29 protein-coding genes and 4 pseudogenes are annotated in these 44,491 nt (G+C 59.1%); 25 read left to right on the forward strand and 8 right to left on the reverse strand.

Going from position 1 to position 44,491, the window contains the following annotated elements:
- From M3I53_RS34160 to M3I53_RS34190, 7 genes and pseudogenes are all read left to right on the forward strand, one after another.
- Positions 1-402: pseudogene (locus tag M3I53_RS34160) on the forward strand (4-hydroxy-2-oxovalerate aldolase); the annotation flags it as partial.
- A 169-nt stretch (positions 403-571) separates the two neighbouring features.
- On the forward strand, positions 572-1,429 hold the full coding sequence (locus M3I53_RS34165) for an alpha/beta fold hydrolase (RefSeq protein WP_254320202.1): 858 nt from the start codon (positions 572-574) through the stop codon (positions 1,427-1,429).
- Between the two features lie 141 nt (positions 1,430-1,570).
- On the forward strand, positions 1,571-2,644 hold the full coding sequence (locus M3I53_RS34170) for a porin (RefSeq protein WP_254320203.1): 1,074 nt from the start codon (positions 1,571-1,573) through the stop codon (positions 2,642-2,644).
- Positions 2,645-2,713: 69 nt separating this feature from the next.
- Complete coding sequence (locus M3I53_RS34175; protein ID WP_254320204.1) at positions 2,714-3,964, forward strand: MFS transporter; 1,251 nt, start codon at positions 2,714-2,716, stop codon at positions 3,962-3,964.
- Positions 3,965-4,049: 85 nt separating this feature from the next.
- Positions 4,050-4,355 (forward strand): hypothetical protein, encoded by a 306-nt coding sequence (locus tag M3I53_RS34180; RefSeq protein ID WP_254320205.1) that lies wholly within the window; start codon positions 4,050-4,052, stop codon positions 4,353-4,355.
- Positions 4,356-4,702: 347 nt separating this feature from the next.
- Positions 4,703-5,552 (forward strand): annotated as a pseudogene (locus M3I53_RS34185) (fumarylacetoacetate hydrolase family protein).
- Positions 5,553-5,620: 68 nt separating this feature from the next.
- A complete protein-coding gene (locus M3I53_RS34190; RefSeq protein WP_028208169.1) occupies positions 5,621-5,851 on the forward strand; it encodes a hypothetical protein in 231 nt (76 codons plus the stop codon).
- A gap of 157 nt (positions 5,852-6,008) precedes the next feature.
- Here M3I53_RS34190 and M3I53_RS34195 read toward each other — a convergent pair whose 3' ends face one another.
- Entirely contained in the window at positions 6,009-6,356 is a 348-nt protein-coding gene (locus M3I53_RS34195) for a hypothetical protein (RefSeq protein WP_254320206.1), read from the reverse strand.
- Between the two features lie 101 nt (positions 6,357-6,457).
- Between M3I53_RS34195 and M3I53_RS38735 the strand changes: the two are divergent.
- Positions 6,458-6,693: pseudogene (locus M3I53_RS38735) on the forward strand (IS110 family transposase); the annotation flags it as partial.
- 822 nt (positions 6,694-7,515) lie between these two features.
- Entirely contained in the window at positions 7,516-9,507 is a 1,992-nt protein-coding gene (locus tag M3I53_RS34200) for a patatin-like phospholipase family protein (RefSeq protein ID WP_254320207.1), read from the forward strand.
- Between the two features lie 72 nt (positions 9,508-9,579).
- Here M3I53_RS34200 and M3I53_RS34205 read toward each other — a convergent pair whose 3' ends face one another.
- Positions 9,580-10,296 (reverse strand): IS6 family transposase, encoded by a 717-nt coding sequence (locus tag M3I53_RS34205; RefSeq protein WP_254320208.1) that lies wholly within the window; start codon positions 10,294-10,296, stop codon positions 9,580-9,582.
- A gap of 530 nt (positions 10,297-10,826) precedes the next feature.
- Between M3I53_RS34205 and M3I53_RS34210 the strand changes: the two genes are divergently transcribed.
- From M3I53_RS34210 to M3I53_RS38740, 16 genes are all read left to right on the forward strand, one after another.
- Positions 10,827-11,978: a porin gene (locus tag M3I53_RS34210; protein ID WP_254320209.1), complete on the forward strand. Its 1,152-nt coding sequence runs from the start codon at positions 10,827-10,829 to the stop codon at positions 11,976-11,978.
- An 84-nt stretch (positions 11,979-12,062) separates the two neighbouring features.
- Entirely contained in the window at positions 12,063-12,950 is an 888-nt protein-coding gene (gene dapA / locus M3I53_RS34215; protein ID WP_254320210.1) for a 4-hydroxy-tetrahydrodipicolinate synthase, read from the forward strand.
- A 47-nt stretch (positions 12,951-12,997) separates the two neighbouring features.
- Positions 12,998-14,167 carry an iron-containing alcohol dehydrogenase gene (locus M3I53_RS34220; protein ID WP_254320211.1) on the forward strand — a complete coding sequence of 390 codons (1,170 nt, stop codon included), beginning with the start codon at positions 12,998-13,000 and terminating at the stop codon, positions 14,165-14,167.
- A complete protein-coding gene (gene pdxA / locus M3I53_RS34225) occupies positions 14,164-16,509 on the forward strand; it encodes a 4-hydroxythreonine-4-phosphate dehydrogenase PdxA (RefSeq protein WP_254320212.1) in 2,346 nt (781 codons plus the stop codon). Before M3I53_RS34220 ends, pdxA begins: the two co-directional genes overlap by 4 nt.
- A gap of 114 nt (positions 16,510-16,623) precedes the next feature.
- The gene (locus tag M3I53_RS34230) at positions 16,624-18,042 is read left to right on the forward strand and encodes a sodium:solute symporter family protein (RefSeq protein WP_254320213.1); all 1,419 of its coding nucleotides are present in this window, start codon (positions 16,624-16,626) and stop codon (positions 18,040-18,042) included.
- A 27-nt stretch (positions 18,043-18,069) separates the two neighbouring features.
- Positions 18,070-19,257, forward strand: coding sequence for an exo-alpha-sialidase (locus M3I53_RS34235; protein ID WP_254320214.1), 1,188 nt, complete (start codon positions 18,070-18,072; stop codon positions 19,255-19,257).
- A gap of 104 nt (positions 19,258-19,361) precedes the next feature.
- Positions 19,362-20,165: a DeoR/GlpR family DNA-binding transcription regulator gene (locus M3I53_RS34240; protein ID WP_254320215.1), complete on the forward strand. Its 804-nt coding sequence runs from the start codon at positions 19,362-19,364 to the stop codon at positions 20,163-20,165.
- Positions 20,166-20,188: 23 nt separating this feature from the next.
- Positions 20,189-20,884, forward strand: coding sequence for an SDR family NAD(P)-dependent oxidoreductase (locus M3I53_RS34245; RefSeq protein WP_254320225.1), 696 nt, complete (start codon positions 20,189-20,191; stop codon positions 20,882-20,884).
- An 87-nt stretch (positions 20,885-20,971) separates the two neighbouring features.
- Positions 20,972-22,138, forward strand: coding sequence for a mandelate racemase/muconate lactonizing enzyme family protein (locus M3I53_RS34250; RefSeq protein ID WP_254320216.1), 1,167 nt, complete (start codon positions 20,972-20,974; stop codon positions 22,136-22,138).
- A 115-nt stretch (positions 22,139-22,253) separates the two neighbouring features.
- The gene (gene tpiA / locus M3I53_RS34255) at positions 22,254-23,015 is read left to right on the forward strand and encodes a triose-phosphate isomerase (RefSeq protein ID WP_254320226.1); all 762 of its coding nucleotides are present in this window, start codon (positions 22,254-22,256) and stop codon (positions 23,013-23,015) included.
- 79 nt (positions 23,016-23,094) lie between these two features.
- Positions 23,095-23,571 carry a nuclear transport factor 2 family protein gene (locus M3I53_RS34260; RefSeq protein WP_254320217.1) on the forward strand — a complete coding sequence of 159 codons (477 nt, stop codon included), beginning with the start codon at positions 23,095-23,097 and terminating at the stop codon, positions 23,569-23,571.
- 109 nt (positions 23,572-23,680) lie between these two features.
- Positions 23,681-25,315, forward strand: coding sequence for an NADP-dependent glyceraldehyde-3-phosphate dehydrogenase (locus M3I53_RS34265; protein WP_254320218.1), 1,635 nt, complete (start codon positions 23,681-23,683; stop codon positions 25,313-25,315).
- A gap of 1,013 nt (positions 25,316-26,328) precedes the next feature.
- Positions 26,329-31,809, forward strand: a complete 5,481-nt coding sequence (locus tag M3I53_RS34270; protein ID WP_254320219.1) for an RHS repeat domain-containing protein — start codon at positions 26,329-26,331, stop codon at positions 31,807-31,809.
- 815 nt (positions 31,810-32,624) lie between these two features.
- Positions 32,625-32,699, forward strand: a complete 75-nt coding sequence (locus M3I53_RS34275) for a hypothetical protein (RefSeq protein ID WP_254320227.1) — start codon at positions 32,625-32,627, stop codon at positions 32,697-32,699.
- Positions 32,696-33,166 carry an ATP-binding protein gene (locus tag M3I53_RS34280; RefSeq protein ID WP_254320220.1) on the forward strand — a complete coding sequence of 157 codons (471 nt, stop codon included), beginning with the start codon at positions 32,696-32,698 and terminating at the stop codon, positions 33,164-33,166. Before M3I53_RS34275 ends, M3I53_RS34280 begins: the two co-directional genes overlap by 4 nt.
- A complete protein-coding gene (locus tag M3I53_RS38740; protein ID WP_375542622.1) occupies positions 33,136-33,339 on the forward strand; it encodes a hypothetical protein in 204 nt (67 codons plus the stop codon). The genes M3I53_RS34280 and M3I53_RS38740 overlap by 31 nt, the downstream gene beginning before the upstream one ends.
- A 467-nt stretch (positions 33,340-33,806) precedes the next feature.
- Here M3I53_RS38740 and M3I53_RS34285 read toward each other — a convergent pair whose 3' ends face one another.
- The 6 genes and pseudogenes from M3I53_RS34285 to M3I53_RS34310 all read right to left on the reverse strand — a co-directional run bounded on the left by M3I53_RS34285 (position 33,807) and on the right by M3I53_RS34310 (position 44,154).
- The gene (locus tag M3I53_RS34285; RefSeq protein ID WP_309249567.1) at positions 33,807-34,136 is read right to left on the reverse strand and encodes a GGDEF domain-containing protein; all 330 of its coding nucleotides are present in this window, start codon (positions 34,134-34,136) and stop codon (positions 33,807-33,809) included.
- A gap of 62 nt (positions 34,137-34,198) precedes the next feature.
- Positions 34,199-35,380: pseudogene (locus M3I53_RS34290) on the reverse strand (cache domain-containing protein); the annotation flags it as partial.
- A gap of 162 nt (positions 35,381-35,542) precedes the next feature.
- A complete protein-coding gene (locus M3I53_RS34295; protein WP_254320221.1) occupies positions 35,543-37,915 on the reverse strand; it encodes an EAL domain-containing protein in 2,373 nt (790 codons plus the stop codon).
- Between the two features lie 1,349 nt (positions 37,916-39,264).
- Entirely contained in the window at positions 39,265-40,458 is a 1,194-nt protein-coding gene (locus M3I53_RS34300) for an IS91 family transposase (RefSeq protein WP_254320222.1), read from the reverse strand.
- Positions 40,459-40,464: 6 nt separating this feature from the next.
- A complete protein-coding gene (locus M3I53_RS34305) occupies positions 40,465-41,343 on the reverse strand; it encodes a site-specific integrase (protein WP_254320223.1) in 879 nt (292 codons plus the stop codon).
- A 1,791-nt stretch (positions 41,344-43,134) separates the two neighbouring features.
- On the reverse strand, positions 43,135-44,154 hold the full coding sequence (locus tag M3I53_RS34310; protein ID WP_254320224.1) for an IS110 family transposase: 1,020 nt from the start codon (positions 44,152-44,154) through the stop codon (positions 43,135-43,137).
- Positions 44,155-44,491: the final 337 nt, after the last annotated feature.

A 44,491-nucleotide genomic window follows, 5' to 3' on the forward strand; every position in this document is an offset into this window, starting at 1 on the left:
GCGAACTCGATCGTGGCCGTGGAAGAAGGCTGCGACCGCGTCGATGCGTCGCTCGCCGGGATGGGTGCGGGCGCGGGCAACGCGCCGCTCGAAGTGTTCATCGGTGCGGCGGAGCGCATGGGCTGGAACCACGGCACCGACCTCTACACGCTGATGGATGCTGCCGACGACATCGTGCGCCCGCTGCAGGACCGTCCGGTTCGCGTGGACCGCGAAACGCTCGCGCTGGGTTACGCGGGCGTGTATTCGAGCTTCCTGCGCCACTCGGAAGTGGCCGCGAAGAAGTACGACCTGAAGACGGTGGACATTCTCGTCGAACTGGGCAAGCGCCGGATGGTGGGCGGCCAGGAAGACATGATCGTCGACGTGGCGCTGGACTTGAAGAAGAAAGCAGCAGCTTGACTTCGCGCGCAGGCGTGACGCGTTTTCAATATTTGCGAATGCACCGTTCGGGATTGCTGTCTTTTTATGAAGCTATCTAAGCTATACCATTCGCAATACTAATTATTTAAAAAGCATTTTTAAAATCGCGATGATCCCGGATGCAAATCCGACCAAGGAGGAGAGAGCAATGGTTGCATTGACCGAAGCAGGAACGAGTAAGTTCGCGCGGATCAAGGAAGGAGATCTCGATCTGCAGATTCACTACAACGACGCAGGCACAGGCGAAACCGTTGTCATGATGCATGGCTCAGGTCCCGGAGCATCGGGCTGGAGCAACTTCCACCGCAACATCGATACGTTTGTTGAAGCTGGCTATCGTGTGATCCTTCCGGACTCGCCCGGCTGGAACAAGAGCGACCCGATTGTGGTGACGCACGGTGCGCGCTCGGAAATCAATGCGCGCGCGCTCAAGGGGCTGCTCGACGTGCTCGACATCGGCCGCGTGCATATTCTCGGCAACTCGATGGGCGGAGTGAACGCGTTGTCGTTCGCGCTCAACTACCCCGATCGTCTGGGCAAGATGGTGATCATGGGCGGTGGCGGAGTGGGTCCGAGTCTGTTCCAGCCCATGCCGCTGGAGGGGATCAAGCTGCTGTTCGGCGCATACAAGACGCCGACGATGGAAAACCTGCGCCGGATGCTTGACGTGTTCGTATTCGATCCTTCGACGATCACGGAAGAACTGATCCAGGGGCGCTTCGAGAACATGATGGCGCGCCGCGATCACCTCGAAAACTTCGTGAAGAGCCTGGAGGTTAACCAGAATCAGTTTCCGGATCTGAGCGGGCGGCTTGCCGAGATCGGCGCGCCGACGCTCGTTACATGGGGACGCGACGATCGCTTCGTGCCGCTCGACAACGGCTTGCGCATGGTTTGGGCTTTGCGCGATGCGCAGTTCCATGTGTTCAGCCGCTGCGGTCATTGGGCGCAATGGGAGCACGCGCAAGCGTTCAACCGGCTCGTCATCGATTTCCTCAGGCACTAAGTCAACGCAAGGGAGGCACAAGGGCTCCGTAGCGAGCCCATCTACAGCCACCCAGAGCGGTGGCATCACCGAAAAACCGCACCCGGGAGCGCTCTCCGGTCGCGGGACACGCAGCATACGACAATAAGGTTTGGAGACACGGTGAAAGCGAAAATCATGACATGTGCGGCCGCTACGTTGCTGGCCGGAACAGCCCACGCGCAGTCGAGCGTCACGCTGTTTGGTGCAATCGATGCGGGGTTGACCTGGGTGTCGAATGCGGGCGGTCATTCGAATACCTTCATGCAGGGCGGCATCTCGAACAACACAGGTTTCGGGCTTTCCGCGATCGAAGACCTTGGGGGAGGCACCCGGGCGATCGCGAAGCTGCTCAATACGTTCGACATTGGAACAGGTTCGCTATACAGCCCTGGCCAGATGTTCCGCTACTCGTACGTGGGCCTCGACAACGACCAACTGGGCCGTCTGACTATGGGCCTGCAGACCGACTTCATGTTCAACTACATGACGATCGATCGCTGGGGGCCGATGCTCGCTTCGCTTGAGCCGACATTCACGCAGGGTGGGCCGTTTCCACAACTCGGCGCGCCCGCGTTCGGGTCGATGGACTTCCTGCGCACGGCCGACCTCTATTCCACGCCCAACGCCGTGACCTATGAAAGCCCGCGCATGGGCGGGTTCAAGTTCGGGGCGATGTACGGCTTCGGCGGTGTGGCGGGCGCCTTCAGCCAGAACAGCACGCAGAGCTTTGGCTTGAGCTACAACACCGGCCCGGTCGCCCTCGACGCCGCATATACCTATACGAAGTTTCCCACCATCAATGAGGGTAACAGCGGCTTACGAGACTGGGGCGTGGGCGGTCGCATGCCCATTGGAAATGGCTTTGTCGCGGCGATGGTGGCTCAAGCCACCAACACCTATAACAATGCGCGGGTGATGGTGTACGACTTTGCCGCCACGTATCCGATAACGCCGGCGGCAATTGTCGGCTTCGCGTATCAATTCAACGACGGCAATCACGTCGTCAATGACGTGAAGATGCATCAGGTCGGCCTCAACCTCGCGTATTACCTTTCAAAGCGCACGAGCGTCTACGCATTCGCCGTGTATCAGCACGCATCGGACGGCGCCCCCGCGCTTATTCCCGGCGCTGGCGCATTCTCGACTTCCGGCAACCAGACGATGGTGCGCATCGGGATGATGCACACCTGGTAATGCTTGCGCGCGGCGCTCGAACGCCGCGCGTGGACGCTTCGTCATAACAGAACATTGGAGACTTCCATCATGGAAACGACGGCTGCCGCCCCGAGCGGGCGCGCTGACTGGAGCCTGCGCTACGAGGTGAAGGCGGTATTCCTGCTCGCACTGGGTTATGGACTCGTGGGTCTGGATCGCAACATCATCTATCCGCTCTTTCCCGTGATTGCGAAAGAGCTCGGAATGAACTATCAGGATCTCGGCCTGATTTCCGCGGTGCTTTCGCTTTGCTGGGGCCTGGCATCCATTCTCACTGGCCGCCTTTCCGATCGCGTCGGCTGCAAACGCGTGATCGTGCCTGCGGTGGTCGCGTTCTCATTGCTCGTTGGCGGCAGCGGGCTCGCTGCCGGCATGATGAGCATGGTTCTGTTGCGCGCACTGATGGGCGTCGCGGAAGGCGCCTATGTGCCCGCGAGCATCGTCGCGACAGTCGAGGCATCGAAGCCGAGCCGCATCGGACTGAACGTCGGGCTTCAGCAAATGTCTGCGCCGCTCGTGGGGCTCGGGGTGGGCCCGTTGCTCGCTATCGGCATGCTCAAGCTGGTGCCGTCCTGGCACTGGATCTTCGTGATCGTTGCCGTACCCGGCTTCGTGATTGCCGTACTGCTCGCGAAGTCGCTGCGTGCCGATGCGCCCATTGTTGCGGCAGGGCCGATAGCGCGTTCCTCGTGGTTTCAGGTGCTGCGCTATCGCAATGTGGTCTCGGGCACGCTTCTAATGCTCTGCGCACTTTCGGGCCTCGTCGTGTTGTCGGCGTTCTTGCCCAGCTACCTCACCGATCACCTGCACCTTGGCATGGATTCGATGGGCCTGGTGCTCTCCGCTCTCGGCGTGGGTTGCTGCGTTGGCGTCGTGGTGCTGCCTGCCTTGTCGGACCGCTTCGGCCGCAAGCGTGTGATCGTGGTGTCGCTTGCGGGCGAAGTGGTTGGCCTCTGGTTTCTCGCGAAAGCGGGCGCGGAACCTGCCAGGCTGTTCGTTTTGCTTGCAATCGTGACGTTTCTGATCGCGGGCGTTATCGGCATCACGGTAGGTCCCTTTGCGAACGAATCGGTGCCACCGGAACTGGGTGCCACGGCAACGGGCATGATCGTCGGACTCGGCGAAATCATCGGTGGTGCAGTGGCGCCGGCCGTCACAGGTGGAGTCGCGCAACATGCCGGCATCGAGGTAATTGTGCAAATCGCGCTGGGTTCCGCCGTGCTTGGGCTGCTGATCTCTGTGTTCGGCATGCGCGATCCCAGGCGCGATTTCGCGGCACGTCGTGCTGAGGCAGCCTGAACGTTGGCATGTCAACGTGCCTCCCGCGCGGGATGCGTAATTACGTAATCGAATCAATCAAACAAGACAGGAAAGGAGAGAACAAATGAGAGTATTCAAGACGGTGCTTGCGGCAGTGCTCATGGTCGCAATGTCTGCGGCGCCAGGCGCGTTCGCACAGACGCAGCAAACCGGTGATGCCAGTAGCGCCGTTGCGCCGAGCCAGACGAATCCGGCTTCGATGACGAAGGCAGAGAAAAAGGCGGCGCGTAAGTCCGCTCGCAAGGAAGCTCGCGCAAAAAAGAATGCGGAGCTGAAGAAACTGGAGAGCGCGGGTTACAAACCGGGTGGGTACGATCCGAACTATCCGGAGAGCGCCCAGGGCGCGGAGAAAAAGGCGGCAGGGCAGTGACGCGTTCGATTTGATTGCCGTGCGCCTGGACCTCAGAATGGGGCCAGGGGACGCCGTTCAGCTACGTGCTGAACGGCTTCTTTTTTCCCCTGCAGGGAATGTTCAGAGCCGCAAGCGGGCACCTGCGGCATTTGGGAATTCCGATTCCGTGCCGGCGGAGAACCAGGAAGTGGCGCTAATCGCGAAAAGCGATTCGAATCGAAGTCGGCTTTCGACAAGACCTAAAATACGTGGACGCCGAGCGCCGCTTTCCGAAATACCGAAAACGCCATTTGGTTTTAGGCTGTATTGCCTGTCCAGGGTGCTGAAGAATAATGACGGCGTGACGGACTCATGGAGAATGAACTGTGAAACTACTGCGGTACGGCTTAGCGGGCGCTGAGTTGCCCGGCGTGCTCGACAGCGAGGGCCGCATTCGGGCATTGAGTCCGATAGTGAGGGATATCGACCAGGACGTGCTGTCGCCAGAGGGGCGCCGTTTCCTCTCCGCAGTCGATGTGACGCAGCTACCCATCGTTCCCGGAACGCCGCGGCTCGGGCCGCCCGTGAGGAGCCTGCTCGAGATCATCGCGAGCGGCCTCAACTATCGCGATCACGCGTTGGAAGCGGCTTTGCCCATCCCCGACGAGCCTGTTGTGTTCGGCAAGTCGACCTCATCGATCAGCGGTCCGTATGAGGACATTGTGCTGGCCCCTGGATCAACCCGGACCGACTGGCAGATCGAGTTGGGGATCGTGATGGGAAGCGTGGCTTCGCGTGTCGTGCCGGACGAGCGATGGCAAGCGTGGCAGGCTACTGCATGGTGAACGACGTTTCGGAGCGCCACTGGCAATTGCATCGTAACGGGCAGTGGCGAAAAGGCAAGAGCTTCGATAGCTACACGCCCATCGGTCCGTGGCTCGTCACGCCGGACGAGATCGCGAATCATCAGGGCCTCGAGCTAAGGCTTTCAGTCAATGGCCGGCAAAGGCAACTCGGTCACACAGAGGACATGATTTTCGGCGTGGCGCACCTCGTCAGTTACTGCAGCCAGTTCATGACACTGCAGCCTGGTGATTTGATCATCACCGGTACCCCCGCCGGTGTGGGGCTAGGCATGAAGCCGCCTGCTTATCTCGCCGCCGGCGATGTGATAACCATGGGGATACCGGCCTTGGCCAGCAGCGCCACGTGGTGAGGGAGGCGCAGCAAGTGTAGGGCGTAAAACGTCACCTGCTTGAAGCGCGCTGAGGCGGTGATCCGCATTCGTGATGGTGGTTACACCGATGAACAAGATGCTAGGCGAGCGCCAGAAGGCAGCAGTTGCCGCGAACGCGGACGACGCGTCCCTCTGGCGTTGGCTGTCAGATTTGCTCGAAGAGCGCCGCATCAAGTGGCGCTACAGCTTTGACACCTGGATCGTTGTTGTCGATCGAAGGCAGTTGGCGGCAGAACGCAGCTTCGATTGCGCAATACGGGTAGCAAAAGCGGCGGCCGAGAAGCTGGCGGCTCCGTAACCGCACAAACATTCACGGTCGCGTCCTCAGAACATACGGCCGACCGAAGCGGCGGACCGCTGCTCTGTTCTTTTCGCCGCCGTGGCGGCTTTGGCGTGATGCCCGTTCACTGCGCGCGTTGCCGCTGCGATCAGCGCTTGCAGGTTTACAGCATTGGTCATTGCCTGATACCCCGAGTTGCCTGGATGCCAACGTCGTTGATCCCTTCCTGCGGCACGATGGCGCGCACATTGGGCAGCAGGGCGTCGCGGCTGAAGTACGCGGCCGCGGCCACGCCGAACATTGCCTGCTCGCGATTGGTCAGCAGCTCGTTACCCGCGATGCCCGCATTCGATACTGCGAGCGTTGTGCCCGTGCGCGCAGCCGGCCGGTGCGCCAGCACGTCCGCACAGCGGCGATTCTTGCTGTCGCTCGACTGATAGCCGTTGGTGATCGAGTCGCCGTACAGCGCGACCGTTCGCGCCACCTTGCGCGGCGCGCACACATGCACGCCGGGGGCGAACATCCAGCAGCTCATTTAGCGTGCGAACGGAGTCTTGTTTGTGGCGCTCAACTGATTGCCATCGGTGAGCCAGCTTGCCTGGTCACATGGCAGGCTCCATGCAAGGGCGCGCGGTCTTCCGCAAGCGGCTTTCGCGCCAGCAACTGTTTCGTTCTTCGTCAATCTCAAGGCGGTTACTGTGGTGCTGGAGGCATGTGCCGGCTCGCACTGGCTCGCTCGCAATCGCAACGAAATCGGGCATATTTCCAGGCTCGCTTCACCGCAATAGGTTCGGACTTTCGTGAACGCCAACAAGGATGATTACGTCGATGCACAAGCTACCTGCGAGGCAGCATGCCGGCCCACGTCTGGCGCTTTTTTCACGCTACCGGGCCGACTGTCACCCTATATCGCTGCCCAAGGAATGCGACTAACGGTCCTTCCGCTCTTCACCCCCAAACACAGACAGCGAGCCCAAAACCTCGTCTCCAGGGGGGGGTACAGCACCCTGGCTGGCGCAGACGAAGTCGTGTTGCTCTTTGACGTCTTGCTGCCGTGAAGCGAGGTGGACTTCTTGAGCGTCTGGTGCTTGCGCTCACACCCGCGCCGGCTTCAGATCCAGAATCTGATCATCGGTGGGTACCGCCTCGGGGAGGAAGTCTTCACAAGAGCGTTCGTCGGCGTTCGTTTTCAGCCTCTCCGCACTAACGAGTTCAGCCAAGAGTTCTTAAGTATAAATCGCACTACTGATTAATTGTGTAATGAGATTCCTCGTGGCTTTCTAACCGATACCTTCCTCAAGCGCGAGAGAGGAATACTTATCTATATGGGGGTTTTTCTCGACACTTGGCGTGGTAGCACCGCTTTTGTACGGTACCGCACACTCCGTCGCGGATTTCCACTCAAAAAATTGCTATAAAACTATGAGGGGACGGAGCGGGGCAGCGGACAAACGGTGCGGCGCTCTTCCGGCGCACGTCGATGAAACGCCATCCGGTCGCGCAATATGGAACGCGCCCGCCTGTGCGACGGTGACACCCGTACTGGTGTCCGCCAGTCCACGGCGGCGGCCGGCGGCCGGCAGCCCAGTCGCGCCGGCCACCAATCTCGCAAGCGCTGCGCAGACGGCGGCGGGATAGCCGCAGCAAGCCGCGATGGCGGCGCGTTTACTCAGGAGACCGTCATGGCAGAGGCCACTATGCCCAAAGCCGACGTGACTGCGGCAGCCCCCGAATGGCCCTGTCCGAAGGGCGAGCCGGCTGAGTACTTTGTGCCGCCGAAGTGCGGCGAGCCGAATGTGTTCGAGATTGGGCTAGTGCTGGGTGGTACGGTCTCTGCAGGCACATTCACGGCAGGCGTGCTTGATTTTCTGTTCGAAGCGCTGGACGAGTGGGACAAAGCGCGGATGGAGGCGGTCAAGGACGCCCGCGGCGCTGTACCGGGTCACCGCGTCCGCATCCGCATCATTACGGGTGCCTCCGGCGGAGGCATCAATGCCATTCTGGCGGCGCGGGCGCTCAGTTTCCGCTTCCCGCACGTGAGAGAGGGCGTGCAGGAGTCGAATCCTTCTCCCAACCCTTTCTACCAGGTGTGGGTCAACGATATCGACATCCAGAAACTGCTGGACACGTCTGATCTTGGTTCGTCCGGGCATAAGGGCAGCGCTATCATTTCACTCCTCAACGGCGGCGTGCTTTCGCAGATCGCGCAGGACACTCTCGGTTCCACGCCGGCCGCCGCAGGGGGCGAGCCGGACGCGGGCTATCCCGCCCTGGCGCTGCGAGCGGCGGGCATCAAGGACGTGTTCGCGAGGAGTTGGGTCTATAACCCGTTGGCCGTTGTCGTCACGCACACCAACCTGAGCGGTGTCCCGTATTCGCAGATGTTCCGCAGCGACGCGGCGGGCGCCTCAGCGGAATATTTCACCAACCATGCCGACTACGTCCGATTGTATTTCGGCTATTGCGTGGGCGAAAACGGCCCTGCTATCGACCCGAAAACCCATTATCTGCCGGACTCCAAATACGTGGGCTCCCCGCAAACGTACACGCTGGGCACGGCCTACTTGCCAGAGCAATTGAAGGGATGCACGGCGGCAGACTGGCCGGCGCTCGCACAAAACGTCCTGGGGACTTCGGCATTTCCGATTGGCTTTCCGGCACGCGTGGTGGCGCGCCACGCAAACGACTATGCGTACCGTTTCGTCTGGGACCCGATAGACGGGAAATATCATTGGATCGCGCCGTTATGGCCGAAGGTTGCGCCCAGCGGTCTGAACCTGGACACCTATCAATTCCTGTCGCTCGATGGTGGATGCACGGACAACGAGCCCATCATGCTGGCCACACAGGTCCTGGAAGGACTGGAGCGGGCGGGCAATCACCATAGCGTGGCCGCCGCGGATAAGGCGGACCGCGCCGTGGTGCTCGTGGACCCACTGTGCGACCCGCTCCCTGAGCTTTTGAAACCCCAGGCGACGGCCCTGGTGTCGCTCCTGTCGCCCACGCTGCAGATGTTCATCCGCTCCAATCGCTTTGCGACGGCGGACATGACCGGCTTTCTGCGCAGCGACGTGTACAACCGGTTCCTTGTCGCGCCAAAGCGGTGGCCGCGCAAAGAGGAGGGCGCCGCCGCATCTGTACTCGTAGGCGGCGAAGCGCTATGCGCCGGTGGCCTCGGGGCGTTCATGGGCTTTTTCCACAAAAAATTCAGAGAGCACGATTTCATGCTCGGCCGTCGCAATTGTCAGGCATTCCTCGCCGGGACGTTCACGCTCTCCCCCGAGAACCGAGTTTTCATAAACGGGGAAATACCCACGCTGCCTGCGAACTGGTCCGGGCCCAGGCCGCCGGAACCCACGCTGGAATGCCCGATCATCCCGTTGTACGGCAGCGCCGCCGAAGTTCAGGACCAGCCCAAATGGCCCGTAGACGAGTTCAAGCCCAAAAGCATCGAGGGGCTCCTGAAAAAGCGCGTAGAAGCCATGCTTTCCCACCTCGGCGATTACCTGCACATCGGAAAAATGGGTGAAGCCCTGGTCGCCATCGTCGATCTGCTCGTCATCGCACCGCAGATCACGAAGAAAATTCTCGCCATCGTGAGCGCCGAACTCGTTCGCCAGAGACTGCTCGATCCGGCCGATGCGGTTCCCAATGGCGATGATCCGATGCCGTAAAGCGAATGGGAGTGACACGGCTCTGGTGCAAATAGGCGCTGCGGTAGATTATTTCTTAGAGGTAAGGATGCCTTATTGAATTGAAAGAACTGCATTCCAGACCGCAGGCGCAGCGCAATTCTTGAGGCCGAGCTTCGCGAGGTTGAACTGGGCTTTGCGAATCCGTTGCATCAATTCGATGCCGGACAACGTGATCGCTGCACTCCTGAAACGTTTGAAACCGAGCATGACATTTGTCCGGGACTTGATGTTGCGATGGTCCGGCTCGATGAGATTATTGAGATATTTCGAGGATCGAACCTGTGTGTCTTCAGGCAGCAGGCCGTCTTCCTTCATCTCACGCACCGCGCGTTGTGAAGCGGCATAGCCATCCAGCGTGATGGTCTTCGGCGGCCGGCCCTGTTTGAGGGCTTTCCGGAAAAACGCCTTGGCCGCCTTGACGTCGCGCTTCGCACGGAGCATGAAGTCAACTGTCTGGCCGGTCCGATCCACCGCCCGGTAGAGATAAACCCACCTGCCGCGGATCTTCAGGTACGTTTCATCGACACGCCACGACTGGCCCGTGGGCGTAGCGAGACGGTTCCAGCGTTTGACGAACTCCGGCGCATAACGTCGCACCCAGCGCAGGATCGTCGTGTGGGCCAGCGACAGACCCCGTTCCGCCATCATTTCCACAAGATCGCGCAGACTGAGCTTGTAGCGCAAGTACCAGCGAACACACAGAATGGTCACCTCGCGGTCGAAGTGACGGCCTGCGAACAGTTCCTCCAGGCTCTTCGGCTTGCTCATCGTCGGCTCTCTATTCGTTCAGCCCGACACTCTAACCGATTCGCCCGCGCCATTTGCACCAGAGCCAACTGGCCTAAGTCGCTCCTAAGGGGTGGACACGCCACAGTCAGCACCTAGCGGTCCGACCGCGCAATTGCATCCATTAGCCGGTCGCTTTCTTCAGTTTTCTCGACTCCTGGCCGGACTCGACCCAGCCTTTGCATGTGGCGCTTTGCGTACTTCGCCCGCTTTCGTGGCGACGACGGTCACTGCGTGCGGGTTTCGCCGGCACTGGTAGTCGGCCGTACTTCCCGCAGGATGAACTCTGATTTTGACCGAATCAGTCACTTTTGTGTCTCCACCAATTCCTCCGACCATATTAAACGCTCAGTTCAATCAAAAATGTGGGGTTTCCCCTCATTTTTGTGCGCGATTCGATTACATAGAATGCACACAACGGTCACTAAAGACAAGTTGACGCCCTCAGCAGCAACATCAGGACGCGAAATCTGACCGAATCGGTCAAAGCAGTGGAGATTGGAGACAAATCGATGAAAAGGTCTTTCGCGCTAGCGGGCATGTTGGGCGTCGCAGTGTCTGCCCATGCACAGAGCAACGTTACCCTCTACGGCCTGATAGATACTTCATTGATGTACACGAACAATCAGAAAGGCGGCACGAACTACCAGATGTCGAGTGGGGTCGAGTCTGGAAGCCGCTGGGGTATGAAAGGCGCGGAGGACCTGGGCAATGGCCTGAAGGCAATCTTTCAGCTGGAGAACGGTTTCAGCAGCACGGCAGGCACGCTTGGACAGAACGGCCGTATGTTCGGCCGGGCAGCCTATGTCGGTCTAACTTCGTCGAGTTTCGGAAGCTTCACGGCCGGGCGGCAGAACGAACCGTCTGCTGACTTCGTCGGGCCGCTCGTGGCCTCGAACCAATGGGCGGGCGGTATCGGCGCGCATCCCGGCAACACGGACAACCTTTACGTCAATTCGCGGATTAGCAATAGCATCAAGTATCTGAGTCAGGACTATGGTGGTTTCCGCATCGGCGGTCTGTTCAGCCTGGGCGGTACAGCGGGCAACTTCAGCAATAACCGTATCTGGAGTGTCGCCGCAGGCTACAACCATGGACCCTTCGCACTGGGTGCGTCGTACATCAACACCGCTCAACCGAACACCGCCCTGTGGGACGGTACAGCAGGCGCCGCAGCCATCTCGCCCAACAACACGCCTATCTACTCGGGATATGCGTCCGCGCGTACGTTAAGCGTCGCATCAGTCGCTGCCAACTACACCCTGGGCTCGGCAAAGTTCGGGCTGGTCTATTCCAACTCGAATTTCGGCGAGCTTGGTTCGCCTGCCGCTTCCGCGCCCATCGCCCGATACAAGGGCGCGACAGTCGTGTTCGACAACTACGAAGCGAACTTCAACTATCAGGTGACGCCCGCACTCCTGCTCGGCGTAGCCTACGACTACACCCACACACGCGGTGCAGGTGATGCGCACTACAACCAGGCAAACGTCGGTGCAGATTATTTCCTGTCGAAGCGTACCGACGTCTATCTGACTGCTGCCTATCAGCATGCGAGCGGCATCGACTCCACGGGCAAGGCGGCTGTGGCCGCGCTGTGGCCAGTGACCGCATCGAGCAATTCGCACCAGATTGTCACGGCGTTGGGGTTGCGTCACCGGTTCTAATCAGTGCGGCGGCCTGCCTGGCGCGGCCGGCGCTACGAAGGGCTGCACAAGCGCTGCCCTGCAACCAAATTGGAGAGTCCGAGCATGTCAGTCACTTTCAAGGGAATTGTTCCCGCCCTTATCACTCCCATGACCGCGGCCGAGGAAGTCGATGAAGCCGGTCTGCGAACACTTATCGAACGTCTAATCGGCGCGGGTGTGCACGGTCTCTTCGTGCTCGGCACGAACGGTGAATTCATTGGGCTGTCCGAAGCGGAAAAGCTTCGCATTGCGGCCATCGCCGTCGACCAGGCGCGCGGGCGGGTTCCGGTCATCGCAGGTACGGGCGCTTACGCAACGCGCGACGTAATCGAACTCAACCGCAAGATGCAGGACACAGGCGTCGATGCCGTGTCCGTCATCACGCCATATTTCAATGGCGCGACCCAGCAGGAACTGTTTACACACTATGAGCGCATCGCACGAGGCACGTCGCTGCCAGTGATGCTCTACACGATTCCGGCCAAGGCAGGCATCACGCTAAACGTCGATACGGTGCGCCGACTCTCGGAGATTCCGAATATCCGCGGCATCAAGGACAGCGGCGGCGATTTCGACCGCCTGCTCCAGCTGATTAACCTGCGTCGCGACGATTTCGCCGTATTTACTGGCACCGATTCGATGATTCTCTGGACCCTGATTGCTGGCGGTGACGGCGCAGTCGCGGCAACGACCAACGCGGTCCCCAGTGTCGTGATGTCTATCTGGAACAGCTTCCAGGCTGGCGACATCGAATCCGCCCGTCGCGCGCAGGAATCATTGCGCGCGCTGCGCGACGCCTTCGCACTCGGCACGATGCCTGTCGTATTGAAGACAGCAGCAACGATGCTCGGCATGCCCGCGGGCCCTGCGCGCTCACCCGCGCAGCCGCTCGACGATGCGACGCGCGAGCGGCTCGCAAAAGCCCTCGCGATTTATCCGCGCGCTGACTGAGCACACGCTCGCATCGACTAACCGTTTGAGAGACACAGAGACTCGACATGGACACCGCTTACCATTTCCAGGGCGTCAAGCACATCGTGCACGGGCCCAACAGCCTGGACCAGTTGCCGGAGAAGCTCGCGCTGCTTGACAAGCCGATTCGCCGCATTGCATTCATCACGCAGCCAGTCATGGAAGAGAACGGCGTGGCGGGTCGCGTCGTCGCAGGGCTCAAGGCAAAGGACATCGAAACGCTGATTGTGCGAGACGTGCAGCCGGAACCTACGATTGAAAATGTCGAGTCGGTCTATCGTGAACAGATTGAGCCGTTCGCCCCCGACGCCGTGCTGTCAATTGGTGGCGGCAGCGTGCTGGACGCAGCAAAGCTTTTTGCCGTACGGCTCACGAACCAGCAACCATTGCGCGAATGGCTGGGCATTGATTTGATTCCGGCGCCAGGCGTTCCGCTGGTTCTGGTGCCCACGACGGCAGGTACAGGTTCCGAAGTCACCCCGAACGCCATCGTTACGCTTCCCGATGAGGAGCTGAAGGTTGGCATCGTCAGTCGCCACCTGCTGCCCCAGCTCATCATTCTGGACGCAACGCTGACTCTGGACCTGCCGAAGCCGATTACGGCGGCCACAGGTATGGATGCCTTCATCCACTCGCTCGAATCGTATATCTCGACCAAGGCGAATCCCATCAGCGACATGTTCGCCATGGAGTCGATGCGCTTGATTGGCGCGAACCTTGTTGAAGCTTACGAAAACGGACAGTCGCTCAAAGCCCGCGAAGCGATGCTGCTCGGCTCGATGTATGGGGGGCTGGCGCTGACCGCGGCCGGTACCGCGGCAGTGCACGCACTGGCTTATCCACTCGGAGGCATGTTCAATATCACGCACGGCGTCGCCAACTCCATGCTGCTGCCACATGTCATGGCCTTCAACCTGGACGCAGTCGTAGACCGTCTTTCCAACGTCGCGCGCGCCCTTGAGCTTGCGCAGCACGACGACAGTGACGAAGCGGCAGCCGACAAACTGCTCGCGCGCATTCACGAATGGACCGCGGCCATCGCTATCCCTCAGGATCTGCGCGTCTTCGGCGTCTCGGTAGACCATCTCGACGCGCTCGCGGTTGCGGCCTCCAAGGTGAAGCGTCTGCTCGGCAACAATCCCAAGCCTTTGAGTCTTGACGACATCAAGGCAATTTATAGCCGTCTGCTGCCATGAACGCCCCCACGAGCGGCGACGCGAGACTTCTCGTCATCGGTGACGACCTGTCCGGCACCGCCGATTGCGCCGTCACGTGCACCCATCACGGGCTTCGCAGCGTCGTCAATCTTGGCGTCGAGTCAGCGAACGCAGCGGATGACGTTGATGTGCTGGCCGTGGATACCGACACGCGCCGTCATGCGCCCGCTGAAGCCGCACGCACCAATGCGCAGGCCTGGCATGTCTTCGCTGGCGGACGTCGTGTGTACAAGAAAATTGACTCGACGTTGCGCGGTAACGTCGCCGCAGAAGTCGCAGGCCTCGTACCCGTTGCAGGAATGGCCATCGTTGCGCCCGCGTTTCCTCAAGCTGGTCGAACGACGCGCAACGGACAGCAACTCATTTTCGGTGTGCCCGTTGAAGCGTCCGAGGTCTGGAAGAACGAACACATCAAGGGGAAGGCGGACCTGTGCTCGATGCTGACCGAAGCAGGCCTGCACGTCGGTCAAGTGACATTAGACACGGTACGCGCGGGTGTCGCCACGGTGCACTCGAACCTTGTCGAATTCCAGCGCGAGCAGGTTCAGGCCGTGGTTTGTGACAGCGAAACCGACGAGGACCTCGCTACGCTGGCCACCGCATCGGCAACCCTCAGTGGCGTGTTCTGGGTCGGCTCCGCCGGACTTGCTGCGCCGCTAGTCAGAGTGCTGGTCGAATCCGGCTCACGGTCGCTTGACGCCGGAAAGAAGTCCGGGGGGCTTTCGATGGAAGCCCTGCCTTCTCAACGTGGTGTGCTGGCTGTGGTCGGCAGCATGTCGAGCGTCTCGCATCAACAGGTCGCGGCACTTCGTTCGAACGCTAACGGTACTGTCGACTTCTTTGAAGTCAACGCGCAGGCATTGGTCAATCCGGTCAGTCCCGCGACGCTCGCGCTCACCGCCGGCGTGACGGAGGCACTCTGTCGCGGCCGTCATGCCGTCGTTGCGCTCAGCCAGTCCGAGCGGCTTCCTGTCGCTGATAGCGCATCGCTCGCGCGATGCCTTGCAGAACGACTCGCTCCTGCGGCCGAGCATGCCGGCGGTTTGATTGCAACCGGAGGTGAGACGGCCCGCGCGCTGCTCTCGACGATGGGCATCGAGTCACTCGAGGTAGTCGAAGAGATTGAACGTGGCGTGCCGTTGCTTGCCGCCACATATGGCGGTCGCACATTGCCCGTCGTAACCAAAGCGGGCGGATTCGGTCAGCCCGAGACACTGTATCGCGCGTGGCAACGACTTGTCGCCATGCAGCCAGCGGATGCGCAAGCGCCGCTTCACCCAAGCGAAGAGGAAGCTATGACATATCGTCCCGTAATCGGCATCACCATGGGCGATGCCGCCGGTGTTGGCCCCGAAATCATCATGAAGAGCCTTGCCCATGCGTCTGTGTATGAGCAGTGCCGCCCCGTTGTCGTCGGCGATGCAGCGCGTTTGCGCGACGCCGGCCGTAGAGCGGGGGTCAATCTCGAAGTTCGCACCATCAACAAGCCCTCAGAAGGAGTGTTTCGCCAGGGCGTCGTCGACTGCATTGACCTCGCGCTGATTCCTGCGGACCTGCCATATGGAAAGCTTTCTCCTATCGCAGGAGATGCGGCTTATCAATACATCGCCCGTACGGTGGAACTGACCACCGCAGGCGAACTCGATGCCATCTGTACGGCACCTCTCAATAAAGAAGCGTTGCACGCCGGCGGCCATATCTTCCCGGGGCACACTGAATTGCTTGCGCATCTGACAGGCATTGAGGAAGTGTCGATGATGCTCGTGGCACCCAATCTGCGCGTGATTCACGTCACCACGCACATCGGTCTGCTCGACGCCATTCGCAAAATTGAACCCGGCCTCGTTCAGCGCACCATCGAACGCGCACATGACACGCTGGTTCGGGCCGGCATCTCCAATCCGCGCATCGGCGTCTGCGGCATCAATCCGCATGCCGGCGAAAACGGCCTCTTCGGTTACGGCGAAGAGGAAGAAAAGATTGTCCCGGCCGTCAAGGTCCTCATGGAGCGGGGCTGGGACGTGGAAGGCCCCCTGCCGGCGGACACACTTTTCTTCCGTGCAGGTCGAGGTGACTTCGACGTGGTGGTCGCGATGTATCACGACCAGGGCCACGGGCCGGTGAAGGTGATGGGCCTCGAAGCCGGTGTGAACGTGACTGTCGGCTTGCCCGTTATCCGTACCTCGGTAGACCACGGCACGGCTTTTGACATCGCTGGCAAAGGCATCGCTGACGAACGCAGCATGCTCGAGGCATTCCGTCAGGCCCTGGACCTTGCGACACGCCACAACGAGCCGTCGCCTGCTCCCAGCGCTGCATAAGCATCCCGGCGCGAGCAAGCAGGTACCGAGTAATGAGCGATACCGGCAGGTACATGCCGGGTGGCTCAACGCAGCTCGACGGGCATCAACCGAAGGTCATCAGGAGACAACGTCATGGCCACCTTCAGTTATTGGGACACTGCCACCATCATTGGGATGGTCGTAGCGTACATCGTGATTACCAGTCTGTTCAGCATTCGCCTGCGCAGTAAAAATTCCGAGCAATTCATGGTGGCCGGGCGTTCGATGCCTGCGGCGGTCGTCGCTATCCTGCTCATGTCCGAATTCATCGGTGCGAAGTCCACGGTTGGAACGTCGCAAGAAGCATTTACAGCTGGCATGGCTGCTTCATGGTCGGTCGTCGCAGCCGCAATCGGTTTCCTTTTCTTTGGCCTGTTCATGGCCAAGCGCCTCTATGCGTCCGGAGAGTTCACCATCTCTGGCTTTATCGGAAAGAAATACGGTAAAGGCGCAAAACTCGTTGTCTCCGGCATCATGATTTACGCGCTGTTTCTCGTTAATGTGGGCAACTACATCAGCGGCGCGGCGGCCATCTCCACGGTCATGCGCATCAACCTGCCGACGGCCGCAATCATCACCGCCGTAGTCAGTACCGTCTACTTCGCGTGGGGAGGCATGAAGAGCGTTGCCTACCTGACGATTGTTCACAGCGCTGTGAAGCTGCTTGGAATTGCCATTCTCGTCGGTATGGCGTGGAAGCTGTCTGGCGGCATCAAGCCGATGTCGCAAACTATGCCCGCGCACTTCTTTACATGGTCCGGCGCTCTGTCAGGAGGCACGATTGGCGCGTGGATTATCGGCACATCAGGGGCTATTTTCTCGACGCAATTTATTATCCAGGCCATCTCGGCTACCAAGAGTCCCGAGGCAGCGCGTACCTCCTCGTTGATAGCCGCGTTCCTGTGCGTACCTATCGGGCTGGCACTTGGCTTTATCGGTGTGACAGCCAAATATCTGTATCCCAGCATCAATAGCCTGTACGCGCTGCCGGTGTTCCTGCAGCACATGAACCCTATCCTTGCAGGCGTTGTCACGACTTCGATTGTGGCGTCCATCTTCGTGAGCGTCTGTACGGTAGCACTGGCCATTGCGTCCCTGGTTGTGAAGGATTTCTATGTGCCGCGCTTCAATCCCACTCCTGATGTCGAACTGCGCGTGACGCGCTGGATTTCTCTGGTGGTCGGCTTCCTCCCGCTCATTTTCGTCCTGTTCGTGCCTCAGATTCTGGCGCTGTCGTTTTTTACCCGTGCGCTGCGCCTTTCAATTTCGGTTGTCGCACTGATTGGTATCTACTTTCCGTTTTTCAGTGGCAAGCGTGGCGCGGTCTCGGGCCTTGTCATCGCCACGCTCGCGACGACGATGTGGTACCTCCTCGGCAACCCGTTTGGTATCGACAACATGTACGTCGCGCTCGTCACGCCGGCAATTGTCCTTGTCGTCACCAGGCTGCTGTTCCATGGCACGGGCTCGGACCTTCACGACAAGGGACTCACGCATCGCGAGTCCCACTGACCTGACAATACATCTGAGAGAAATTTCATGAACACGAACTTCGTTGAGGCGGCGCAAGCGGTTTCGGACCATTGCGTGCGCACTGCCTACGCTGACGCAGAACGCAAGGAGGCCTTCCTTCCCACATCGTGCGTCCAGAACCACGCCGCAAATCTGCATGTCCTTGAAAACGGTGACCTGCTGTGCGCCTGGTTTGGCGGAACCCAGGAAGGCATTCCCGACGTCTCCATTTACATGTCCCGTCTCGCAGCGGGAACAGGCGAATGGTCGGCGGCCGAGAAGCTCTCGGACGACCCGACGCGCTCAGAACAGAACCCGGTGCTCTTCACGGCACCGAACGGCGAGCTCTGGCTGATTTACACCGCGCAACTCTCTGGCCATCAAAACACCGCAATTGTCCGCCGAAGAGTTTCGACGGACAGCGGGAAGACCTGGGGGCCAGTTGAAACGCTGTTCGACCAGCCGGGCACGTTTGTTCGCCAACCGATTATCGCGCTGGAAAGCGGAGCATGGATTTGTCCTATATTCCTGTGCCGTACCGAGGTGGGTGAACGATGGGTTGGCAACAATGACGTCAGCGGTGTCATGGTGTCGGACGACAAGGGTGCTTCGTGGACGCAGCATGAGGTCCCGGATAGCGTTGGCTGTGTGCATATGAACGTCCATGTTCTCCAGGATGGTTCGCTGCTCGCTCTCTACCGCAGTCGCTGGGCCGACTTCGTTTATGCGAGTCGCTCGACGGATGGTCGTGAGTGGAGCGCGCCGCAGGCGACTGACGTCCCGAACAACAATTCGTCGATACAGTTCACGGTATTGAAGAACGGCCATCTCGCGATGGTATTCAACGAAAGCGACGCTTCGCATAGCAAAGAGCGTCGCGCATCGCTTTACGACGACATCGAGGATTCGGAAGACAGCGGGGAACTGCGCGACCAGAAGGCTTCCGCGCGCGGTGCAGCTTTCTGGGGCGCGCCGCGCTCACCGATGTCTCTGGCAATCTCCGAGGATGGCGGGAAGACATGGCACCGGCGCCGCAATCTGGAAATCGGAGACGGGTACTGCATGACGAACAATTCCGCCGAACAGCGGAACCGGGAATACTCGTATCCGTCCATCGTGCAGTCCGGCGACGGCGCATTGCACATCGCGTTCACGTGGTTTCGCCAGAAAATCAAGTACGTGTGCGTCGACGAATCCTGGGTTCGCGGGCGATGAGTCTTACCCCCGCAAATCGACGGCCAGTGCGGCAATTGGATAAACTTGGTGTTCTAGACGCGCGGAACAAGGCGCGAACTCTACTGGACCAAGAATTCACGCACATGAAAGTGACCAAACGCCGTGAGGCGATGATGCAAGCAGTGCTCGGCGGGATGACGGATGTTGCGACGCTATGCGAGCACTTCGGCATGTCGGAAGCAACGGTGCGCCGGGACTTGCGCGCCCTTGCGCGGGACAACCGGATTCTTCGGACGTACGGCGGCGCCGCGGCGGTTGGCTCCCATGAGCCGGAGCCGTCTCTTGAGGAACGACGAATCAGTTCACGAGAGCAGAAGGATGCGATAGCGCAAGCAGCAAGCACGTTCGTTGAAGACGGCGACACCGTATTCCTGGACGGCGGCACAACCACCGCAGCGCTCGCCCGGCTTCTCTCGGGGCGGACATCGGTACACGTGGTCACCAACAACCTGCTGGTTGTGAGCGCGCTTGTCTCGTCGGGGGTACAGGTGACGGTCATCGGTGGCGACGTCCGGTCGACGAGCATGAGCACGCTCGGGCCGCTCGCGCAAATCGCCCTGAGTCGCCTGAGCGTCGACAAGGCGTTTCTGGGCGCCGACGGAGTGGTCGCAGAGCTTGGACTGTGCGAAGCAAGCAGCGACCAGTCGTATCTCAAGGAGTGCGTGATGCGGCAGGCAGCTCATGTGTTTGTGCTGGTCACGGCGGACAAGCTCGGACGCGCCAGTCAACAGCACTGGGCCCCGCTCGAGCGCGCCTGGACGCTTATTACCGACGACGCCGCGCAGCCGGAGCAACTCGAGCCTTTTGATGCGTTGGGACAGGTTACAGTCCGGGCGGTAAGCGTAGAAGCTGCCGCCGCGGCCAGTGGGTCTTCGCAGGTGCAATAGCAGCGGGAGGCGTCGTGGGTACATTGGAGCCGTCGAGTCCGGGTTTGCGTCACGCGGTAGTAACGGGAGCATCCTCCGGGATAGGAAGAGCCATCGTCGAGCGCCTGCTTTCCGATGGTTGGCGAGTCACCGGGCTGTGCCGCTCGCATATTGCAACGACGAACGACCTGCTGGAAATCGTGCCGGTCGATGTCAGTGATTTCGACGCGCTCGGACACGTCTGCGACGAATTGGGCCCGGTAGACGCAGTGGTGCATGCTGCCGGTTTCATGCGCACCGCGCCGCTGGGTCAGCTGTCGCTCGATGACGGAGCAGCGATGTGGCGACTGCACGTCGAAACGGCGATATATCTCGCAGACCGTCTGGCGCCCGGGATGCCGGCGGGCGGAAGAATTGTGCTGGTGGGCAGCCGAACAGCCAACGGCGCTGCGACGCGTAGCCAGTATGCCGCAACGAAGTCGGCATTAGTCGGCCTGGCAAGGTCGTGGGCAGCGGAGCTTGCTCCGAGGGGTATTACGGTGAATGTGGTGGCTCCAGGGGCGACCGACACTCCTTTCCTTCGTGACCCAGCGCGAGCGGCGACCCCTCCGAGGCTTCCTCCGATGGGACGGTTTATCTCGCCCGAGGAAGTCGCAGCGCTGACGAGTTTTTTGTTGAGTGAAGGGGCCAGTTCTATCACGGGACAGCAAATAGTCATGTGTGGCGGAGCTTCTCTTTAGGCCGGTCTCCGAGTGCTGATTAGCGCATAGTTGCTTTCAAGGTCTGTGGTCGAACCGGACGCCATCTAATTGTGAGGATGCCTAACTATGAAAATCGTCGAAATTCGCGAAAAGACAGTAGCCATCAGCTCGCCGATTCGCAATGCGTATATAGACTTCAGCAAGATGACGCTCAGCCTCGTCGCTGTCATCACTGACGTCATACGAGACGGCAAGCCGGTCATCGGCTACGGGTTTAACTCGAATGGCCGGTATGGGCAAGGGACCTTGATGCGCGAGCGCTTCATCCCACGAATTCTCGAAGCGGATTCGCAGGACCTCGTCAACGACGCCGGGGACAACTTCGACCCAGACAAGATTTGGGCGTCGATGTTTACGAACGAGAAGCCCGGGGGACACGGAGAACGCTCGGTTGCCATCGGTACCGTTGACGTGGCTATCTGGGACGCGGTTGCCAAGATTGAAGAGAAGCCGCTTTTCCAATTGCTCGCCGAGCGTTATGGCAACGGCAAACCCGAGCGCCGGGTGTTTGTCTACGCTGCTGGCGGCTACTACTATCCGGGTCAGGACCACTCGAAGCTGAAAGACGAGATGCGTAGCTACATCGACCGCGGCTACACGGTGGTGAAAAAGAAGATAGGGGGCGCTTCACTCGAAGAAGACCTCAAGCGAATCGACTCCATTCTGAGTGTCTTGCAGGACGGCCAAAAGCTTGCAGTCGATGCGAACGGCCGTTTCGACCTTGACACCGCCATCGCATACTCGAAGGCGCTTTCCCAGTATGACCTCTTCTGGTACGAAGAGCCTGGTGACCCGCTCGACTTCGAGTTGCAGGCTACGCTTCGCAACTACTACGACAAGCCAATGGCAACGGGCGAAGATTTGTTCTCGATGCAAGACGCCCGTAATCTTATTCGCTATGGGGGACTGCGTCCCGACCGGGACTGGCTGCAATTCGATTGCGCACTCAGTTATGGGCTTGTCGAATACCTTCGCACGCTGGAAATGCTTCGCCAACATGGTTGGTCACCGAGCCGGTGTATTCCTCATGGTGGTCATCAGATGTCGCTAAATATCGCTGCCGGTCTCGGGCTTGGCGGCAACGAGTCCTATCCGGATTTGTTCCAGCCTTACGGCGGCTTCCCCGACGGAGTGAAGGTCGAAGACGGTTACGTGACGCTGCCCGATTTGCCAGGGATTGGTTTTGAAGGCAAGCGCGACCTGATTGAAGAGATGCGTAAGTTGTCAGCGTAGCTTCTGCCGGACCATCCGGGGATTCACAAAGACATATGTGTTGCCAACATTGTCTGGCCGTCTCAAACCTGACTGGGTAGGTGAAATCTTGGAAACACAGCGTCAGCTTAAACCCATGCTCGTTGTTGGAAACTGGAAAATGCACGGTAGCAAAGCCGAAAACGAATCCCGTTTTGGCTTGCTCGCCGCCCGTCTTGCAGATAGCCCCCGCGTCGGAGCCGTTGTTTGCGTGCCGTTTCCCTACCTGGCTCAAGCGGAATCGGCGTTGGGGGCATCGTCAGTCGGTCTGGGAGTCCAGGACATTTCGGCTCAAGCGACGGGCGCATACACGGGCGAGGTAAGCGCTGCGATGGCTGCTGACTTCGGGTGCGGTTATGCAATCATCGGGCACTCCGAAAGGCGGTCCAATCACGCTGAGTCAGCGTCGACGATTGCAATGAAAGCGAAACGAGCCTCCGAACACGGCCTTGTCCCTATCGTCTGCGTGGGTGAGACGCTTGAAGAGCGGGAGGCGGGCCGCACAGCGCTCGTCGTCACCACGCAAGTCAACGAAGTTCTGGATTTGCTGCCTGAGGCTGGGCCGCAGAATTTCGTTATCGCCTACGAACCGTTGTGGGCAATCGGCACGGGCAAGTCGGCAAGTGGCGCCGAGGCTCAGCAGGTTCATGCCTGTATCCGAGCCTCGCTCTGCGGCCGGGCGAAGCGCCTCAAGGCAGTTCGCGTGCTTTACGGCGGTAGTGTGAAGGCATCAACGGCCGCCGACCTGTTCAGGCAACCCGACATTGACGGAGCTCTTGTAGGCGGTGCTTCTCTCGATGCCGAGGAGTTCGTCCAAATCTGTCTGGCAGCGAGTGGTGTGACATCCGCTGAAGCATGACGCTCTGCAGGGTTACGCCAGGAAATCACACCGATGCTGCTGACGCGCGTTGGAAACAGATACTCGAAGGAGACAAACGATGAACGCACGAAAGTCTGGCTTTAGCCGACGAACTGCCCTGATTGCAGTCGGAGCAGGTGTCGCTGTGGGACTCGCATCGAAAGCAATGGCTGCAGGTACGGACGAAACCAATTCAACAGATTTAGCAAATGCTGTTGAAATTCTGCGTCGCGCTCTTGTCGACGGAGATGGGGAGACTCTGACGAAACTGGCGCATGACGACCTGACTTATTCTCATTCGGACGGTCGGGTCTGGACAAAGCGTGACCTGCTCGAAAACATTGCTGGAAAGAAGCGTTACCTCGAAATTTCCGTGTCCTCGCAAACAGTCTCCGTCGTTAAACAAACGGGCATCGTCAGACATACATACGATGTGGTGAACAACTTGGGGGACGGAAAGACCAGTTCCAGCCATATCAAGGTTCTCATGTGCTGGATTAAATCAGGTAAGAACTGGCAATTGCTGGCGCGTAGTGGCACTACGGTCCCGGCCTGAGAAGGCGGGGTATAAAGGCGGAGCGGTCGACGAAGTCGTATCGCTCGCGTCTGAACGGTGCCTCGCAACTGACGGGCCACCGCGTGCTGTACGAACGTAGGAGCAAGACGTGGAACAAATCGACTTTGAGCACCTGCAGGAGTTGTTTCCGAGCGCTGACCACATTCCCGAGACCGCCCGCCTGGGCGCGCCAATTCATCAGCGAGTCTCACTCGTCGACGGCGAGCTAAAGGCGTGGGATGGCGCCTGTAAGACCGTACTGTCCCCGGTTTGTGTGCGACAGGCTTCTGGCGAAGCCGAGCAGGTCGCGATTGGCAGTTATCCAGTCATGGGTGAAGCCGAGAGCGACGCCGCTCTCGACGCGGCCGTACGCGCCTATGACCACGGTCGCGGCGAGTGGCCAACGATGACGGTCGCCGGCCGCATCGCCAGCATGCAGGACTTCATTCGTCTCATGGCGTCCAGGCGCCATGAAATTGTGAATCTGATCATGTGGGAGATTGGCAAGAGTCTTGCCGATTCGCAGAAGGAGTTCGACCGCACCGTCACCTACATGCAGGACACTATCGAGGCGCTGAAGGAGCTGGATAACGGCAATTCACGCTTTGTCATCGCTGAGGGGACTATCGGGCAGATTCGCCGCACACCGCTTGGCGTCGTGCTGTGCATGGGGCCGTACAACTATCCGCTGAACGAGACGTTTGCCACGCTCATTCCGGCATTGCTGATGGGCAACACGGTCGTGTTCAAGCCCCCGCAATATGGCACGCTCCTGTTCTTCCCGCTTCTTGAGGCGTTCCGCTCCGCCTTCCCGAAAGGTGTCATCAACACGATATACGCGCCGGGTGCGGTGGTGGTACCGCGCATGCTCGCTTCGGGAAAGATTGATGTGCTCGCCCTGATCGGCTCGAGCAAGGTCGCAGACCACCTGAAAAAACAGCATCCAAAGTCTCATCGGCTGCGTGCCGTTCTCGGACTGGATGCAAAGAACGCCGCAATTGTGCTGCCAGACGCTGACATTGACCTCGCGGTGAAGGAATGCCTGCTGGGGGCGCTATCGTTCAACGGTCAGCGGTGCACGGCGCTCAAGATGCTGATGGTGCACCGGTCAATCGTCGACACGTTTCTCGAACGTTTCAACGCAGCGCTCAAAAAGCTCAAAGTGGGCATGCCGTGGGAACAAGGTGTTTCAATTACGCCGCTGCCAGGCATGCATCGCACGGCCTATATGACACAGGCGATTGACGACGCGAAAGCAAAAGGCGCGAACGTCGTAAACGAAGGGGGCGGTGTTTTCTGCAAAACGCTTTTTTATCCCGCCGTGATTTACCCAGTCAACGAAGGAATGATGCTGTATCGTGAGGAGCAGTTCGGGCCGATCATCCCGGTCATGCCGTTCGACGACATAGAGACACCGCTTGAGTATGTCATCACATCGGACCACGGGCAGCAAGTGAGCATCTTTGGCACCGACGCGGCGCAGATTGGTGCATTGGTCGACCCGCTTGTCAATCAGGTGTGTCGCGTCAATCTCAACTGCCAGTGCCAGAGAGGTCCGGACGTCTTTCCGTTTGCAGGTCGCAAAGATTCCGCAGAAGGGACGCTCTCAGTCACCGACGCACTGCGCGCGTTCTCGATTCGTTCGATGGTCGCCGCCAAGGGAACTGACGAGAACAAGGCGCTGCTCGACGCGATGGTCACGAATCATCATTCAAAGTTCGTGAATACCGGCTTCATTTTTTAACTGTCGGCGTGCGCTCCGATTCCGCTGATTCGGTTCGCGCGTCGATGCCCCACTGGCCTTCACACCAGACGACCAGTGTGCGTTCCTTCGCATGCCCACCGAGCGGAGTTGTTCGCTCAAAGCCCGGAGGTCTGCCGCAGCTTTTTGGGCCTCCGCTCTTTTGGAGGGCGAAATGCTCATGGTAACCGTAGACGGCATCAATCTGTCACTATTGCAACAATAAATGTGCCAAAACGCACCGCTGGCTGCGAACTGCAGGTGTCGGCCAAGAAGAGTCACTTGTTTGCGCTGTTTTCGGACTCTCATGCGGCGGCTCTCTTTCAGTAAGCGGTCGCGTCCGGTTAATTGCGATTGGCCTCGCATTATCGATCGAGCCACGGAGGGAATCGCAACCAATGATCGACTATCCGGCAACTAAAATTCGAGGTGGCCAGGCGAGTCAAAGAATGGCCAGTTCGATGCCGTCGTACTCGTAAGCTGGAATACTGGGCGGGGACGTACGTCGGAAGCCTTCAGCAACGTAATCGTGGAAAGAGGGGGTGCACGGGCTTCCCAGGTTCCCGTGTCATGAATGTTAGAGGCGCCTTCCTGCGTGTTCGATCGTAGTGCGCGCGCCCCAAAACGGAGCGAACAAACATGCCATGACCATGACGGGAGGTGGCCGTATTAAACATTTGCTTGCGCGAGTGGGATGACTATACTAAAACGCAGTCCACAATCCGTGTGGCCCAGATCCGTACAATTCGCTCCAAGCGTGTGTAATAGCAAGTGAAACGGTCGTTATTCGACCCGCTCGCCGTTCTACAAGGATTGGAGGTGGCGATGAGGAAAGATCTGAAATCTGGATTTTTCATGTCGTATTGCTTCCAAGTCAAGGGTTGTGGGCGTCAGAGTATGGGCGAAGCGCCGAGGCATTGATTGAGTCGACTAATCAGATCATCGCGCAGTCAAAATCACTTGGAGCGCTTATACCTATAGGCGTGAAGCCGAGCGTTGATGGAAATAGAGCGCTGTTGGTTGCGCTGGATGCGTACAGCCAGTCCCCCTATCCTGACGATGTTGGTCCCATCGTCGCGTATCTCGACCGATATCCACACTCAGCATGGTCGACGTCACTGCTTCTGAATCTGGGCATTATCTATCGCAACACGGGTCATTTCACATTGGCCGCAGCCGCGTGGCGGAAAGCTTGGATGCAATCGCGAAGTGTGAGCGATGCACGGGGAAAGGCAGTTGCAGACGCAGCTCTCGGTGAGCTCGCGACTTACTATGCCCACATCGGCAGCCAGACCGAGCTGGATGCCCTGCTCAGCTCGGTCGGTGACAGGTCAGTCACTGGACCGGCGACCGTACAGCTCTCGAATGCCCGGTCCCAACTGGCGACCATGCGCGCTAACCCGGCATACGCTTTCCTATGCGGAGTGGTTGCCCTCCAGCGAATCTGCGCGATCGACAACAACAAACACGGTGCCGCGACGTTGATGAGCGCACGTTCGGGTCCCCAAGGTATCAATTTATCGAAGCTGTTGACTTTGGCAGACCGATCCGACCTGAAGTATCAGATGGCATTCCGCAGTCCGGGAGCCGAAGTCCCCATCCCTTCGGTCATCAACTGGAAGGTCGGGCACTACGCCGCCGTGGTCGGAAAGATCGGCGATCTTTACCGCGTGACGAATGTTGGGAAAAAAGACATGTTCGTGCGTGAATCTACGCTCGACCAGGAGGCGAGTGGCTATTTTCTTGTTCCAGCGGGAGATCTGCCACGCGGCTGGCGTTCCGTTGACGATCTCGAAGGGCAACTGGTATGGGGGCGTGGCCCCACAGGGCCCAATACGCCACCCGGCCCCGGGCCTGCGGACCCACAGGCCTTTCCGGACTCGTGCGCAGGTGACGCCCCAAATGTGGGGGTGACCACGTGGAATGTCGCTGCGATGTCCGTAAGCCTCGAGCTGCATGATCAGCTCCTGCGGTATGCGCCGCCGATAGGCCCTCCAGTCACTTTCGAGATCTTCTACAACCAGCGCGACGAGCAGGACGGAATCGCGACAATGGACTACGGCAATTTTGGTCCGAAGTGGACGTCCAATTGGATCTCATACGTCGACGAAGCCGCGATCATCGATAAGAAGAGTGGGAAGGTGACGGGGTACTCGTGGAACGTCTATCTTCCCGGCGGAAGTCTGGAAACGTACGACTTTCCCGGTGTCGAATCCGCTGAGCCCGCCCCATCGGCGCCGGGCTTACTAACTCAGGCGGTGCTAACCAAGAAGCAGTTGCCCACACAGGCCAAGGTCCAGAATCGTGAGACAGCTAACGGGGGCGTTCGACACTACGATTCGTCCGGGGTCAGTTCTGGTGCGCAGGGTGCTGGAGGGGGCAATGCGGTAGGCCCCGGCAACACCAGCGGCCAGCCTCAGGGCCTCACGTACGAATTCGTGCGGACACTGCCCGACGGGACGACGCAGATATTCGCGCAGGTAGATTGGCTAACGTCAAGCCAGACAGCACGTTACTTCCTGACACAGGTGACCGACCCGCAAGGTCATACTGTTAGCCTGACCTACGATTCCAAAATGCGCCTGACCACCATCACAGACGCGGTTGGGAGAGCCATCCACCTCAACTATGCCCAGCCGGGTGACCCAATGAAGGTGTCCAGTGTCGCCGATCCATTCGGACGGACGGCAAACTTCAGTTACTCCGCCGACGGTCATCTTCTCTCAGCGAAGGATCCCGGGGGGATTGTGTCCTCCTATGTGTGGGGCAAGGATGATTTCATCAGTCAACTTAAGACGCCTTACGGCGCGACGAAATTCATCCCGAACACAGGCGACCCGAGCGTGGACAGGAACCCGGGAGTAGGGCCCCCGCCAACGGACGCGGTGACGGGCTCGTTTTGGCGCTCGCTCATCATAACCGACCCCGAAGGTCTTACCTCGCGTGTCGACCAGCACGAAACCCTCAACGGTGTCACTGACAACGCCAGTGCGATACCCTGCCTGGGGACCGTCTCGAACAGTCAGTGCAGCGTGGACCAATCGGGTGTGAAGCAATGTCAGTGCAGTGTGGACCATTCGGTCGCGCAGCAATACCTCGCCTACCGGAATGTCTACATCTGGGATCCGTATCAGCTCTCGCTGGCGATGCTGACTCCAAACGCGGACGGCTCACCTGATTACAGTAAGGCCCGTGTCATGCACTTCCTGCATGAAACAACCGCGCCCGCTCAGCCGTCTGCGTCTTTCGTACTTGAAAGCACAAAGAATCCGCTCGAGAACCGGGTGTGGTACCTCTATCCCGGGCAGCCGCTGACAGGCGCCGGTCTCACAACCATTGGAACCAGTAACAGGCCAAGCGCGTTTGGCAGAGTCCTGAAGAGCGCAACAGAGACAACGCCACAGGTGGACCAAGTTTTCAGTGTCGCGCGCAACGATCAAGGACACGTTACGCAGTACACGGATCCGGCCGGCCGCCAATACACTGTCGGATATGAAACAAATGGCATCGATCTGAACAGTGTCGTCGTGAACTCGGGCGGGAACGCCGTGCAGTTGTTCAAGGCGTCGTACATGTACACTGAAAAGCCGCCGTGCGAAGCAGTTACCCACCTACCATACTCGATAACCGATGCTGCTGGGCAGACGACCACCTTTTGCTACAACTCCGACGCCCAGTTAATAGAGCTCACCAATGCGCTCGATCAGACAACCAAATTTGTTTTCGATCAGGCCAGCAAATTCCTGACGGCCGTACAGGTATTGCCACCGGACAGTCCGCAATATACCAATCAGCTGCAATTTACCTACGATAACTTCAACCGGCCTCTGACAGTAACCGATAGCCTGGGGATGCAAGTCAAGGTTCTATACGACGTGTACGACCGACCGACCCGGGTCACTTTTCCAGACACGACGTTCTACTCGTGGAACTACTTTCTGCACGCCCCCCCCAAATTCGCTGACCGGATAAGCGCCACCGACCGGATGGGCGAGACAACGAGCTATGAATTTGACGAGGACCGGCGGTTAACGACTATCACCGACCCGCTCAATCGTTTGACCGAATTCGGTTATTGCGGTTGCGGCGCGATTTCATCGATCACGGACCCGAAACACAACGTGACGATGTTCCAATATGACGCGGACGATCGATTGTCAGGACGTCAATACGCGGACGGAAGCGTGACTATCTATCACTATGACCCTGCCATCAGTTGGCTGGAGAGTGTGACGGACCTCAGCGACACCGGCTCCGCTTACACATACAACTCCGACAACACACTAAGCGCGGTAAGTGTTCCCGTTCCGGGGCCCAACCCAAACAGCGGGCCGCCCACGGTCCAACTCACCTACGACCCCGTTTTCGTTAGACTGAAAAGCATGACAGATCGATTCGGAGTGTCAAACTATACCTATCATCCACCGGGTACTTCCGGAGCGCTGAAGTTGTGGACGGAAACCAGCCCATACGGCGATACCGTTTCGTACCAGTACGACGCACTGGGCCGTCTATCCAGTCGCACCGTGGACGGCGTCACCCTCTCGCGGACTTACGACAACCTCGGGCGTCCCCATGTCGACACCAATCCCCTAGGTTCCTTTACATACTCGTATAACGGAACAACACGGTCTGTGACGGAGATCTACTCGAACTCCGGGCCACAGATGAGGGTCGGCTACTACGACATCAAACATGACGATTTGCCCAGGCAGGTTAGCTGGCTTGGACCTCCGCCACGTCCTCCCCGGCCTTCGCAGGCTTGTATTGATGACCGCGCCGCCCTAGTGACCGCTCAGAATCTGGAAAACGAGGATACCGAGTGGCTTAATAACAACTGCACCGCAAGCGTGCCTGGGGCAGGCACTGCTTCCGGTTCAGCGACACATCCACTACCCGGCGATGGCGGGGCACCACCACAGGACGTTGCTCAGGCATGCCAACGACTGTATTCAAACTCCACGAGCGGAAATTGCCGGCTCAACGGCCAATCGTACTGTGAGGCGGCAGCAGCGGCAGCAAACGAAGTAGCCTCTGACCAAGCGAGTATCTACACTGATTGCCCGCCGGAAACGATGCCGCCCTCGCTACTAGCTTCATTTTCGTACACCTATGACGCCGACGATCGGGTCAGGCAGATCAGCTTCGCTGGCGACAACGTCAACTTTCCTACGCTAAATGGAACACCGTCTGGCGTTGCGTCCTATTCTGTCGACTACTACTCGGACGGTACGCTTCAGGACGTAGTTCCAGATGGTCACGCACCCGGCGCCGCACAGTATGTTTACCGATACGACCCAGCGGGAAACATCATGAGCGTGCAGGTGGGCAATACCCCGCCGGTAACTTACGCATTCACCTACAACCAATTGAACGAACTTACAAATACGAGCGCACTCCCGAACTACGATCCGGACGGAAACCTGGGCGTATTCTTCAGCAATCGGTACTATTGGAATACAGCCTCAGAAGCTGGAAGCATTCCCGCCGATCTGGGTCAACCTCATTACTTTCTTACCTCCACTACGGTTACCGGCTCAGGCGTCTCATCCGCGTTCGCCTATGACGGATGGGGACGTCTGACGCAGATAAGCGACTACACACCTACCGGCGGAAGCAACAGGCGATATGTTTGGTGCGGATCTACGGTTTGTCAAGAGCACGACATGGGGGCGGCTTCTGCGTCCAATCCCGGTGGCCCTGTATCAAAAACCTATTTTCCGCAAGGGGTCCAGAACTACGGCTCATCGTACTACTACGTTTTTGACAAACTCGGTACGGTCCATCAATTGATCGACAGCAGCGGTGCGGTCGTTGCCCAATACCAGTACGACCCATACGGAAAGCGGGTCCAAGTCGGTGGAAATCTGTCGGCCGACTTCGGATTCGCCGGGCTATTCGAGCATCAGGCGAGCGGCCTCGCGTTTGCCAGATATCGTGCGTACTCGCCAACTATCGGGCGCTGGCTGAGCCGGGATCCGCTCGGTGAATTCGCAAATTTCCGGAGGGGACGAGGCACCAACGGATCACAAATTTCGACCTTCAATCTCTACAGTTATGCCCTGAACGATCCGGCAAATCTCCGTGACCCTTCCGGTTTGGCGGTGGCCGCCTTCTGGTTCGCGGAGTACGGGGCAGAAGCTGGCGTTATGTTTGGACCGTGGGGTGTCGTAGCCGGCGGCGTGATCGGGTTCGGCCTCGGTCTTTGGGGCGGCTCTCTCCTATATGACACAGTAAACCCGTCGGTCAATCAAATGGATATCCCACTGGTCGATCTACCGAACCCGCAAGCGCCGGCGAACGACACTACTGACGCCCCTCCTCAGCGACGCGAGGATTATTGCGTCGCTATCGCAGAAGCCTACCGCGAGGCATGTATGGCGCAAATTGAAGCGACTAAGGGCCATTGTGACCCAGACGATTTTGGTCATTGCATCGATGCTGCGGGCGAAGTCTATGACGAATGCAAACGAGGCGTAGTCAGTCCGGTACCCTAAAATTTTTGCGCAGAACCTTTCGTAGATGAAGTTCACTGAATCTGGTGGCCCAACGCGATGCGCGCTTATGCACTGCGGGGCATAAGCGCGCACCTTTTTTGATACCCGGTTCAACCTCGCCAAACCAGCTTTGCTGAATAGGCATCGCGCTTGGGAAAAGCCGAGGAGAAGCGCCGCGCAGCAGCATTGCGAAGTGCTGCAAAAACACCCGAACAGCTCAGCCAAGAGCGACCAGAGGCGAAAAAACAGAAGCGGCGAGCGTTGTACAACCGAGCAGGACGACAGAGTACATGGGTATCACTGGGAAAATCTCATTTAAAGCGAACGGCTACCTCAAGAACCCGACGTCGGCGCTCTATCAGGTGTGCAAAGCCAAATGGGTGCCGGTTAACACTGTAGGTGCGCAGTAGTCGTGCGGCACGCCGGTTCTCAAAACGGCGTCCACTGTTCCTCATATGTCATCGAAGCTCACGCGTCACGTCAATCGTCCGCCCTAGTTGCATCAATGATTGAGCGACGCCACCGAGCCTCTGCGGAGTGCGATTCCATAGCATGATACGCTCGATGGATGGCCTGAGGTGGAAGCTGAGAGGCCTTCAGTCAGATTTTGGAGTGCATTAAGCCGAGTCCATAGGGCGAGTGACGCTTGCACATCCGGAGCGGACGTTGCGGTGTCGCGGGCCTGAACGGCAGTTCAGGGTCGATTTTTGCCGTCCGCGACGGGCGTACGAGATCATGATTTACGTAAATCTCAATAGTCGAATGGAGACCGAACAAGGCTCACCCAGGTCGTCTCTAATCTGCTAGACAACGCAATCAAATACTCCGACAACGACACCGAGATAACGATCGACGCAACAGTTCGCGACGATCAGGTACGAATGTTGTGAGCGATAAAGGCATTGGCATCCCGGTAACGCAACTTCACCGCATGTTCGAGGCCTATGTTCAGCTTGCCGCTCCAGATGGCCGGTGGCGATCGGGTCTCGGTATCGGGCTGTCTGTCGTCCAGAATCTGGTTGATATGCATGGAGGCGGCGTCACCGCTGCTAGCGACGGAGTAGGGGAAGGATCGCGATTCACCGTTACGTTGCCGACAACGCAGGCGCGTGAATGCCAAACTGTGAACCAGACCGAATCGGCGACGCACCAGACGAGGCGGCTACGCATTCTCGTTGTCGATGACAACCGTGATGCGGCTGAATCGCTGGCGATGATCCTGCACGAGCATGAAGTCCAATGTGCTTTCGATGGTGAGGCCGCGCTTCCCATCGCACAGAGGCGTTTCACCCGGACGTCGTCATCCTCGACATCGGCCTTCCTGGCATCAGCGGCCACGACATGGCGCGGCGGCTAGGAGCGCTGCCAGAAACCGCCCATGCGGTTCTGGTCGCGCTCAGTGGATTCGGGGCACCGGAGGACGCTGCTCGATCACGCGAAGCCGGGTGCGAGCGGCATTTTGTGAAGCCCGTCAACCCCGAAACGTTGATCGACTTCTTACGCAATAACGTTCCAAAAGTCGATCTTTAGCAGGCCGCATTCGCCATCTGCTGGCAGCGACAGCTTTTCGAGATTCTCCGTGCACCACCGACAGCGCACTGCTTTGGAGTCAGGGCCCCTTCGCTCCGCGCGCGACTAGCTGCCGCTCGCACGCGAGCCTGTATCGGAGCGAAGGATGGAGACGAGCTTCACCGAATCGCAGAAACAGCTAGACGGTAGGCCAGAGTCCGGAGACGCACCGTACCTGCGGATGGAGCAAATGGTTACGATACCCTGACTATTACGCGGATGTTCTCTCTGGTCGGCTACCATCGCACGCCAGCCGCATTAACACAATCAAAGGACACGTCGAACGCGCTAGCAAAATTAATGAACATCCGTCTGTCCCTACGTTGCTCGAACGCGACGCTGGCAAACTCGGCGCTTCGCCCCCCGCTTCTTTTAGCGCGGACTATCAGCGCATTTTCTGCCTTCGGCCAAGTTTAGCGCCCGGATCACTACGGCGTTCTGCGCGCTTTCCTCGGCGGACCGAGTTCAGCAGCCGTCCTGACCTGGTTCCGGCCGTTAGTCTTTGCGTAATAGAGGGCCTTATCACCTTGGCGGAGTACTGAGAACGCATCACCGCCCAGTCGCGAATAGCCCGTGGCGCAACCGATGCTGACCGTGACCAGACCGAAGGCGCTGCCTGCGTGCGGGATGTTCGTCGACGAGATTCTTTGACGCAGCCGTTCCGCAAGCCCGCGCGCACCGTCGAGTGGCGTGTCGGGCAGGATGATGACAAACTCTTCGCCGCCATAGCGCACAGCCAGGTCACCGGGCCGAAGCACAATCGATGCAATGCAGTCGCAACTGCGACCAGCGCGTCGTCGCCTTTTGCGTGTCCGTATGTGTCGTTGTAACTCTTGAAACTGTCAATGTCGACGAAGAGGACGGACAGAGGCGTGTTGTTTCGACGTGCCCGCCGCCATTCTTCGTGGAGCCTGCTGTCAAGCACCCGCCGGTTGTGGAGTCCCGTCAGCGAGTCAGTCCCGGCAAGGCGAACAAGTTCCGCCTGCGCAGCCATCCGCTCACGCAAAATCAAAGCAAGCGTCCATGAAAGGGCGATGATGATAAGGCCAAACATCACCGTCAGCGCCCCAACGACAGCGCTACGCTTGCGCCACGCGTGAAGGACATCCTGTTCGGCGGGGGCGACGGCCACGATAAACGGCGTGCCAGCTACATGGGTGTAAGTGATAATCCTGCGGACGCCGTCGATGTGTGACGTCGCGGTGTACGAACCAGCCGTCTGCGTTGCCCGCACGGGGAAGGCACCCGGCACTCGGCGTCCGATGACGGCTTCGGCCAACGGCTTGCGGGCGAGCAACGTTCCGTCGTTCATCACTATAAAAGCTGAGCCGGCAGGCCCGACACTGACTTTTTCAAGCAGAGACTGGAAGTAGTCCGTATGAAGCGCCACTACCGCGACTCCGGCGAAAGAGCCGTCCTTCCCATCTATGCGCCGCGTCAGGGTCACCGAGCAATTTCCATCGCGTAGCCGCGAGTAGTAGGGGTGAGAAATAAACAGACCGGCAGAGGCGCTGCGTTCATGCGTGCGGAAATAGTCCCGGTCTTTGAAAACGCCGGGGTGAGCAGCGTTGTGGTCGCCGGCGGCGATGATGGTACCCGTAGTGTCCATCAGAAAGGCGCCGCCAAGGTACTGGGCTGTCGTCGTCCTGTCGAACAGCACGTCGCGCCGGAGTGCAGCTGGAAGAGCCATGACAGACGGTTGCTCGGCACGGTCCGCCATGGCCTGAAGCGAAAGGTTGACCAGTTCGACGTTGCGGGCGATGTCGCCACTGATGACTGATACAACATTTGCCGATGTTTCAAGCGCATGCTCGAGAGCCGCCGCGCGCCCATCGTACATGGTCGAGATGGAAAGGCTTGCCATTAAGAGCGAAACGACTGTACCGACAAGACCTGCGAGGCAGGGGAAGTGCGAGAACAGGCGGCCCACGCGCAGCGGGACGCGGATTTTTCGGCGCGCAAGCTTGGCTTTTGCGGGCGAGCCTGGGCGCTTCTCTTCCATCAAAACTTGCTCATTTCGAGGTCCGCGATATGTGCCACAGGACCGGGTGATTGGGTTACCGGCATTCGCCAGTCAGTTCATGTCGTTCAGTGTCGCGAACGACGCAGAGATAACATCGCACGGCTCCGGTCTACCGAGCAGATAGCCCTGGATTTAACATACTCAGCGCTGCGGCATCGCTACCTGGTATTGTGAACCCGCAAGGCTGTCCGCATTCATGGGCTCCGTCAGGAGGAACCCCTGAACATAGTCGCAGCTTGCGTCGCGCAGGATGTGCAATTGCTCCATTGTTTCTACACCCTCAGCCGTCACCTTGATGCCGAGCTCGTGGGCCATCTCGATAATGCCGCGGACAATCGACGCATTCGCCTGGTCGCGACCCAACCTGGCCGTAAAACAGCGGTCGATCTTTACCGTGTCTGGCGAGAAATCGGCGAGATAGCGCAGGCTCGAGTACCCGGTCCCGAAATCGTCAATGGCAATGCGTACCCCAAGGCGCTTGAGCGACATCAAGGTCTCCTGTGCCAGAGTGGGGTTTTCCATCAGCGCGCTTTCCGTCAGTTCGACTTCCAGGCAGCGCGGCGGCAACTGATACTTGCGCAGCCCGTTATCGATAACCGTGACAATAGCGTCGTCCCGGAGTTGACGCGCTGATACGTTCACCGACATGCAAAGACGTTTTTGTCCGGCGGCTCTCCATTTGGCCAGCTGCGCGAGGGCCGCGTCCAGTACCCAAGCGCCAACGTCGACGATGAAGCCGCTTTCTTCCAGTATCGGGATGAAGCTCCCTGGTCCCACCATCCCCCGCGTTGGATGATTCCATCGAACCAGCGCCTCGAGGCTTTTCACTGCCAGCGAAACCGGTTCATGAATACCCTGAAAATGAAGGACGAACTGTCCGGCTGCAAGCGCCGTGGGTAGCCCGCGCTCGAGTTCGAAGTCTCCGAGGACATCGCTGACGGCTTTGTCGGCGAACCTGAAACCGTTACGGCCACCTTTTTTTGCTGCATACATCGCGATGTCGGCGCTTGTGAGAAGCGCTTCGTGGTTCCGGCCGTGGTCCGGATACAGTGAAATTCCGATAGAAGCCGTGACGAAGGCCCCGGCGGTGTCTTTCCGCGCTCCGCTGTAGAGTACCTCGAGCAGAGACTTGGCCAGGGTCCCTAACGTGGCCCTGTCGCTCACGCCGCTCACGATCACCGCAAACTCGTCTCCCCCCAGGCGCGCTACGCATGCATCCGCGGGAAACGTTTCCTGGATGACCTTCGCGATGTCCTTCAACATACGGTCGGCGGCCGTATGGCCGAGGGTGTCGTTGAGAACCTTGAACCGGTCGAGGTCGATGAACATGAGGCCGAAGGCGACCTCCTGCTTGCACAGCGCCTTCATCTGCCGGATGAGGGCGCCGCGGTTGGCCAAACCCGTCAGTGCATCCGTGTAGGCCAACCGGTTCAGCGCTGTGAGGCGTTCATGCTCTACCGTGACGTCCTCGCTAATACCGACAAAGCGCACAACACTTCCCGAATCGTCGCGGACCGGGTATGCGGTGCTTTTGATCCACCGCAGGCAACCGTCGGGGCGGCGGATCCGATACTTGAAGCTCCCTTCGGCTGATCCTTCGACGATGCGGCGCATTTCTGCGAGCAAGGGCTCAAGGTCATCGGCCAGCACCAGGTCGAGCCAGGCGGTGGGGGCGCTGTGCAACAGTTCGGGCGAGATACCGAAGACGCGTTCAACGCCGGAGCTGACGTGATAGAAATGCTCGAAGCTCGGGCTCGACGAGTAGAACACCAACCGGACATGAGACTCCATCTCATGCATCAGTTCGTTCTGTTCGCGCAGTGTTTCCAATAGCGTGCTTTGCCGCGTGACGTCTTCCGAAGCGCAAAGCAGTGCGACCACCGCGCCGTCATCACCAACGACTGGCGTGAGCGTCGAATTCCACCACTTGGGGCTTCCTTTGGTGGTTGCGCAGCTTCCGGTAAAAGATGTGCTCCTGCCTGCGAGGGCGTTAGTCCAGGCCTCTGCGGCTGCGGACTGGTGTTCGCCGGTCCAGAAGTTGAGCCAGTCCGCGCCGTCGAGTTCTTCAGGGGACTCTGCTTCCATCAGCGCGGCGCCATGCTCGGATACGCGTAGCACTTTTCCATCCGTATCGAGTACCTTCAGGCAGTCACGATTCGCGTCCAGCAGCCCGCTTGCCAGTGCAATAGCGGCAGACTCCCGCGCGTGGTCGGCACCGAGCTTTCGACGAACAACGGCGAGCGCGGCAACACCTACTGCCATGGACAACGCGAGACGGTACGTATCGACGGCCTGATTTGCCGCCTGATATGCAACAGCACCGATGCCGGTTCCCGCAGCAATCGCAACGGACAGGCTTGCAAACGGCAAAGGCTTGCGTTGAGCAAACCGGGAAAGAAAAAAGGATAGAAACTGCTGATTCCTGGCGGCCTGGCCGCCAGCTGTTGCGCGAGCTTCGCCCTGGGATCGAGTCGAATCCCATATCTGATGGCGCCACGCTGCTTTGAATCTCACGCTGTTCTCCGACTACTGTCCGGGCGGCGGCGAGGAACGTCGCACCGCCGCGCAATGAGCTATAACGGTTCACTTTTAGCCGACGAAGCATCGCCGGTTGACCGCGCGACCGCGGCGATCTCGCGAATACGTAGGTTCTGTTGGCATCCCGGAAATCGCCTACATATTTGCCCTCCGTTTCAGGCTTGACCGGGTTCATCACCTGACGGAAAGCGAGGCGAAGAAGCAGACGCTCGCCACCCTGCGCGAAGGGCGTAGCGCCTCGCGATGCTGGTGGAGATGTCGCCTGCCTCCTTGGGCGCGCGTTCGCGTTCTTCAATGCGCGCATAACGTGTCTGGTACGCGCAAAAACGCGCGGAGCAGACTACAAACGCTAGCGACAGGACCAACGGAATCCACAGCTTTTGACCGAATGAAAGACTTCTCACTGTTTTTGTCCTTCGAATGCAGAGGATGGACGGCTCAACGACAAAATGAACAGAAGCTTGAGGGTATAGCTGCCATCAACGTTTCTGATACCCGGATTGTGTATTCCCAAGGCTGACAGTCTGCGACCGCGCAGCGGATGATTGGGAACCGTAGGGGCCGTTCTCCGCACCGTCCATAACAGGCTCGCGCTGCAAAACATCCCTCGCGTTAGCCCTCGCTTGCAGGGTTTGGGCGCATGTCGAGCCGAGTCGCCTGAGGCCCGGACGTGGCGGACAATTGCATAGTTGACCGGAACCCCGATTCTTAGCGTGAAGCGTCGCGCACGACGTCCCGCAGCGGAGCCTCTTGCGGGCAGTCCCGGCGAAGTTTCTGAGTCTGATCGCCGTTGCGCATCCGGGCACTGGCAAGGGCTAATCGACTCAACCCGTTCGCCTCGTGGGTCGGAGCCATCGCGTGCGTTGCCGCCGTTTGCCAGCTGCATGTGCTGCGAAGAAGGGCGCCCCGGTATTCGCCGCATCGTTCGATCTCGCTACCGCGATGAGCGACCCGATGAGCCCGGTCAATCCGTGGAAGGGCCGCTGGGGGTCGCGTGCCGCCGATACAGTCAGGGGAGGCTGAAGCTGCACATGCAAATTGCATAAGTCGGCACCCGGCCAACAGCTGCCTGGCACAGAAGCGCACATAGGGGCACTCGACCGTCGGCTCAGGAACCGACACCTGCCATGTGATGCAAGGCGTACTAGTCAATCTGTGTCGGAGTCCTTTCTGAACGTCACGTAGATGCAATCTCACCTCCCTCGCTATGGGAACTCAACGCAAGTGGGGCCCGCCGGAACGGTAGCAGGATGAACACCGGCGAGGCGCAATCTTAAACAGTTACCAACTAACGATCTCATCAAGCCGCGGCATGCGTTCGTGCCTCATTGCTGGCAGGGTGGTGCCCGCGGCGGCGCGCCAGGCAGGAGGTATTCGATGCAGACCATGTGACCGTCTTTGCAGACCGGACAGTCGCGCAGTGACCGGCCGGTCAGCTGTACATAGCGGTCGCGGTAGTCGGGTCGGAGTGTCGTTCGGGTTTCGGGGAGCGGCGCGTCAAGCAGTCGGCAACATGTGGACAGGCTGGTCTCGCGCAGCCGGTTGATGAGCAGTCCGTAGTGGCGAATTCGTTGTAGTCCGTGCGGCAACACGTGCAGCAGGAAGCGGCGTAGGAACTCGTAGGCGTCGAGACGCATCACGTGTGGTCGGTCCGGATGGCGGTAGTCCTTCCAGCGAAACGTGACGTGCCGATCGGTCTGACTGACGAGGCGGTTGTTGGAGATCGCGACGCGGTGTGTGTAGCGGCCGAGATAGTCGAGCACTTGTTGGGGACCACCGAATGGCTCCTTGGCATAGACGACCCACTCAGTTCGTCGCAGGCCGGACAGATAGCGGGCGAATTGGCGCGGCTCAGACAGGTGGGCCAGTGACGAGAAGAAGCCGAGTGCCCCGATATCGAAGGCGTGCTGCAAGCGCTCGAGGAACAGCCGGCGGAATAGGTGCGAGAGAACCCGCACGGGCAGGAAGAAGCCGGGCCGGCAAGCCACCCAGCGCGTGCCGTCGGCAGTCAGGCCACCGCCCGGGATGACGCAGTGCAGATGCGGATGGTGGATCAGGTTCTGCCCCCAGGTGTGCAGCAGCGCAATGAAGCCGATCGTGGCACCGAGGTGCCGGGGATCTGCCGCTATCGTCTGCAGCGTTTCGGCTGTTGCCTGGAACAGGATGTCGTAGACGACACGCTTGTTCTGGAATGCGACGGCCGCGATCTCTTGCGGAACGGTGAAGACGACGTGGAAGTACGGCACGGGCAGCAGATCTGACTGGCGACGCTCGAGCCATTGTGCCCGGGCGAGCGACTGGCACTTCGGGCAGTGCCGGTTGCCGCACGAGTTGTAGGCGATGCGCTGATGTCCGCAGGTGTCGCACTGCTCGACGTGGCTGCCCAAAGCCGCAGTTCGGCATTGCTCGATGGCGCGCATGACACGATGTTGCTCGCGGTCGAGCGAGTCGGCGTGCAGATGCCGGTATGCCGGGCCGTGGCGGCGCAGGATGTCCGCCAACTCCAGCGGGGCCTTCATCGCGGTTCAGACGTGGTCAACCGGCGGTTCGGGTGAAGCATGCGGTGACCTTGATGGCAGCCGGTCGAACGGGCTAGTCGCCGCGCAGATCGCGCTGGTCGCGACCTTCAGGTAGCGCGCCGTCGTGGCCAGGCTGCGATGGCCCATCAGCAACTGGATCAGGCGCACATCCGCGCCGGACTCGAGCAGGTGCGTCGCAAAGGCATGGCGCAAGATGTGCGGGGTGATCGGCTTGGTGATACCGGCACGGCGACGTGCGTCATGGCACGCCTGTCGCACCACGTCGGCACCGACGGGTTGATCCGGGAAGCGGCCGGGAAACAGCCAGTACTGGGGCCGGCCGATACACCAGTAGCTGCGCAGGACCTCCAGCAGCCGTGGCGAGAGCATTACGTAGCGGTCGACGCGCCCCTTGCCCTGCTCGACACGCAGCATCATGCGCTGGCTATCGATATCGCCGACCTTCAGCCGGGTGGCTTCCGAGATGCGCAGGCCGGCGGCATAGGCTGCGATCAGCACGGTACGGTGCTTGACGCTTCGGATCGCTTCAAGGAACCGGGTGATCTCGTCCTGACTGAGGATCACCGGGAGTTTGCGCGGTGTCCGCGGTATCGGGAGTTCTTCGACGGCCCACTCGCGTTTGAGTGTGATGTGGTACAGGAAGCGCAGTGCCGCGGTGGCCACCACCAGCGTGCTGGGGGAACGCCGCTGGACTTCAATCAGATGGACTTGCCAGGCGCGCACCTCCTCCGGCCCCAGCAGTTCGGGGGAGCGCCCAAAGTACCTCGCAAAGTTGCTCACCTGCTGGAGATACACGCGTTGCGTGTTGGCCGCGACGTTGCGCACGCGCATATCCTCGATCATGCGTCGACGTAGGGGTGTCATGGTGGACTCCGCTCTGAGTGGTGACGGCAGCAAACTGCACTGCCATGGTCCCATTCGAACGGAACCGCCCTTCGGATGATCCCGGAGCCGATGCCGCTGGCCAACCGCCTCCTCCCGCGTCAGCGGGTTAGTTCAATCTTTCTTAACTTGAGTCCGATACGCACATCGAATCGAAAAAATGCGATCGATTCTATTCAAAATTACATAGAATAACGACATACCACTTACGTTAATCGCGATATTATGTGTGACTCACGAAAATTCACCGCAGAATATTTTAATAGTAGTACGTATAGATCATATGACTGAAAGATCGCGCTTCGAGTCTCGGGACGCTGATATCGCAACCGTGCATCACCTGACACCTGTATATTTTGCGGAACCCCTTAAGCGTGGCGGATGTCGCTGACAAACTCGGCATTCCAGATGCATGCGGCCGAACATCATGCGAAGGCAATTCGCCGCTGCGTTCGCGAACTACAGAAGAACGGGTTGACGGCGCTCGATAAAGCACGGATGGAGCACTGCTAAACACTCCAACGGTCGGGGCCCTCGCCAATGATTCGGAGAACGTCCAATTGTTTGTCTTGACCGCGGATTGGACGGCAGCGTGCGCGCGCGAATCCATACCAGCCACTCCATACTGTTTGGACATGCGCGGGCCGCCTTTTTCCTTGACTGATCTCGATGTGGACCGATTTGGAGAACGGGCTGCGACTACCCCCAGGAAGCCAAAGTACAAGCGGCTTGCTAAAGGGAGGGACCCTGTTACGCGGATCTCATTGCGCGATTGTATGGAATTTGGCAACCGAAGGGCCACCCCCTCGCCATACACTGCACGAGCCTCATGGCACCCGAAATCGTCGCGGCCTTCGAGCATTTATCGCTCCAACGACTCGCGGACAAAGGCTGCCTACCTGTCGAATCGAAAGCGCGGAAACGACGTTTGAGTCGATGGAGTACCTGATCATGAAGTCGCTATTTCTAGTGATTGGTGGAAGCGTACTGCTTTCCATGGGCAGCTTAGCCTACGGTCAGTCCGCTACCCCGGCATCGCCCTCTCAGCAACCCATGCCCGATCAACCCGCAGCCACCAACGCATCGGGACAATACCAGTCCGACGCTTCACAGGGCGGAGCACCAATGGGAACATACGGAGCGGGTACGTCCCGTGGAGAACGGGATCCACGAACCGGTGCCCTCTGCATCACCGGCTTGTCCTGCGACATCTATAAGGGCAATTGACGCGCATATGGACCGAATGCGCCCCTGTGACGCACTGCTACTGCGCAGGATCTCCGAAGTGCGCTGGGCGTAGGCGAAGGGGCGCACCGTTTATAGCACTTCCTCGGCACCGAACCCGGCACATCCTGCGCGTCCGCACGGCGCGCACGTCCGTTGCGCTCGCAGCGGACCTTGCTCATTTTCCCACGCCGTTTGCTTCCCATCATCGCTGGACATTGCTGCCAAATCGTGCATCCAGATGCTGATATGACTTTATATGAACGCCTCCCTTTTGCGAGGCTTTTGTGTGCTCCGACGTCACCTAGGTTTGGCTGCGGCTTTATATTCGGCCTCATTGCAGCCTGACAGGCTGCAGGCCCCGATGAAATCCGCTGACTCGCCCCTCATTTCCCGTAAGAGCTCGGAGCTCCGAGTCATATGCAGGTTTAGCAAGTCACGGTCTGACCTGGTTCGTCATCACACTCAATTGCCAACGCAACCTTTCTGTTCAAGTTGTCTTCCAATAGTGGGAGAGTAGACGCGCTCTCCGTGTGGTCCGGCGAGCGCTCACGCAGGTTTCACGCTCATGAAGCTCTCTTCGTATGGCCGATCATGGGCAAGCATCGCCCAGATTGTCCGGGCCATCTTGTTTGCCAACGCTACAAGTACTACGTTGGGTGGCCGCCGTTTCCCGATGCGTTCGACCCATGCTCCTGGGTCCTTTGAGTTATAGAGCACACCGCGAGCGCCGTGAATCAGAAGGGTCCGCAGATAGGTATCGCCCCTCTTGCTGATTCCCAGCAGGACCACCTTGCCGCCGGAGCCCGTTTGTCGGGGAACCAAGCCGAGCCAAGCCGCGAATTCGCGGCCTGGTCTGAACGACTTTGGGTCTCCCATGGTCGCAACCGCCGCGGTCGCCGTGAGCAGGCCTACGCCGGGTATGGCAGCAATGCTCTTGCTCGCCTTGTCCTCTTTCATCCACGCCCGCAAACGTCGCTCGATCGTGGCAATCTGTTCATCAAGCTTGCTCAAGCCGTTCCACTGCTCTCTGAGTGTGTCGATCAGTACTGCCGGCAATCGCTCGGCGACTGTTGCCAGCACTATCGGCATGGCCTTATCGAGCGCACAGCGACCTTTTCCCATCACCTCTCCGTATTCGGCGAGCAAACCCCGCAGACAGTTCACTTGCATTGTGCGGAACTTGACCAGTTGTTGCCGCATGCGATGCAGCGCCAGCACGGACTGCTGACCTTCGGTCTTTACGGAAACCGCTTTCCCCGGCTGCTGCACCGCGAGCCAGATTGCACGCGCATCGGCCGGATCGCTTTTGTTGCCGATATTGAAGGCTTTGACGAATCTGGCCGCCATCAGCTTCACTTGGTGGCCCATATTCGCAAGTTGTCTCGCCCAGTGGTGCGCTCCGCCACATGCTTCCATGCCGATCAAACAAGGTTCTCGGTTTGCGAAATGCTCGAGGAACTTTGCCCGCTTGACACGTTTGCTGACGATTTCACCGGAATTCGGGTCGACCCAGTGCACCTGAAAGATGTTTTTGGCAATGTCCACTCCCACTGGCGTGAGTTTCATAACATCCTCCGATTGATGATCGGTTACCGTCGCAAGAAACCACCATGCTTTGTAGCTTTGACGGTAGGTGGGAGGCGTTCATTCCATTTCCGCGTGTCAATCGGGATCGTTTTTGCCTGTTTGAGTTGCACGCAATCTGAATTTCCTGAGGGCGGCGTAGCAGTAAATCTCGACGGTGAATCACGCTGATATCCGCGGGTTGGGTACCGCATTACAGTGGTCCGTCCGATGAGCCTGCCGCTATCTACTGACGCAAGTCGGATGAGATCCGTTGCCTAGCATCTCCGCGGGTTACTCGTATGCCGGGCTACGCCGCCTTCAGGAAGCTCGTTCTCCA

Source organism: Paraburkholderia sp. CNPSo 3272, from assembly GCF_024206495.1.
Lineage (GTDB): Bacteria > Pseudomonadota > Gammaproteobacteria > Burkholderiales > Burkholderiaceae > Paraburkholderia.

Coding starts and splice junctions, on each gene's coding strand:
- M3I53_RS34165 (WP_254320202.1), top strand. CDS start 572: ATGGTTGCATTGACCGAAGCAGGAACGAGTAAGTTCGCGCGGATCAAG.
- M3I53_RS34175 (WP_254320204.1), top strand. CDS start 2,714: ATGGAAACGACGGCTGCCGCCCCGAGCGGGCGCGCTGACTGGAGCCTG.
- M3I53_RS34180 (WP_254320205.1), top strand. CDS start 4,050: ATGAGAGTATTCAAGACGGTGCTTGCGGCAGTGCTCATGGTCGCAATG.
- M3I53_RS34190 (WP_028208169.1), top strand. CDS start 5,621: ATGAACAAGATGCTAGGCGAGCGCCAGAAGGCAGCAGTTGCCGCGAAC.
- M3I53_RS34195 (WP_254320206.1), bottom strand. CDS start 6,356: ATGTTCGCCCCCGGCGTGCATGTGTGCGCGCCGCGCAAGGTGGCGCGA.
- M3I53_RS34200 (WP_254320207.1), top strand. CDS start 7,516: ATGGCAGAGGCCACTATGCCCAAAGCCGACGTGACTGCGGCAGCCCCC.
- M3I53_RS34205 (WP_254320208.1), bottom strand. CDS start 10,296: ATGAGCAAGCCGAAGAGCCTGGAGGAACTGTTCGCAGGCCGTCACTTC.
- M3I53_RS34210 (WP_254320209.1), top strand. CDS start 10,827: ATGAAAAGGTCTTTCGCGCTAGCGGGCATGTTGGGCGTCGCAGTGTCT.
- dapA (WP_254320210.1), top strand. CDS start 12,063: ATGTCAGTCACTTTCAAGGGAATTGTTCCCGCCCTTATCACTCCCATG.
- M3I53_RS34220 (WP_254320211.1), top strand. CDS start 12,998: ATGGACACCGCTTACCATTTCCAGGGCGTCAAGCACATCGTGCACGGG.
- pdxA (WP_254320212.1), top strand. CDS start 14,164: ATGAACGCCCCCACGAGCGGCGACGCGAGACTTCTCGTCATCGGTGAC.
- M3I53_RS34230 (WP_254320213.1), top strand. CDS start 16,624: ATGGCCACCTTCAGTTATTGGGACACTGCCACCATCATTGGGATGGTC.
- M3I53_RS34235 (WP_254320214.1), top strand. CDS start 18,070: ATGAACACGAACTTCGTTGAGGCGGCGCAAGCGGTTTCGGACCATTGC.
- M3I53_RS34240 (WP_254320215.1), top strand. CDS start 19,362: ATGAAAGTGACCAAACGCCGTGAGGCGATGATGCAAGCAGTGCTCGGC.
- M3I53_RS34250 (WP_254320216.1), top strand. CDS start 20,972: ATGAAAATCGTCGAAATTCGCGAAAAGACAGTAGCCATCAGCTCGCCG.
- tpiA (WP_254320226.1), top strand. CDS start 22,254: ATGCTCGTTGTTGGAAACTGGAAAATGCACGGTAGCAAAGCCGAAAAC.
- M3I53_RS34260 (WP_254320217.1), top strand. CDS start 23,095: ATGAACGCACGAAAGTCTGGCTTTAGCCGACGAACTGCCCTGATTGCA.
- M3I53_RS34300 (WP_254320222.1), bottom strand. CDS start 40,458: ATGAAGGCCCCGCTGGAGTTGGCGGACATCCTGCGCCGCCACGGCCCG.
- M3I53_RS34305 (WP_254320223.1), bottom strand. CDS start 41,343: ATGACACCCCTACGTCGACGCATGATCGAGGATATGCGCGTGCGCAAC.
- M3I53_RS34310 (WP_254320224.1), bottom strand. CDS start 44,154: ATGAAACTCACGCCAGTGGGAGTGGACATTGCCAAAAACATCTTTCAG.